Below are 56107 nucleotides of genomic sequence, written 5' to 3'. Positions count from 1 at the left end.
CACCCGAGGGGGCCGCGAATCGACGCTAGCATCGACGCCTATCGCCGGTCTATTTGCGGTCATGCACGATAGCGCCTGCCGAATTGCTCGATCTCGGCGCGCTCGCGAGACTTTCGACTGCGAGATTCACATAGCGCGCGCCGCCGCTGACATCGGCGTCCGTGGCGATGCGCACCGGTATCTCGAGCTTGAGCCATTGCGCGTCGCAGCCTTGGCTCGGCACGGCGAACTCGACGCGAAAGGCGCGCAGCGGAACCGTCTTCTTCAATAGCCGCGTCGCCGCCAGCGTCTGCGACGGATCGGCCGCGCAATAGATTCGCCAGCGCAGCCCCAGCTCATTGTCGAGATCGTCGGCTGCGGCGGCGCCGGTGAATGCGTATCGACCGGGCGCGAGCATGAGCATATGCGTCACATTCGAAAAAGAGACGCGCGCGCCGTAGAATTCGACGGTCAGCGTCTTGCGTCCGCCCTCCTCCGTCAGCGCGATGCTCGCGCCGCTCGTCGGCGTGAAGGTCCAATCGAAGGGGAGATTGGAGACCGGATATTGGAAGCGCTCATTATAGAGCAGGCCGAGCGCGCCGAGCCGTTCCGGCGGCAAATGCGCGAGCCAGGCGGCATAAGCCTCGTCATAGAGACCGTCGCGCAGCAGCCGCGCGAGGAGCAGGCCCATCTCCATATCGGACGGCCGCGTCTTGGATGTCTGCAGACGGCCGAAAAGACGCAGCAGCACATTCGGATTTTCGATGACGGGCGCGAGCTCGGCGAGCATGGCGGCGCGCCAGGGCGGAGCCGCCGCCAGCTGCCGAAAGAAACGGTCCTCCACCGCCGCACCGGCGCCCAGCATCGCCTGCAAGGACGGCGCGAGCCGGTGCGCCAGCGACGGACGAGCGCGCAGCAGCGTGTCCAGCTCGTCCAGCGCCTCTAGCAATCGCGCATTGGCGAGCGCGTTCTCATAGAGCCAGCCGTGGGCGACGAGATCGATCGGCAGATGCGCGGCGGCGAGGCGCAGAATGCGCTCGGCGCGCTCGGCGTCGCCGAGCTGCTCCACCGCCTTGCCATAGAGCGACAAGGCGCCGGGCGCGAGCGGATCGATGGCGAGAAGCCGCGCCGCGATCGATCGTCCCTTCGCCGCGCGCGCATCGGCGTCCGGCGTCAGCTCGCGCTGGGCGAGCTGGAGGAGAGTCGTGGGATCGGCGGAGTCGAAGGCGAGCGCCGCGCGCGGATCATGCGGCGCCAGCAAGGCGGAGAGCCCATGGCCGACGATGCGCCAGGCCAGAAAGGCGATCACGAGATAGGCGAGGAGCTGCGGCGGCTCCAGACGGCCGAGGCCGCGGGCGACGCTCTCCACGCCGGAGATGATCGATCGCTTCATCGAAGGCGGCGCTCTCGCTGCGCCTGCGGCGCATCGCAGGCGCAGAGGGCTTAGCGCGCGGGCAGCCGGGCGGTCTATCCGGCCCGCCCCGTAAGCGCGCGGCCGGGGTGCAGGTTTCCTCTTCCTGAGGAGCCGCGAAGCGGCGTCTCGAAGGACGAGGAAACTTCATACGGCCATCTGGAGCTCCCCCTCGTGCGTCGAGACGGCTCCTATGGAGCCTCCTCAGCATGAGGGAGAGGATTATTGTCCTTCACCCGATCGCCCTGAACGCGCACGGCCCTCCGCCGTTGCTTTCGGCCCGCGAAACGACTATCCGCCATTTCTCCCAAGCGACCGACAGAGGACGCCGCCCATGCCCGCCCCTTCCGCCGACGAGCTGAAACGACAAGCGGCCGCCGTGGCCCTCGAGGCCGTGGCGCCGGGAATGCGCCTGGGGCTCGGCACGGGCTCGACGGCGGCGCATTTCGTCGATCTGCTCGGCGCGCGGGTGAAGGCGGGGCTCGACGTGCTCTGCGTTCCCACCTCCGAGCGCACGCGGGCGCAGGCCGCCGCGCTGGGCGTGCCGCTGGCGACGCTGGAGGAGGCGCCGGAACTGGACCTCACCGTCGACGGCGCCGACGAGCTCGACGCCCGGATGCGCCTCATAAAGGGCGGCGGCGGCGCGCTGCTGCGCGAAAAAATCGTCGCCGCCGCGTCCAAGCGCTTCATCGTCATCGCCGACGAATCGAAGAAGGTCGAGACGCTGGGCGCCTTTCCGCTGCCGGTCGAGATCGATCCTTTCGGCGCGAAGGCGACGCGTCTGCATGTGGAGCGCATCGCGCGCGATCTCGGCCTCGCGGGGACCGTCGGCCCGCGGCTGAAGCCGGACGGCCATGTTTTCGTCACCGACGGCGGCCATTTGATCCTCGATTGCGCATTCGGCGCGATTTCCGATCCCGATGCGCTGGCCGATCGCCTCTCGGCGATTCCCGGCGTCGTCGAGCATGGATTGTTCATCGGCCTCGCCACGGCGGCGGTCATCGCCGGTCGCGACGGAATCGCGACGCTCGGCCGGCTGGACCCGGCGTGACCGAGCGCCGCCGCCGAATTGGTTTCACGAGGAGACGTCCCGAGTGATATTTCGCCCGACGATCGGTTTCGCCGCATTCCTTCTGGCGACCGCCGCCATCGCCGCCGAGCCGCGGCCCGGCGCCGCCCCTGCGGCGGCCGTCTCGCCTCCGATCGCCTCCGCTCCGACGGTCGCGGCCACGCCGGCGCAGCTGGCGCTGGCGCGCACCATCGTCGTCGATTCTGGGATCGCCTCGTCTTTCCGGCTCATCATTCCGCAATATCTCGAGCAGATCGCCCTTTCGGTGACGCGCACGCGGCCCGAAATGGTGCCGGACCTCAATCTCGTCCTCGCCGCCGTGCGGCCGGAGTTCGACAAGAAGGTCGAGGAGATGATCGACAGCGCCGCGCAGCTCTACACGCAGCGCTTCTCGCCCAAGGAGCTCGAGGATGTCGCCGCTTTCTTCAAGAGCGCCTCGGGCCGCAAATATGTCGGCATGCAGCCGCTGCTGATGAGCGATATGTTCGTCGCCATGCAGGCGTGGTCGCAGAAGATTTCCGTCGACATGATGACCCGCGTGCGCGAAGAGATGCGCAAGAAGGGCCACGAGCTCTAGCCGCCCCCCTCGAGCGGGAGAGCTCTGGCGCAACCCGTGCGGGCCTTCCGCCCTCGGGTCGCAGATTCCGGGGTTCGAAATGGCAGAGCATGATTATGATCTCGTCGTCATCGGCGCAGGCTCGGGCGGCGTTCGCGCGGCGCGCATCGCCGCCGGCTATGGCGCGAAAGTCGCGATATGCGAGGAGTTCCGCATCGGCGGCACTTGCGTGATCCGCGGCTGCGTGCCGAAAAAGCTCTATGTGATGGCGAGCCGCTTCCACGATGATTTCGAGGACGCCGCCGGCTTCGGCTGGCGCGTCGGCGCGGTGGAATTCGATTGGAAGGCGCTGGTCGCCGCCAAGGAGGCGGAGATCACCCGCCTCTCCGGCCTCTATGCGCAAAATCTCGAGAAGGCCGGCGTCGAGGTCATTCGCGAGCGCGGCGTGATCGCCTCGCCCAATGAAGTCGCTTTCGCCGGCGGCAGGCGCGTCTCGACACGTTACATTCTGGTCGCCACCGGCGGCGCGCCGACGTTGCGGCCGGACATTCCGGGCCTCGAGCACGCCATCTCTTCCAATGAGATTTTCGATCTGCCGGAACTGCCGAAGAGCCTGCTCGTCGTCGGCGGCGGCTATATCGCCGTGGAATTCGCCAGCGTCTTCGCGCGGCTCGGCTCCAAGGTGCATTTGTCGCTGCGCGCCGATCTGCCCTTGCGCGGCTTCGACGAGAATCTGCGCCGCCTGCTCGACGAGGGCCTCGTCAATGCGGGGATAGAGATCCACCGCGGCGCTCTGCCCACCAAGCTCGAGAAGACCGCGAGCGGGCTCGTCGCCACGCTGCAGAATGGCGCGCGGCTCGACATTGACGCGGCGCTGCTGGCGACCGGCCGCGCGCCGCTGACGCAGGGCCTCGGGCTCGAGGCGGCGGGCGTCGCGATGAAGGAGAGCGGCGCGATCATCGTCGATGATTATTCGCGCAGCAATATTCCGTCCATCTACGCTGTCGGCGATGTGACCGACCGCATCAATCTGACGCCCGTCGCCATTCGCGAGGGCCACGCATTCGCCGACACTGTGTTCGGCGGCAAGGACGTCCGCGTCAGTCACGATCTGGTGCCGACGGCGGTGTTCACCACGCCGGAGATCGGAACCGTCGGCCTCACCGAGGCCGAGGCGCATGCGAAATACGGCCGGCTCCATGTCTTCGAGACCAGCTTCCGGCCGATGCGCGCGACGCTGTCGAAGCGCGCCGAAAAAGTCTTCATGAAGATTTTGGTCGAGGCCGCCGGCGATCGCGTCGTCGGCGTGCATATTCTGGGACCGGAGGCGGGAGAGATGGCGCAGCTTCTCGCCATTTCGCTGCGGCTCGGCGCACGCAAGGCGGATTTCGATGCGACCATGGCGCTGCATCCGACGCTCGCCGAAGAGCTGGTGACGATGCGCGCGCCGAGCCGCATCGTCGAATAAAAAAGCGAGCCCGAGGGCTCGCTTCTTTCGGGCCTCGAAAAGGCGATCCGAGAAGAACCCGGATCGCCTCGTCGCCTTACTTCACGAAGGACACGTCGAACAGCGGCGGCTCGTCTCCCTCGAAGAAAACGCCGCGCTCGCCCTTGTCGCGCCCGAACTCATACTTCGCCGAGATCGTATAGGTGCGCTGCGGGAAGGGGTGGAACAAGAAGTATTTGTAATTTCCGATATTGTCGACGCCGAAGTCGAAGCTGACATGCTTGTTCCATTTGTAATGGATCTTCGTGTCGACGACGAAGAAGCGGTCGAAGCTCTGATAGACGCCATGGGCGATGTCGTTATTGGCGAGCGTCGTCCACATCTGTCCTTGATAGCGCGCCGCGACCGTGAAGGCCCAATGATCGTCGGGCCGATAGGTCGCCTCCATTGTGGCGCGCCAATCCGGCACATTGGGCACGCGCTTGCCGGCGACCGAGAGCGCCCAATTGTCGAAGTTCGTGCCGCCGGACGGCGCCCATTTGCTGTCGGAGATGACGCGAGCGTTGAGATAGGTCACGCTGCCGATGAGCTCGAGCCCCTTGATGACGACATTGTCCTTGCGCGCCGCGAGCTCGACTCCGCTGTTGCGGACGCGATCGACATTGGTCGTCTGCGACGCGGTGAAGGTCTGATTGGTGACGAAAGTGCTCTGCGAGATGATCGCGTCGCGCACTTCCTCATCGAAGAGCGACACGCGCACGGAGCCGTCGTCGCCGATCTTGCGCTCGACCGCGAGCTCCTTGCTGAGCGCCACTTCCGGCCGCAGATTGGGGTTGGGATTGACCACCGTTCCCGTCGCGCCGGGAATGGTCGTCAGATTATAGAGCTCCTTGGCGGTCGGGAAGCGATTGGCGAGGCCGATCGAGCCGGTGACCGTCCAATCCTCGTCCGGCGTCCATTGCAGCGAGCCCTTGGGCGAGAAACGCGTGTGATAGAGCGCCGGCTGATAGATCGGCAGCATGCTCGCCGCCGTCGCCGTCGAGCCGAAGCCGGTGGCGGCGATGCCGCCGAGCGACTGATTATAGCCGTCCGACGCCGCCCAATGCTCCCAGCGGCCGCCGACGGTGAATTTGAACTCCTTCGAGATCTTCCAGGCGTCCTGCGCCCATAGGGCCTGAGTGCGCGTCGTGCCATTGCCGATGGAGGCCGCGACGCCATAGGACGAGGCCATGCCGCTCGTCCAATTGGTGGTGAGCCAGGTGGGATTGTTCAGATGGAACTGGTCCCCATGCAGGCCGAAGCTGATGTCGTGGCCCGTGAGAACGCCGTCCGGCCGCAATACGCCCTTGAGGTCGAGCAGCGTCCAATAGGTGCCGTTGTAGCGGACATCCTTGCCGGTCGAGGAATAGCCCACCGGCGCCGCCGTATAGGGCGAGCGCTGATCCGACTGGAGATAGGTGAAATGCGAGGCGGAGACCTCGAAGTCGAAGGGGCCGCCGGTATTGGATTTCACCGCCAGCGCATTGGTGAGCATCTTCTCCTGCACGCGGTAATAGCCGCTGCCGAAGCTCTGCATCGCCGAGGAGCCGATGCTCCCCGTTCCGCTCGTCGCGCCGAAAGCCTGCAATCCGCTCGAGAAATAGGGCTGCGGGATGGAGGTCCCGTCATTGCTCCAGAAGCCGAGCGTATAGGTCGCGCGGACCGTCGGCGTGAAGTCGTACGCCAGCTTCAATTTGGCGTTGATCTGGTCGTTCTCGAGATTGCCGGTCGCCCCGAGAATAGTGGCCGGCGCGCCGAATTTGGTGTTGCCGAAATAAGCGCCCGGATAGCCGTAGAGATTATTGTTGGCCGCGGTCGCATAGGTCAGCGGCTGTGTCGTGCCATGGGCGTAATTGCCAGTGACCAGCCAGGAGAAATCGCCGATCTTGTCGCCGACGGTGGCGCTCGTCACCTCGGTGTGGAACAGCTTGCTCGTTCCATAGAGCGAGAAGTCCTGCAGCGCGACGGTTTGCTTGGCGGTGACTTCCAGCTTGTCGGGCATGCGCGTGGTGATCTGCAGCACGCCGCCCATGGAGTTGCCCGGATAGGCCGCCGAGAACGGCCCGTAGAGCATGTCGACGCGCTCGATCTCCTCCGGCGCGACGAGGCCCCAGCGCGGGGCGCCGATGCTGTTGTCATTGCCGATGAGCGCCGTCAGCAGCAGATCGTCTGCATAGACGAGGCTGCGGGCGCTCGACGCGACGCCCCAGGTGCGCGTCTGCAGCACGGCCTGCGTGTCGCCATTGTTGCGCTTGCGCAGGAAAAGGCTCGGCAGATATTTGACCACGTCTTCCGTGTCGATGACGTTGATCGTCTCGTCGATCTGCTTGCGGGTCACGCTGGCGACGGTGTTCGGCAGATTGAATTTCTGCACGAAGGCGGGCTTGCCGTCCGGCAGAGTGGGCGACCAGACGGATGCGGGCGCCGGCCGGCGCGACTGCGCGGGCTGCGCCTCGCCGCTGATGTCGATCGTCGGCAGCGCCTCCTGGGCGCCGGCCGGGAGAATAGCGGCGGAGCAGACGATGAAGAGCGCGCCGGCCGAAACGCCGCGCAGCAGATGGTGACGATACATTTGTGATGTCCTTCCCTGACGCCCTCTCGCGAGGGCGCGCGTCGATTTGCGGCGCTCGCGCGCCGCGGCTGTGTCGCGTCAGGAGAAGGAAGGGGGCGCGCGGGTCGGCGCATTGTCGTCGTCGCGCGAGAAGGGCGCTCCGAAGAAGGCGACGAAGGCGCCGGCCGTATGCGCGCGCGGGGGCTGCGACGCGACCCACGCCACGGTCGCCAGAAGCGGGGGGCCGCCGGCGCCGAGCTCGCAGAAGGCGCAGGCGCCATGGCGATGGGATTGGTCGCTCTTTGGAGCCTGCTTGCCGGGCTCCGCGGCGAATGCGTCGCCCGCCTCGGCATGCGCGGCGAGGCAGAGCCGCGCCGCCGTCTCGCCATGCGCGCGCATTCCGCCGAGCGGCGCGGTCAGCGCCTGGCCCAGCAGGGCGAGAAGGAAGAGGAACTTGGCGATCGCCGCCATCGCGCGCGTTAACTCTATCGATAAACCAGCTGCGAATTAGCGCGTTTCGCCAAATAAATCCAAGACCCCGCAGATTGTCAGAAGTTAAAAAATCCGTTAAGAGACATTTATGTCACACACGGGGGGACAGCGCAGAGAAATGCGCGCGATCTGCGCGATCGCCGCCGTTTGCGCGCTCGTTTTCGCCCTCCTCGTTTCTGGCGCGCCGCATCGCGTTGCGAGTGCGAGCGCCGCCGCCCGCGCGGGCGATCAGACAGCCCGCGTCCTGTGTCATGACGCGCTCACCGACGCGAACGCCGGAACGCCCGACAAGCCGATGAAGAAAGGGGCGAGCTGCCCCTGCTGCCTCGCCGCGCATTCCGGTCCGGCGGTGTTGCCCGATCGCGTTTTTGTCGCCCTGCGCCGCCAGACCGCCGCGCAGCCCGCCGTCTATCGAGCCTATGCCGCTGTGCGGCCGTCTTTCGCGCTATCGCAGGCGGTCAATGGCGCACGTGCGCCGCCCTCCGGTCTCCTCGCTCTCATCTGACGACAGGCCGATTCCACGCCGAGCGACGCGCGGGAACGGCAAAGCAGGGCTTCGACGGCGCCTCCCCTCCCTCGAGAGAGCGGGATATCGCCGTTGGACGAACAAAATCATAAGCAACAACAATCTGCTGATCCGCGGCGGCGTCGCGAGATCGAGGAACCCCAAGCGCGAGTGCGTCCTATGGATTACGGCTCAATTTCTCCTGTCACCATGTTCCTGAACGCCGGCCCCGTGGGCAAGGTGGTCATGGCCGCCCTGCTGCTGGCGTCGATTTGGACCTGGGTGCTGATCGTCGAAGGTGTCGTCGCCGTCGTGCGCATCGGCAAATCGGCGCGGGCGGCGCGTTCCGGCGGTCCGGCCGGATTGCTCGCGCCGATCGAGGCCGCCGGCGAGCACGCCGCCTCCTTCGATCTTCCCGGCGAGTCCATCGGCGAGAAGCGCGAGCGCGTCGCCGAGATCATGAGCCGCGTCGGCCGCGAGCTGATGACCAAGGCGGAGGGCGGCCTGCCCAATCTCGCCGTCATCTCCTCCGTCGCGCCCTTCGTCGGCCTGTTCGGCACGGTCTGGGGCATCATGACCAGCTTCGCCGGCATCGCCCAATCGCAGGACACCAGCCTCGCGGTGGTCGCGCCGGGCATCGCCGAGGCGCTCGCCGCCACCGCCTATGGCCTCGCGGCCGCCATTCCCGCCTCGGTCGGCTACAACCGCATCGGCGCGGCCTTCTCGCGCGCCGGCCAGCAGGTCGCCCATTATGTCGAGGACAAGGCGCTCGCCGTCACCAGCGGCCACATCGTCGCCTCGAGAAAGCGGGAGGCCGCGTGATGGCCGGACTTCCGACGCGCTTCAAGAATGGCGACAGCCTCTATCAGCCGCTCGCCGACATAAATGTGACGCCGCTCGTCGACGTCATGCTGGTGCTGCTCATCATCTTCATGGTGACGGCGCCTCTGCTCGCCAAGGGCATGAAGGTCAATCTCCCGCAGTCCAAGGCGGCGCAGCCGCTCAATCCCAAGGAGCCGATCGTCGTCGCCGTCTCCAAGGACGGCAAGGTGGCGCTCGGCTCCGATGAAGTGTCGCCCGAGGCGCTCGTCGACGGCATCAAGGCGATGATGGGCTCCGACACGAGCCGCATCGTTCATGTTCGCGGCGACAAGGAGGCCAATTACGGCGAGGTGATCGCCGTGATGGACAAATTGGCGACCAATGGCATCACCCATATCGCCATACTGACCGACTCGCGGCCCAAGGGCGCGGCGACCCCGGCGGCGGCCGTCGGCGCGAAGCCGGCCGCGGCGAGCCCGGCGCCTGCGACGGTCGCTCCTGCGGCGGCGATTCCCGCGGGAGGGGCGGCGAAATGACGGATGCGATCCTCTCCTCCTTCGAGCATGAGGGGACGCCCATCGGCGCCCCGCCGCCCGTCAGACCCGGCTGGCTGCGGCCGGCGAGCTTCGCCGGCGTCGTCGTCGCTCATGCGGCGGTCGGCTGGCTGCTGCTGAAGCTGGCCGTGCCGAGCATCGCCAGCCTCGACTCGGTCAGCATGGAGCTCGTCCCGCAGGGCGATTTCTTCGAAGCGCAGGAAGTGAGCGCCGCGGAGGAAGAGCCGCCGCCGCCAGAGGAGATCGAGCAGCCCGATCTCGCCATTCCGCCGCCGCAAGTGATGGCGCCCGATGCGCCGTCGCTGCCGCAGCAGAAAGAGATCGTCGAGAAAAAGAAGAAGATCGTCGAAAAGAAGAAGGACGTCGAGCGCGACAAGAAGCGCGAGGCCGTCACCCAGCGCCGGTTGGGCGCGCCGGAAGGGCAATCGCAGAGCAATGGCATGTCGCAGAGCGCCTATAAGGCGCTGCTCGCGGCGGCGATCCGCAGCCACACGCCCGGAACCTCCGCGCTGGGCGAGGGCACGGCGCATTGCACCTTCAATGTCACCGCCGGCGGCGGCATCACCAGCGTCTCGGCCTCCGGCTCGTCGCCCGCCCACGCCGCTCTCGCGCGACGAATATTGGCCTCGGTCCATGCGCCGCCGCCTCCGGGCGGTGGGTTTTTCGCAAGTCAGAGCTTCCATTTCCACTGACGCGAAAAGATCGAGAGACGCGAAATGAGATTGTCGTCATCGACGATCGCCGGTCTGATTTCCGTCTTTGCTCTCGCAGCCGCGGACGCCGCGACTGCGAAGGATATCGCCCCGACGTCGTCGGTCTTCGCCGATCCGGCGGCTATTCACCGATATAAGACAATCATGGCGGAAGTAATCCGCCGCCACACGCCGAACCGCGCAACGATCGGCCAGGGGCGGGCGACCTGCTTTTTCCATGTCGGGAAGAACGGCGCCATCAGCGTCGTCGAGGCGACGGGCTCGTCTCCGGCTCATGCGGCGTTGGCGCGGCGGATCATCGAATCGCTGCGGGCTCCGCCGCCGCCGGGCGGCCCGTTCGACGCCGAACAGAGTTTTCACTTCAACTGAGCGCAAAAAAAGATCGAGGAACGTTCCAATGAAAAGAATCGCGATATTGATGATCGCCGGGCTCGTCTCCGGCTCCGCCCTCGCGGTCGAGGGCGAAGCGGCGGCTCCCGCCGCGGCCGAATCCGCCGCTCCTGCGCCCGCCGCCGCACCCGCGCCCGCTCCCGCCGCCGAGCACAAGGCCACGGAAGCCAAGCCCAAGGCCAAGTCTGAAAAGGCCGCCGACAAGGAAAAGAGCAAGGACGCGGACAAGAGCAAAGACAAGAAGCAGGCCGAGAAGGCGAAGCCCGCTCTCTCCAAGCAGGCCTATGTCAAGCTGCTCGCCGCCGAGATCAAGCGCCACACGCCCAAGGCCTCCGACGCGCAGACCGGCTCCATCCATGTCGCCTTCACGATCGGCGCCGGCGGCCGCGTCGTGTCGCACAAGGTTCAGAGCGCCTCCAATCCGGCGCTCGAGCCCGTCGTCAATCAAATCCTCGCCGCGGTGCATACCGTGTCGCCGCCCGGCGGCTCCTTCTCCGCGGTGCAGGAATTCAACTTCCACTGATGCGGACCTCGCGCGGCGGCCCTAAAGCCGCCGCGCAAAACCAAATGCGGACCTATGATGAAACGCGCGACGCTCGTCCTACTCCTCGCTCTCCCCGCCGTCGGCGCTCTCGCGACGGAAGCGGACAAGCCCGGCGCCCCTGCGGCGCCCGCGGCTGCCGCCCCGGCGACGACGGCCTCCTCCGGCCTCTCGCAGAGCAAGTTCCTCGGCCTGCTCTATAGCGAGATCGCCAAGCGCACGCCGACGGCGAGCCCCGCCGGTCCCGGCTCGGCGACGGCGAGCTTCCACATCGACGCCGCCGGCAAGGTGGATCAGGTGACGATCGCCCAGTCGAGCAGCCCGAAACATGCGGAGATCGTCCGCAAGATTCTCTCCGGCCTGATCGCCCCGCCGCCGCCCGGCGGCTCCTTCGAGGGCTCGCAGAGATTCAACTTCCACTGACGCGGGGTCGGCGGGCTTCCGTCCCTTCGAGCCGACATTTTCAGCCGCTGAGAAAGGCACCGCCATGAAACGCGCCGCGCTCGCTCTGCTGTCCCTTCTCGTCGCTTCCGGCGCGCTCGCGCAAGAGAAAGCGCGAGAGGAAAAAATGGGCCAGATGGCCCATGCCGCGCCGCCCGCCTGCGCCGATCCGCTGCCCAAATGCGCGATCAGCGCGACGCCCTCCTTCGGCGCCGATGGGCGGCTGTGGCTGACCTATTCCGTCGCCGGCAAGGTCTATGGCGCGGTTTCCAGCGACAATGGCAAGAGCTTCGCGCCGCCCTTCGTCATCGCGGCGCCGGCGGGAACGCTGGACGACAATGGCGAGGCGCGGCCCAAGATCGTCGCTCTCGCCGATGGGACTCTGGTGGCGAGCTTCACCACGCGGCCCGAGAAGAGCTATGAGGGCACGGTCTTCGTCACGCGCTCGACCGACGAAGGCAAGAGCTTCGCGCCGCCGCAGCCGCTCGTCGACGACAAGGGGCAGCGCTTCGAGACCTTCATCGTCGACCCCAAAGGGCGTCTCTACGCCGCTTGGCTCGACAAGCGCGACGCCGCCAAAGCAAAGGCCGCCGGCGAGAGCTTCGAGGGCAGCGGCATAGCGGTCGCCTGGTCCGACGACGCCGGCAAGAGCTTTTCCGGCAAGAGCATTCTGCTCGATCACAGCTGCGAATGCTGCCGCATCGGCGCGGCGCTGGATCGCGACGGCCAGCCCGTCTTCATGTGGCGCCATGTGTTCGAGAATAATCGCCGCGACCATATGGCCGCCAAGCTCTCCGCCGACGGCAAGACGCTCATCGGCTCGCGCGTCAGCCTCGACGATTGGGCGACCACTTGCCCGCATCAGGGGCCGGCCATGGCGATCGACGCCGCCGGACGCTGGCATATCGCATGGTTCACGCGCGGCAAGACGCGCCAGGGCCTGTTCTATGCGCGCAGCGAGGATGGCGGAAAGAGCTTCTCCGAGCCCCAGCGCATCGGCGACGCCGAGCGCGCGCCGCAGCGTCCGCAGCTGCTCGTCAGCGGCGGCAAACTGTACCGCGCCTGGAAGGAGTTCGACGGAACGCTGACCACCGTCCTCGCGCAGAGCTCGCGCGACGGCGGCAAGAGCTTCGACGCGCCGCGCGCGCTGGCGCAAACGGCGGAAGCCTCCGACCATCCGCTGCTCGTCGAGAGCAAGGGCGTCGCCTATCTCTCCTGGCTGACGCAGCAGGAGGGCTACCGGCTCATTCCGCTGGAGCGCGGCCATGCGGAGGCGCAGACGCGCAAGACCACGGCCGGGCTCGCGACGAAGCGCTGAGGCGACGCTCTCGGGGCGCCGCTCTCAGGGCGCCCCTGAGGGACGGGCGGGTGAAGCGCCTCACCCGCCGATCTCCTCCCGCTTGATCTCCAATTCCAGCCAGCTCTCCTCGGCGGCGGCGAGCTCTTCCTCCACTTTCGCGAGGAGCTTGCCGGCTTCGGCGAATTTCGCCGGATCGCGGGCATAGAGGCCGGGATCGTCGAGAAATTTCTGCAGCTTCTCCCTCTTGCCGCGCAACTCCTCCATTTTCGCCGGCAGCGTCGTCAGCGCATGCTGCTCGGCGAAGGAGAGGCGCGGCTTGGCGGCGGCTTTCGGCCGCGGCGCGCTCGCCGCTTTCGCCTTCTCCTCGCGCGGGGCGGCGGCGGCGCTGCGCGCCTGCACGCCCTCGCCGCGCTGCGTCACCATGTCGGAATAGCCGCCGGCATATTCGACCCAGCGGCCATTGCCTTCCGACATCAGCACGGAAGTGGCGACGCGATCGAGAAAATCGCGATCATGGCTGACGACGATCAGCGTGCCGGGGTAATCGGCGAGCATCTCCTCCAAGAGATCCAGCGTCTCGAGATCGAGATCATTGGTCGGCTCGTCCAGCACCAGAAGATTGGACGGCAGCGCCAGCGCGCGGGCCAGCAGCAGGCGCCCGCGCTCGCCGCCGGAGAGCCGGCCGATGGGCGTGCGCGCCTGCTCGGTCCCGAACAGGAAGTCCTTCATATAGCCGATGACATGCTTGCGCTGGCCGTTGATCTCGACGAAATCCGAGCCGCCGCCGGTCAGCGCGTCCTTCAATGTCGTCTGCGGATCGAGGCTGGCGCGGCTCTGATCCAGCGTCGCCATCTCGACAGCCGCGCCGAGCCGCACATGGCCGCCGTCCGGCGCCAGCGTCCCCGTCAGCATTTTGATGAGCGTCGTCTTACCCGCGCCATTGGCGCCGACAATGCCCAGCCGGTCGCCGCGCATCACCCGCGTCGAGAAAGTATCGACGATGGTCCGATCGCCGAAAGCCTTGGAAATTCCCCGCGCCTCGACCACCAGCGCGCCGGAGGTCTGCGCCTCGGCGACCTCGAGCTTTATGTCGCCCGTCGGCCCGACATGCCGGCGCCGCCGCGCGCGCATCTCGTGAAGATCGGAGAGGCGCTTCTGATTGCGCTTGCGGCGGCCGGTGACGCCATGCTGCAGCCAATGCTCTTCCGCGACGATCTTGCGGTCGATCTTGTGCTGCTGCTTTTCCTCCTCCTCCAGCTCGCGGTCGCGCCAGGCCTCGAACTCCTTGAAGCCTCGTGACAAATATCGCGTCCGCCCGCGATCGAGCCAGACCGTCGAGCGCGTCAGATCCTGCAGGAAGCGGCGATCATGGCTGATGATCACCATCGCCGAGCGCAGGCCGGCGAGCCGCTCCTCGAGCCAGAGAATCGCCGGCAGATCGAGATGGTTGGTGGGCTCGTCCAGCAGCAGCACGTCCGGCTCCGGCGCGAGGATGCGGGCGAGCGCGGCGCGGCGGCCCTCGCCGCCGGAGAGGCTGCGCGTATTCTCCTCGCCCGTGAGGCCGAGCTCGAGCAGCAGCGCCTTGGCGATATAGGGATCGTCGGTCGGGCCGAGGCCGTCGACCACATAATCCAGCGTGGTCGCGAATTTGGAGAGATCCGGCTCCTGCGGCAGATAGCGCAGGCTCGCGCCCGGCTGCAGGAAACGCGTCCCCGAATCGGCCTCCACCTCGCCGGCGGCGATTCGCAGCAAGGTCGATTTGCCCGAGCCATTGCGGCCGACGAGGCACAGCCGCTCGCCGGGCGAGACGGAGAGATCCGCCGATTCGAAAAGCGGCTTGCCGCCGAGCGTCAGCCCGACATTCTGGAGCGTCAAAAGGGGTGGCGGGGCCATGGGGTCCGATATGTCCGCGCCGGCGGGACGAGGCCGGCCCCGCGTCTTTTATCGCACTCGCCCCATAACGCCAGCCCGCCCGCTCATCGGCATACCGTCGCATTATGAGGAAGTCTGATTAGAAAAGATACCGTGATAGCCCTTCTCTGGCGTTCCGGTTGTTTGCTCGAACACCAGTTGACATATCCACATACCCGGATCAAGAACCACGTGGTGCGGACCAAAATTAAACATTTCAAGCTGAATATTTCCAACAAATCCAGAATGAATAACTGGCGCCGTTACATGAATACTGATTCCAAGACGCGCCAAAGAGCTTTTTCCCTCAACCCGCGCCGCTAATCGAGAGGTTATTGGAATTTCTACTTTTTCTTCCGTCCACGCCAAAACAAAGCCTTGGGCTTTAGCGTATACGATCCGCTCTGCGGTGTTTGCAGCGCAGAGGCAATGGTAGAGTATTTGAAATCCGAACTCCCAGGATGAATTGGAGACGAGCCTCCGAGCGTCGACCACTCTCTGAAATTTTTTGAGAGAGTCAAATCTATTGCCGTCGAAGTGACGGCAATAGATAGGTCTGGTTGTGGGTTTATTTTTATCTGGCCTTCTTTTAGGGCTATTCTAATTTCTCTATCAGTTAAGATCATTCTTCGACTCGCACTTTGGATATCACGCGTGACAAATTTCGCTATTTTTTGCCTCAGATATGTTTATCCAGGCGCGCAGCCGGCCAGACACGGCTTCCCTCGGAAGCTCAACCAAGACTTTGGCATCACTATTTTTTAAAATAGGCCAAACATGAAGAAAGTTACCTTGGACCGACTGGCTATCGACAATTATTTCCTCTCTGCCGTCGACCGTGTTTATTTCAACAACTAGCTCGGAAGGGCCTGGCCCGCTCATTAATTGCACACATTTTACAAACATGCGGCGTCCTCCATGTAGGAACGTATCGAGAAGAATCGTGGCCGTTCCTGGTTCCGTTTTTGAGAAAGGCGGCTCTCGAACGGAATGATTCCGTAACACAAGTGTAATGGAGCGGGCGGCCTCGCATAGAGCCAAATAGCCTCCTGCCCGCCCAATTTGTTAGCATCACACAGGATATCGGCCATTCGGGCGCAACCCAGAGAGGCAGCTGACCATTTCCTCGATCGAGCCTGCATTCTCTCTTTCCCGCCCTTCAGCATAACGTCAGCCCGGCTCAATGGCTCTCCGCCAGAGTCGAGGCCGCGCGCAGGAAGCGCGAGGGGTCGACCGGCTCGCCGTCCACCCGCACCTCATAGTGCAGATGCGGCCCGGTGGAGCGGCCCGTCGAGCCGAGCCGCCCGACCGTCTCGCCCGGCGCCACCTCCTGGCCGACGGAAACGGCAATGGCCGAGAGATGCGCATAGCGCGTGGCGAGGCCGGAGCCATGGTCGATCTCGACCATCTGCCCATAGCCGCCGCTCGGCCCGGCGTTGACGACCACGCCGCCCGCCGTGGCGCGCACGGGCGAGCCGTAATCGTCGCGCAGATCGACGCCCGTATGCAGCGCAGCGCGTCCGAAGAAAGGATCGGTGCGATAGCCGAAGCCGGAGGTGGTCTCCGGCGCGCCGGCGAGCGGCTTGCGCAGCGGCACGCTGGGCAGCGCGCTGCGCAGGCCCTCGAGCGTTGTGGCCGCGGTCTCGGCGGCGCTGAGCTCGCGCTCGAAGAGATCATTGCGCTCGGCCGGCACGAAAGGCCCGCCGGCGAAGCTCTCGGGAGCAGCGCCGGCCTTGGCGCGGCCCTTGGGAAGAAAGCGCTCGACCGGCAGGCCGGCGACATCGAAAGCGCGCCGCAGCTTGGCGGTCGCCGCCCGAATCGGCTCGACCAGCCGGCCGAGGCGCTGGGTCTGCTCGCGCTCGGCATGATCGAGCGAGGCCTCCAAATGCTCGAGGCGCGACTGCATCGGCAGACCGGCCTCGGCCGCGAGCCGGGGCGATTCGGTCTGCGGCGCGAGCTCCGCCGAGGCGCCGCGACGCTCGGCCGCCGGCTTGCCCGAAGAGTTGGCGGGCGCATCATCCTCGCGTCGCAGCCGTAGCTCGAGGCCCTCCGGCTGCGGCTTGTCGAAGCCGGCGAAGGGCTCCGGCCGCTCCTCTTGCGCCGGCGCATAGGCGCTGACGCCAGAAGGCAATCCCACGGGCCCGCCCACAGCCGGCGCGGCGACCGAAGGCGCGCGCCTTTGCGCGGTCACGCCGGCGGGAGCCGCATCCTTGGAGGCGACGCCTTCGACGAGCCGCGCCACCAGCGCCGCCCGCGTCTCCAGCTTGGCTTGGCGGGCGACCAGGGTCTGCACCTTGCTCTCGACATCGCCCTGGGCGAGAAACTGCCGGCTCGTCGCCTGATCGAGCCGCAGCCGCATGGCGGCCAGCCGATCCTCATAGGCGTAGCGCATCTGAGTCTGGCGATCGACCAGCTCGGCGAGCATGTCGTCGCGAAACGCGAGATAGGCGGCCGCGCAAGGCGCGAGCAGCCCCGCCCCGAGCAGAACGAGACCCGCCACGGCGAGCGTCGGGGGCGACAGCTCCAGCCGCCGACGGCGCGAGGCGAGCGTGAATTCGACGACGAAAGGAAGCCGCTTTTGTCGCGGTCTGAGATCATTGGCTTTCGGCATGCGCATGTTCCAGAGGACCGCCCCGGCGCGCGAGCCGCGAGCGCGCGAGGGGAGGTCGGCGGCCTGTTACACCTCATTAAGGTTAACGATCGGCAAATCTGCCGCGGGAGCCTCGAGCGAGGCTGGGCGAAAGGATCGCGTTTCGAGCCTTGATCGCCGAGGCGAACGCGTGCTATTGGGCGCTTCGCCGCGAGCGGGGCAAGTCCCCGCTTTCGCCCCTGGAGAGGTGGCTGAGTGGTTGAAAGCACCGCACTCGAAATGCGGCATACGGGCAACCGTATCGGGGGTTCAAATCCCTCCCTCTCCGCCACTGCCTTACTTTTACTCAGTCTTTACTTATAGATATTAGAAATCAGCCAGTTGCGCGCCGTTCGGTGTTACAGAATGCCTCTCCGCATGGCCTTCCCCTCAGCGAGGTCGAGCGTGTGGGATAGCGCGGGCAGGCTCGCGGCGCGCCTCGGAGTCGAATTGCGGTGCCAAGCGGGGGCGGTGAAGCGACAGGTAGACCGTCTCCCACCATTCGAGGATGCGGTCCTGTGCGGCGCCGACCAGTCGATCAGAGGAAACCTTGTCGCGCCTCGCCTGCTGGTTGACGCGCCGGTGATCTGCCCGGTTGCCCTTCCGATCAGCCGTGGCTATGTCCCGGCAGGCGGAGACAATCAATGACCAAAGTTTTGAAACAACGCGGCTTCTATAGGGACTTTTTCCCGAATGCCGGAGACGAAGCTCATTTCGATTTCCATTCCTGCACGATCCACCTCGAACGCATCAGTCGGACGACACTGGACTACGACCTGAGCACGCAGCGACTCCCCGCTCTCCGCGAGGCGTATTCCATAATGCTGCACGAGATGACGCACTGGGCGGATTTCGTAGGGACTCTGTGGGGCCGCGAATATCTGCGTCGGCTGTTCGAGGTGCGTCGGCTCGTCGAGGCGGGCGGGCCGACTTACGGACCCGCTGAAAAATTTCACTTGTTCGCAGACCTGCACGACCGCACGCGGCGGATCAACATGGGTCGCTTCTACCGGACGCAGCATGAGTCGCGCCCTCACGGGCCGGAGGTCCCATGGCAACTCAAGTTGAGTGCCGGCCAGGAATTCGGGCTTGACGGGAAGCTCGAAGCGAAACGGCCCGTCTTGTTCACACGCCTGTACGACAACTCCGGTTCGTCGCTGGTAGCGCGTCAGCCAATCGTCGTCGGTGCCCTTCTCGAGTGTTGCGCGGTTTGGTCCGAAATCGCGACCTCGCTCGAGTTCGTGCGGAAAATGAGCCCGGAGGAACGGGTCGTAGAGCAGCGCCTATTCGAGGTCGCTACCGGAAAACGCCTCTACGACCCGGATCAAACGCTCTACACCGCCCCCGCGCATATCCTTGCTAACCAAGCGCGGATCAGCGACCCGATTGAAGGCTACCGTTTGGCTTCGGCCCTCGCGAATATCGTCCTGAATCTCGATGAGCGCAATTTCCGCCGGCTGCGGGCCCCTGCCGAATTCAAGACTTGGTCCAATCTATTCGAGGGCTTCCGTCAGAGCCACAACCGCGGCTTCGCCTTCGCAGTCCTGTGTTATCGCGGCGGCGCATTGTCCGGCAGGAGCGACGGAGAATGGATCGATGCCGCTCTCGCGTCTGCGGGCCTAGAGTCCGCCGAGAACATCCTCGCGCGCGCCAGAGCGAAGATGTCATCGGATAGCGTCTCCGATCCAGAGACGCCGATCGGGCGCGCGGAGGCCTATCTCCTCGAACTCGGGGTGCAAATGTTCGACTTGCGCGCCAAAGGAGACGTCAGCCTGACCCCCGGTCGACTGCTCACCGCAAACTTGCCGACGCCGCCGATGTTCGATCTCGAAGGCGAGACAATCCAACTTGCGCCGGCGACCTTCGACACAGCCCGCTTCGACCCGGAGGCAAATTTTTACGCGGCTGCCGGGCTGAGCACGAAGACGGAAGATTTTCTGGCGTCCTGCCGCTGACCCAGAGTTTCGACGCCGTCCGACTCCAGTTCACGACGGCGCAGGCATCGCTCGATGTTGAGGGCGAGAAATCTTCAGGGCTCAAGGTTAATTCTTGCCCCCGATATCAGGAACGGGCTCCGAATGCCGTCGATCGGCGGTCACCCCCTTGCCATTTGATACGGAGTTGTGATTCAGAAGACCCAGTGATGCGGCCTGCACTATGCCGATATTATTGAAGTTAATTAAAGCAGAAGAGAGTCCCTCCCTCTCCGCCAGTTGCTCACAAATCTACTCCTCCACCTTTGTCTAGACCGTTCGTCGAGCTGCCTAGCTCTAGCTTTGCGCTTGCCATGCAGCGGCCTGCGACTACCTTGTCTTTCCGTATCCACTTGGATACGGTCAGTCATGTTCACACTCGTTCGATCTTCGTCGTTCGACGAATGGCTCTCCGGTCTCGTCGATCGAAAGGGCAAGGCCCGCATATTGGCGCGGCTGACGAGCGCCGCGCATGGCAATTTCGGCGATTGCGAGCCTGTCGGGGAAGGCGTGTCGGAGATGCGAATTCACTATGGGCCGGGCTATTTCGTCAGGAGCGGCGCGACCGTCTATGTGCTGCTCTGCGGCGGCGACAAGGGCTCGCAGCGACGCGACATCGAGCGCGCGAAGGAATTGGCGCGGGAGCTGAAGGAGTGACGCAATGACCAAGAATTTCGCCGCCTTCAACGTGTCCGATTATCTCGATAACGAGGAAACGATCGCCGAATATCTGACGGCCGCAGCAGAGGACGAAAACTCCGACGTTCTGCTCGCCGCGCTTTCGGAAGTGGCGAAGGCGCGCGGCATGGCGCAGGTCGCGGCCGCCGCCGGGCTCGGACGCGAAAGTCTCTATAAAGCTCTCGCTCCCGGCTCCCATCCGCGGTTCGAGACGATCAGCGCGGTCTTGCGCGCGCTGAACGTAAAGATCGCGTTGATTCCGACCTCTTCGACGACGCGATGACCAGCGTTGCGCTTTCATTTTTTCGTAAGACGCGAGGCCGGCGGCCCGGCCTCTGAGATTGGAACGCCCATGCTTCATTCGTCGCTCCGCGCGCTCGCCGCCGCTCTTCTCTTCTGCCTCTCTTGCGGCGTCGCGGCGGCGCGCGCGCCGCTGGTGCTGTTCACGGATTTCGGAACGGCGGACGGCGCCGTCGCCGCGATGAAAGGCGTCGCCTATTCCATCTCGCAGGATCTCTTGGTCGCCGATCTCAGCCATGAGGATCCGGGCAGTATTTTCGCCGGCGCCTATCGCCTCTATCAGGCGGAGCCCTATTGGCCGAAAGGCTCCGTGTTCGTCGCCGTCGTCGATCCCGGCGTCGGAACGGGACGGCTGGCCATTGCGCTCGAGACGCTGAGCGGCCGCTTTTTCCTCGCGCCCAACAATGGGCTGCTGACATTGGTCGCCGAGCGCGAGGGCGTGAAGGAAGTGCGCGAGATCGACGAGAGCGTGAACCGCCGGCCCGGCTCCGAGCAATCCCACACATTTCACGGCCGCGATATTTTCGTCTATGCCGGCGCGCGTCTGGCGGCCGGCGCGCAGAGCTTCGAGCAGATCGGCCGCAAGCTGCCGCCGGAAGCGCTGGTCACGATTCCCTATCGCGCGGCGGAACGCAAAGGCGATGCGGTCAGCGGAATCGTTCCCGTGCTCGACGCGCATTTCGGCAATGTATGGTCGAACATTCCGAAAACCCTGTTCGACGAATTGAAGATCTCGCTGGGCGAGCCGGTGCGTCTGCGCATTCGCCATGGCGATCGGCTCGTCGCCGATCTCGCCGCGCCCTATGAGCGCACATTCGGCGACGTTCCGCAGGGGCGCCCGCTTGTCTACGTCAACAGCCTCTTCGACATGGCCGTCGCGCTCAATCTCGGCGATTTCGCCAAGAGCTATGGCGTCGACTCCGGCCCCGATTGGACGATCGAGCTTTCGCGCGCGCCATGACGCCCATCGTCAACAGGCGCAGCCCGCATCGCCGCCAGTGCATGATTGCGCGCCTTCGGTGGCGTAGCCGTCGCGCTTCCACCAGTCGAGGCCGCCGATCAGCTCTTTGACGCGAAACCCCAATCGGGCGAGGTTCAAAGCGCCTTTGGTGGAAGCGTTGCAGCCGACGCCGTCGCAATAGGTCACATAGAGCACATCGCGACGAAGATTCGTCGTCGTCTCCGCGGTCATCGTCCGATGCGGAAAGCCGATAGCGCCGGGAATATGCTCTTTTTCATAGGCCTCGGGCGAACGCGCGTCGATGATGACGACCTCCTCCTCGCACGCGCGAAGGTCCCAGGAGTCGATCTCATATTCGAGCTTCGACGAATAATGCGCGATGCGCGCCGCGTCGATTTTCGGCTCCTCGTCCATTCGTCTCGCCTCGCTGCTTTGGTGACGGCAATACATTTTCAATAACGAGAATTTCATACCCCCGAAGGGGCGGGGCTCTCACCCCGCCCGCTCGATCGCCTGCTCCAGCGAGTCGCCGGCGCCGACCTGCGTGTCGAACAGGCGCCGATAGACGCCGCCCGAAAGGCGCAGCAACTCCTCATGCGAGCCGTCCTCGACGATGCGGCCATGGTCGAACACCAATATGCGGTCGAGCCGCTGCACCGTCGACAGGCGATGCGCGACGACGATCGTCGTGCGTCCCGCCGACAATTGCTCGATCGCCGCGCGAATATGGAATTCGGACAGGGAATCGAGCGAGGAGGTCGCCTCGTCCAGCACCAATATCGGCGTCGCCGCGAGAATGGCGCGCGCGATCGCCACACGCTGGCGCTCGCCGCCCGAGAGCTTCACGCCGCGCTCGCCCACCAGAGTCTCATAAGCGTCGGGCAGACGCTCGATGAACATATCCGCATGGGCGAGACGCGCCGCTTCCGCGACCTCGTATTGCGCGGCGTCCGGCCGGCCATAGGCGATATTCTCGCCGAGCGGCCGGTGGAACAGGATCGGCTCCTGCGCGACGATGCCGATCGCCTCCCGCAGCGAGGCCTGAGTCGCGAAGGCGATGTCCTGGCCGTCGATGAGAATTCGGCCCGCATCGAGATCGAACTGGCGCTGCAGCAGCTTGACGAAGGTCGTCTTGCCGGCGCCAGAGGCGCCGACGAGGCCGACCCGCTGGCCCGGACGGATCGTCAGCGAGAAATTCTCATAGAGCTTCCTGCGCGCATTCGGATAGCCGAAGGTCACATTGTCGAAGACGATCTCGCCGCGCGTCACCGCCAGCGGCGTCGCGCCCGGCGCATCGACCACATCGGGCTCCTGCGCGTCGAACTCGACCACATCCTCCATCTCGTTGACGGCGCGCTGCAGATTGCGCACGTGCTCGCCAATGTCGCGCAAATAGCCGTTGATGAGCCCCTGTATGCCGATGAGGCTCACCACATCGCCCGTCGACATGCCGCCCTGCGACCACAGCATCAGCCCGCAGCCGAGCAGAGTCGCCTGCATGGCGATCATCACCACGGCCTGCAGCAGGCCGACCGTCGTGCCGCGATACCAGGAGATCAGCGTGCGCTTGCGCCATTCGGTCACGAGCGCGGTGAAGCTCGCATCCTCGCGTTTCTCGGCGGCGAAGCCTTTGACGATCTGATTGCCGGTGATCGAATCGGCGAGCCGCGCGCTCACGGCGGAATCGAGCGCCTGCGACACTTGCGCCGCAGGGCTGATCCAGCCGAGCGAGAGGCCGATTCCCATCGCCAGAAACAGCGATATGCCGATCGCCACGACGAGGCCGAGCAGCGGCCAGCGCCAGGACAGGAGGCAGGTGATCGCCACGATCACCGTCGCCGCCGGCAACATGCCGAAGATCAGCGTGTCGCTGAGCGAATCGAAGGCCCAGACGCCGCGCGTGATCTTGCGCACCGTCGCGCCGGCGAAGGCGTTGGCGTGCCAATCGGCCGAGAAGCGCTGCACGCGCGCAAAAGCGTCGCGCACCAGCGCCGCCATGGCGTGAGCGGCGACATGGCAGACGGAGAAGGCGACGAAATTGCGCAGGCAATGAAACAGCAGCACCGTGCCGAGAAACACGGCGAGCGCTGCAAGCGCCGGCGCGAGCTCGCGGCTCTCGCCGGCGACGACATCGGCGAGATGGCCGGAGGCCACCGGAACGAAGACGTCGACGACATTGGAGACGAGGCGAGCGACGAGCATCGCCGCGAGCAGGCGCGGCGAGAGAAGCCAATAGCGGAGCGCGAAGCGCAGCGTGGTCAAATAGGCGGACATGAATCCTGCGGGACGCGAGACGTCCCGATCCCTTTTTTCGTGAATGGGCGCGAGGCGACGCGAGACGAAGCTGCGTCGCGGCTGTTTCCGGGAATGTCTTTCGTGAGAAGATCGTCAGAGCCGACAGGATCGGCAGAGCGACATGCGCGAGAGAGCAGCCCGGTATTTTGGAACCGGGCTCACTGCCTGAACTCTCTAGGCGCGGCCCGGGGAACGATAGGACATGACGAATTTCATCATGGCGACTCCCCCGATAGAGATGACGAGCGTCGCCGATGCGACGCGCCATATTGCAGTGCAATATGGCGAGCTTCATGCGCCCAAAGCGCCGCTCTGTCAACCGCGCCGCCACCGCTCTGCGCATCAGAGCGTAGGACGATAATCCTCCGCGCCCCAATGCAGCAAATGGCGCGCGCGCTCCGGCCCCTGCGCCTCGCTGGCCAATCCATAATGCAAAGCGAGCCGCTCGAGCGCGATTTTCAGCACCACTTTGGCGGAGCGCTGCGGCCAGCCGCGCTCGCTCTCGACGAGCTCGAGGCCTTTCAAATAGCCGCAGACATCGGTGAGCAATCCGCCGAGCTCCGGCCCCACTGCATCGAAGGCGAGAGAGAGTCGCCGGCGCGCGTCGATCGCCACATCGGCGATAGCGGCGCCCGCGCCGCCGCCGCGCGCGGAGCCGATCGCCGCCTCCCAATCGGCGGTGACGCGCTGGAGAATGGCGGCCTGCGTCACATCGCGGCGGAAGCGCTCGCCGGCCTCGATCTGCTCCGGCGCGAGAAAGGGTCGGCCGTCGCGATTCTTGCGGCGCGCGAGCCAGGCGAGCGGGCTCTCGCCCTCATTGACCAGCGTCGGGCGCGCGCCCTGCTCCACGACGCGCGGCGCGAGCGCGCTGTGCTGCGCAAAAAAGGGATTGGCCTCGGCCGGCGCCGCGAGCCGCCTCAGATGAGCGCGCCCCTCATCTGTCAGACGCAGACGGCGCGCCTCGCCGGCGCCGTCCCAGCGCGCCAAGCCGCGCGCAGCGGCGCTATCGGCGACGCTCGCGGGAAGGCGCGCCCGCGCGACCGTGACGCCCTTGCGCGGAGCCGCGACGATGATCGACCGCACGCCGAGCGGATCGGCCATCGCCTGCGCGCCGGGCTCATTCATCGCCTCCAGCAGACGGCGCAGCGCACGCGCCTCGGTCTCGTCTCTCTGTCGTTGAACGCCACTCATGAATCGTCTCCGGTTGGATGTGAGCTGACGGAAAAGGCGATCGTCTCGATGAGGCGCCGCTGTGCGCGCAGCGCCTGTTCCAGCGCGGCCACGGCGCGATCGAAATTCTCTTCGTCGCGGCGGTCCTCCACCCGCGCGCAGGCGTGGCGAATGCTGGCGCGATCACGCGCGAAAGCGCGCGCGCAGGCGGAAAGGCTCGCGCCGAAAGCGACATGATCGAGATAGACCGCGAGATGGCGCGCACCGGCGACATTGGCGCGCCCGCGGCTCGCGCTGCGCAGAGCATCGGGCGGAACGCCACAGGCGGCCGCGGCGGCGGCGACGCAGAGCGCCGATGACAGAAAATGATCGCTTCGTCGGGGAGCCATTCGTCTCGCCTGTGCAAGCGCCGCGGCCCCTCGGCCGGCGACGTCTCCGACGCTATCATGAATTTAATCCTATACAACGGATAAAAAACTTATCCCCATCGCCCGCTCCTCGCCCATGCTCCGGCGCGGGAGGACTCCTCATGCGCAATCCGTCGTCATCCGATCGCCTGCGCGCCGCCGCGCGAAAAACTCTGCAGAGCGCGCTGCGCGCAAAAGTCGAGGCCTATCGACGCGACGAATTTCTGCGCTCGTTTCATCGCCTGTCGCGCAGCGTCATCGCCGCCGAGACGCCGCAGGCCGCCGCCGCCGTGCTGAAGGAGCTGGAGCGCGCGCTACGGGCCGAGCGCGCCCGCGCCGGACATTGGAGCTATGATCTCTCGCGCCATATCGCGCTTCTCGTGGCGCATCGCGCCGAGCGGGCGCGCGCGCTGCGGCTCGCCCGCACGGCTCATAGAAGCGCTCGCGACCGCGTGTGATCCCGGACCGGGGCGGCGCCCTTTGTCGGCCGCCGGGATTGAGCTAGAAAAGCCTTTCCATTGGTATTTGCGTTCGAATCTCCATTCCCCGAGCGGGCATATCGAAAGACCGACCATGTTCTTGGAAAGGCTGCTCGCTCTGGCGACGGGCGCGATCGTCGCGCTCTGTCTCGGTCTCGGGCTGGTGATGATGGCGCTCGGCCCCGGCCGCAAGCTCGCCGAGCCGGCCCATATCGCCGAGCCGGCGCGTCTCGCCGAGCCCCCTCTCGCCGAGGCCGACCCAGCGCCGCTCGCCGAAGCCGCGACGGAGCCCGCGCCCGCGCCGGCGGACCCGCGTCCTTCCGCCCGCGCCCGCATAGAACAGGCGATCGCCGCCACGGAGGAATACAGATCGTTCTTTCAGCGCATGCGCCAGGCTTTTCCGACCGATTACGCCGCCGCGATCGAGACATTCGCGCAGGAGCCCGGCGTCGGCGCCGAGACGGCGAGCGTCGATTTCTATCTCGCCGAATCGGTGCGCCGGCTGCGCCAGGCGCGCGGCGTGCTCGCCGCCAAAGCGGAGCCGCTGGTCCTCGCCCGCGTCTTCGATCTGCAGCTCGATGTGCTGCGCGCCATCTCCGCCGAGAACAAGAAGCTCTGCGCGGCCTTTCTCTATGGCGGCGTCGATCAGGATTTCCACAGCTTCGCTGCACGGCGGCGCGCGCTGGTCGCGGAAATGGCGGTGGTCGGCCTCGAGGCCATCGCCAGCGGCCAGGCCAAGCAGCTCGAGCGCTCGGCGCCGAGCGAGGAGGATTTCCGCGCTCTGGAAAAGGCGCTGGCCGCGCGCGGCCTGCGCAAGCCGGAGATCGACTCGCTGCTGGACGGCAAGACTCCCGACCCGCCCTTCGACGACAAGAAGACCTGCGCCCTCGGCCAGACCTATCTCGAGGCGCTGCGCGCTCTGCCCGAGCCGATCCGCCTGCGCATCTACGGCCTCGCCGTGGAGCTGATGGCGCGCTCCTGACCGTCGTCTTCGCGCTCGACGGCCTCGCAGACCGCCGGGCGCCGCCACGCCCCATAGCGCCAGGGCGCGAGCGAATGCGCCGCCGCCGGCGCCAGCGGAACCGGATCATAGCCATCGCCCCCGCCCGGCCGGCAACGGCACAGACGCGCAAAGCCCATCCAGCCCCCGGCCCACAGGCCATGGCGACGGATCGCCTCATCCGCATATTCCGAACAGCTCGGCAAATAGCGACACTCGCGCCCGATGAAGGCCGAGAGGCTGAGCCGATAAACGAGGATGAGCGCGCGAGCGGCTCGCGCCGGCAGCGATCCGAGCATGGGCCACCCTAGCACGGCATGGGTCGCGGGGCAGAATCTTCGCGAGCGACAATTCCCCGGACGACGGCTTGACACTTTTGACGGGCGTCGACTATATCCGCCGACGCTCGTCCGAAAGGACGCGGGGCGGAGTAGCTCAGTCGGCTAGAGCAGAGGAATCATAATCCTTGTGTCGGGGGTTCGAATCCCTCCTCCGCTACCACGAACCGAATTTAGCCTGTAATTTCATATAGTTGGCGATTTAACAGGCCGCCGATTGCGCGCCGTGCCGCTACGAAGCCGCTACCCCGGTGAGCTGTCACCCCGGCGCGACATCCATGGATCACTCGGCGTTTTCGCCGACCTCGTCGGTCCAGACACGAAAATACTCCAGCTTATTGGGACCAAAGGTCGTGGCCATCGCCACATCCGCCGCGTCGCGTCCGCGCGCCAGCAGAACGCGCCCGATCCTCGGCGTGTTATTTCTAGGATCGAATGTTTGTAAGCGTTGTTTTCAGGCCAGGTCTTTCGGCGCAACCGGCGGCACGTACGCCCATGGCATAAGTTCGTCGAGTTTGCTCGCGAGATGGCCGTCGATGATCTTCGTGAGAACGCCGGCCATGTATGCCTGCGGATCGACGCCATTGAGCTTGCATGTCTCGATGAGCGAGGCGACGATCGCCCAGTTCTCGGCCCCGCCGTCCGAGCCGGCGAAGAGAGCGTTTTTGCGATTGAGAGCGATCGGCCGGATCGCGCGCTCGACGACATTGGAGTCGATTTCGACGCGTCCGTCGTCGATGAAGCGCGTCAAGCCGTCCCAACGCGAGAGCGCGTAGCGGATGGCCTCGGCCAGCTTGGTCTTCTGGCTGATCAGCGCGAGCTTTTCTCGCAGCCAGGGCTCGAGCGCGTCGAGCATGGGTCGAGATTTTTCCTGTCGCGCATCGCGGCGCTGGTCGGCGCTTCGCCCGCGGATTTGCTTTCGACCGCGTGGAGCGCGCCGATACGTTCGAGCGCCTCGCTGGCGATTGACGCTGGGCCGGCGGCGGCGAGTTCGTAAAAGCGCCTGCGGACATGCGCCCAACAGAAGGCGAGAGCCACGCTGTTCTTCTGCGCCAGCGCACGATAGCCAGCGTAGCCATCGACCTGCACGACGCCGGCGAAGCCGGCAAGATGGCTGAGCGGCTGCTCGGATTTGCGGTTTTGCGCATAGACGTAGACGGCGATCGGCGGATCCGAGCCGCACCATGGCCGATCGTCTCTCGCATAAGCCCAAAGCTGACCGTTCTTGGTGCGTCCGCGCCCGGGGTCGAGCACCGGCGCCCTCGTTTCGTCGGCAAAGATTTTCGTCGACGATCTGATGTGTTCCAGAAGGCGCTCATGCACGGGCCGCAAATGCCAGGCGGCGCGGCCGACCCAGTCGGCGAGCGTCGAGCGATCTAGCGCGATCCCCTGCCGGGCCTAGATTTGCGCCTGACGATAGAGCGGCAGATGGTCTGCATATTTGGAGACCAGCACATGGGCGACGGTCGCCTCGGTCGGCAGACCGCCTTCGATCAGCCGCGCTGGGGCCGGCGCCTGCACGACGGCGCCCTCGCAGGCGCGGCAGGCGTATTTGGGACGCCGCATCACCAGAACACGGAACTGCGCCGGCACAATATCGAGCCGCTCGGAAACGTCTTCGCCAATCGAATGCAGCGCGCCCTTGCAGCACGGGCAGCTTTTGTCGTCGATATCGACGACGATCTCGATGCGCGGCAGATGCGCTGGCAAGGCCCCGCGGTTCGTGCGGCGCTTTCTGGCCGCCCTCTCACGGTCCGGCGCAGAGCCGGCTTCCGCTTCCGCCGCCGCGCCAGCCTCTGCCTGCTCGACCTCTTCGAGCGCGAGCAGCATCTGGTCTTCGGGAAGCGTCTCGGCGCTCCGCCCGAAGCGGTGTCGTTGCATCTCCTTGATGATCTGAACGAGGCGCTCGTTGCGCGCGCGTTCGGCGAGAAGCATCGCCTTCAGCTCGTTCGGATCGTCGGGAAGCTTTTCGACTGCCTGCGCCATGCCCGCAGGAGATCATATTTTCCCGCGCTTTTCGATCATCTTCGACGCACTGATTCACTGTGTCGCGGCTTATCCGAGCGTCGCCGGCGCCGGCGTCTCTTTCGCCGCGCGCACGCGCCGCCAGTCGAGCCCTTCTAGCAGCGCCGAAAATTGCGCCGCCGACAAGCGCATCACGCCGTCCTCGATCTTCGGCCAACGGAACTCGCCATCTTCGAGACGCTTGGTGAACAGACACACGCCCGCGCCGTCCCAGAAAACCAGCTTGATGCGGTCGGCGCGCTTGGCCCGGAAAACGTAAATCGCGCCGTCGAAGGGATCTGCCTTCATCGTCTCACGGACCAACGCTGCCAGACCTTCCGCGCCTTTGCGGAAGTCGACAGGCTTCGTCGCCACCATCACCCGCACCGCGCCGGTCGGGCCGATCATTTGGCGGCTCTCAACGCACGGATCACCGCAGTGATGGTCTTCGCTTGCGCGCCGCGTCCGACCCGAACCGTGACGCCATCGACTTCGAGTTCGATCGGCGGCGCCGAATCGAGTTCCTGGCGCGCGGCGCGTCGTTTGCGCTTCGCCGGCGGCGCGGGCGCAGGTCCTTGCATGACTGCGGGGACGAACAATGGCGCGACTGCGTCCTCGCGAGCCTCGGCCTCTTTGCGCGTCTGACGACGCCACGTAAAAAGCTGCGGCGGCGTCAGACCATGCCGCCGCGCCACTTCACAAACGCTCGCGCCCTCCGCGAAGCTCTCAGCGACAATCGCCGCCTTCTGATCCACGCCCCACGTCCGCCGACGCCCTGCGCCCGTGAAGACCTCGATCCGCCGCGTCGGAGCCGCCTCCGGCTCCGACATATGTTTACGCTCTGAAATCGACATGTGTCGGAGCCCCTATCGCTCCAATTATCGTCACTTCAACTCGCTCAAAACAGGTGGGACCAGAACACCGCTTACGAATGTTTGCCAGGCGCCGCCGATGTATGCGTCGAACCAGGCCGCGAAATCCCCCGGCGGATAGGGAGGCGGCGTGCCCACGTCCGCGAGATAGCCGGTGCAGTAGCGCGCCGGAATGTTCAGCGCGCGGCAAAATCCGATGGCCAGATGCGCGTAATCGCGGCAGACGCCGCGACGCTCTTCATAGGCCTCGCACGCCGTCCGCGTCGCCCGCGCGTGCTCGTACCCGAAGCAGATATGGTCATGCACGAAATCGCAGATCGCCTGCACTCGGCCCCATCCGGGCGTCGCGGCGCCGAACAGCGTCCAAGAGAGCTCTAGAAGTCGGTCGCTCTCACAGAAGCGACTTGGCGACAGAAAGACAAGCGCTTCCTCCGGCAAGCTTTCCACCGGCGATTGGTAAGCTCCCGAAGCGACGCTGTCTGGCAAGCCAGAGTCCCGTATCAGGGCGTTGGTCGAAATGAGCGTGCGGCCTAGCCCCAGAACGACGCGGCGGCACCAATTGCCGAAGCTGTCGCGATATCCATAGATCGGAGCAGCAGGGGTGATCGAGATATGATCGGGACGAGAGAGATCGGAAACGCGTGTGAAATGCACGTTCAGAATCAAGATCGCCGGCGTCGGCTGCGGGACGTCGTATCGAAGCTCATAGCCGATACGAAGCTTCATAGCCGTCGCTCCAGCTTTCTCGGGTCGGTCTCACAATTTTTCGAATGCGATATAGCGCTCACGTCCAGCGTGGCTGCGGTCGAGCGTCAGTCCGCTCGCCTTCTTTCGTCGCTGCTCTTGCTTTGCTCGGCCTCGTCCTTTCGGTCGCTTTGGCGCTCCACCTCGACGTTCAGCCGCTGGTAGACGCCAAGTCCGAGCACGATGAGAACGGCCGTCACGAGCAGAGCGGTTGGATAGAGCATTTGCGCCACGTCCTGCTTGCTCACCTGAAATACGATGACCAGGCCTTCGATGAACACGGCGATGACGATCGTCGAGATGAACTTCGCGAGGCTGCGCCGCGCCTCGGAAGCAGTGAGCGTCCCAGGGCGACGTATGACTTCTTCTTCCACGAAATATTTGGCGACGTCGAAGACCGCTATCGCAATGACGACATAGCCGATCGCAGTAAGAAGCGCATTGCCGCCCTCATGCCAAGACGTCTTCAGCTCGGCGATCAGCTCGAGCGCGCCATATGCGACGAGCGCCAACGCCAGCAGCATCAAGATCGCGCTCACGATCCCGAAAGTCACCCGTGACAGGAGCGCCATCACCCGGTCAGTCCCCCTATCAGCCTATTTGATCGTAACCGCGATTTTGAGCGTCGCCGTAACTATCATCGGCATAATATGAATAGCCGAGCCCTGCGACGATGGCCGCCGAGCCAGTCCTGACGGTTATAGCAGATACAGTCCAAATAATCCTGAAAAAACCACCGCGCGGAGCAGAAATCGAACGCCTCACGATCACACACGGCTTTCCTTGCTCCGATTGGACGCGTGGTCATCGGGAGCCGGAAAGGCGGCGGCGAACGATGAGCGCGCTCCGCGATGACGAATGGAATGCGCCGTCGGGCCATCCTCGGGCGAAATAAATCGTTCGGTTCTCGATAAAGCGGACGTCGGCATGACCATGTCATAGATCAGCGTGACATCTAGCGCCCCGAAGCCCATTGTAAAGAGAAGCGCGAAAGGGCCGCAATGAAATCGGACACATCGTTCCCAATCGTAGGCGTCGGCGCTTCCGCGGGCGGCATCCAAGCGCTGGAGAGCCTGTTCCGCGCCATGCCGGCAAATCCGGGCATGAGCTTCGTTATCATCATGCATTTGGCTCCGGATCGGAAAAGCCTTCTCACGGACATTTTGGCGCGCCATGCCAAAATGAGCGTCGAGGTCGCTCGCGACGGACAGCGCCTCGAAAAGGACAGGATCTATGTCATTCCGCCGGCCGCGGTCTTGACGATCGCCTCGGGACGGCTTCGCCTGATCGAGACGGACCCCGCCCATCACGAGCGATCGCCGATCGACGTATTCTTCAGCGCGCTCGCTCGCGACCGCGGAGAATCGGCCGTCGGGGTTGTCCTGTCCGGAAGCGGTAGCGACGGCGTTCTCGGCATCAAGGCGATCAAGGAGCGCGGCGGCGTCACCATGGCGCAAGCGAGCGACGGGTCGGGTCCGGGATTTGGGGGCATGCCGGGAAGCGCCATCGCCAGCGGACTGATCGACTTTGCGATTCCGGTCGATGCGATGGCGGAAAAGCTCATCGCGATCATGCGCGATCTCGAGGAACCGGACGACATCGCGTCGGACCGGGGAATGACCGACGACGACAGCGTCACTCTCGACGCGCGCCAAGCCATCTATTCGATCCTGCGCGATTCTGCGGGGCATGATTTCAGCGGCTACAAGACGAAGACATTCATGCGCCGGGTCCGTCGGCGCATGCATATCCAACAATGCGAGAAGATCGCCGATTATGTGGAGCGCCTGCGTGAGGCTCCCGAAGAGGCGACGGCGCTCTTTCGTGATCTCCTGATCAATGTGACCAGCTTTTTTCGCGATTCGGACGCATTCGACGCGTTCCGAGAAAGCGCCGTCCCGCGGTTGTTCGAAGGGAAAGGAACGGCCGACACAGTGCGTATATGGGTTCCGGGTTGTTCCACGGGAGAAGAAGTCTATTCGATCGCGATCATTCTTCGCGAGCATATGGACGGATTGAGAATCGCCCCACGCGTGACGATTTTCGCGACGGATATCGATGACGCGGCGCTGACGATCGCGCGCGCCGCTCGCTATCCTGCGGCGCTGATGGATAGCGTCTCGGAGCAGAGACGCAGACGCTTTTTTACTGCCGAGTCCGGCAGCTGCGTTGTCGTCAAGGCGGTTCGCGATCTCTGCGTCTTCTCTCCGCACAGCATTTTGCGCGATCCGCCTTTCTCGCACATGGACCTCGTCTCCTGTCGCAATCTGCTCATCTATCTCGGCGCAGATGTGCAGAGGGAGGTGATTCCGATCTTTCACTACTCCCTCCGCGCAGGCGGGATTCTCTTCCTCGGAATGTCGGAGAGCATAGGCCAATTCTCCGACCTCTTCACACCGATCGACAAGAAGCATTGCCTGTTCGAGGCGCGCGATCCCGGCCGGCGGGTGCGCATGCCGCATTTCTTGGCCGGCTTGCATGCTCTCTCCTTTCCCACCCCTACATCCGGCAAGACCAGCGCCGGTTCCGCATCACAACTGCGGCGCTCAGTGGAAGCGCGCATCGCCGAAGGATTCGCGCCTCCCCATGTCGTCGTGAACGAGGACGGCGACATTGTTCATTTTTCTGCCCGAACGGGCAAATATCTCGAAGCCGCGCCCGGAGCGCCCGATCGTCAGATATTCGCGATGGCGCGCAAAGGACTGCGCCTCGATTTGCGTAGCGTGCTGCGCGAGGCGATCGAGACGCGCAGGACAGCGACGCGTCCGAATGTGAAGGTCGACTCCGATGGAGACCGCACGGAGCTCGTCTCGCTGACGGCGGAGCCTCTGCCGGACCGCGAGGGCGGCAAGTCGCTGTTCCTGATCTTATTCCAGGCGAGAGAACCATCGACGGCGGAGACGATGTCTCCGTCTCCGAGCGAACACGCGCCGGCAGGTGACGCGGCGCGGCTCGAAAGCGAATTATACGACACCCGCGAGCGGCTGCAGGCGACGATAGAGGAATATGAGACGGCGCTCGAGGAATTGAAATCGGCGAATGAAGAGCTGATCTCGATGAACGAGGAGACGCAGTCGACCAATGAGGAGCTCGAATCCTCGAAGGAAGAGCTGCAGTCGCTCAATGAGGAGATGAGAACCGTCAATCATGAGCTGGAGAGCAAGATCGACGAGCTGGACCGGGCCAACAGCGATCTGAGGAACGTGTTCGCGAGCACCCGCATCGCGACGATCTTCATGGATCGCAATCTCGTTATCCGTAGCTTCACGCCAGCGGCGTCTCAAATCTTCAATATCATCCCTTCGGACGCCGGGCGACCGCTCACCGACCTCGCGACAAAGCTCGACTACCCCGAATTGACAGCCGACCTTCTCGAGGTCATGGAAAGCGGGACCTCGATCGAGCGGCGCGTGCACAAGAACGACGTCGATGCCCCCTATTATCTCGCCCGCCTCACCCCTTATCGCGGCGCCTCCCAGCAAATCGACGGAGTCGTGGCGACCTTCATCGATGTGACCAGCACGACGCGGTCGGAAGAAAAGGTGCAGAAGCTGCAAGCCGACCGTCTGAACTCGATGAAGGAAATGGGCACTGGCCTCGCCCACGAGATCAACCAGCCGCTATCGGCGGCCGCGACCTATCTCCATGCGGCGCAACGTTCGTTGAAAATGCCGTCGGAGCGGCGCCCCGCCAGCGTCGAAAGCATTTTGGGGAGCGCTGTCGAGCAGGTGATGTGGGCCGCACAGGTCGTCGATCATTTGCGAGAATTCGTCTCCCGCGACGAGCCGAAGAAAACCTTCTCGAACGTGAACAAGCTGATCGAGGAGGCTTATGAGCTCACCCTCCCGACCGCGAAGCAGTCCGGGGTCCGAGGAACATTTCATTTGAATGCAAAGGACGATCGCGCGCTCGTGGACGAGGTCCAGATCAAGCAGGTCCTGATCAATCTGATGCGGAATGCGATCGATGCAATGAGCGCTTCGGGTAAGCGGGAGTTGACGATATCGACCTCCGCGGTCGAGGAAGACATAATTCGTATCGATGTCGCCGACACCGGTCCCGGAGTGCCGGAGACGGTCAAAGCAAAGCTTTTCGAGCCTTTCGTCACGACGAAGACGCAGGGGATAGGCGTCGGACTGTCGATCTCCCGCAACATCGTCGAAGCGCATTACGGAAAGATATGGGCCGAAGCCAATCCGGAAGGTGGAGCAATCTTCAGCTTCACGCTGCCTCTGGCGAAGATGGATGTGGGTTCAGTCGACGAGGCTCGAGGCCCGACATAGCCATGAGAAGCCTACTCACTGCAATCGACGCCTTTCAATGTCAGCCCTATCGAGGCTGCGCGCTCAAGCGCAGCAATGGAGACAATAGCGTATGTTCAGGTGTCGTGGGGAAAGCCTGTATCGCTCCTCCGCTACCATGCAATTAAATCAATTATTTAGACGATTTTGGTCGACGAGAGCACTTCCGACCGCTACCAACTCAAATTTGCATTGCAGGGAAATCCAGGTCGTGCGCCCGATCCTCATCGCTCGAATCCTTCATCTCATTGGACCGCGGCTACCGCAGCCGGTCCGGGCGAAGGTTTTTTTTTAATATGCGCTCCAGCATGCCCGATTGCCCAATGCCTGCTACGGGCAATCTCCGCTGCTCGTCTCATTCACGTCGTAAGGCGTCGATGGGATCCATCGTCGCGGCGCGCCGGCAGATAGCCGAAGACGATTCCCACTCCCACCGACGCCATCAGAGCCAGCGCCACACTTTGCGCCGAGATAACCAAAGGCCAGTCGGACGCTCTCGCGACGGCGTAGCCCCCGGCGACGCCCAACGCGAGTCCGAGGCATCCTGCGGCGGCGCAGAGCACGATCGCCTCCGCCAGAAACTGCGCGAGAATATCCCGCTCGCGCGCACCGATCGCACGGCACAAGCCGATCTCGCGCGTCCGCTCGCTGACCGACACGAGCATGATATTCATGATCCCCACGCCGCCGACCACGAGAGAGATCGCCGCCGTGGCGGCGAGCAGCCAGCTCAGCGTCGAATGCGTCGCATTCATCAGCTCGACATATTGGCTCGCGTCGAAGACACGAAATCTATCTTGCTCTCCGTCCTTTATATGCTTGCGCTCGCGCAGGACGGCGAGAATTTCGTCTTTGACCGCAGCGCGGTCCCCGCCGGGTAGGACTTTGATATTCACATAGTCGATTTCGCGTAGGCTCACCTGCTGTGGCTTGGGCAGGCGCGAACGTGACATGGTGATGGGAACATAGACGACATTGTCGTGGTCCTGCCCACCAACGAAGCCGAACTTCTTGCGCACCCCGATGACCCGAACCGGCACGCCGCCCATTCGGAGGGTTCGATCGATCGGCGATTCATCACCGAAGAGCTTTTCCGCGACCGTTACGCCGAGCACGACGACCTTCGCGCTGGATCGAACCTCGCCTTCGTCGAAGAAGCGGCCTTCCGAGAATTCGAGATCGAAGACATCGGCGAAGGAAGACTCGACGCCATAGGACCCCGTCGTCCAGCTCTTGCTCCCGGCGACGAGGGTGACATGTGTCCAAATTTCTTTCGAGATGTATTGGACGCCAGACACATGATCGCGGATGGCCGCAGCGTCTTCGTCCGTCAAGAACGCCACGGGGCCACGTTCGCCCACGTCCTCCGCCTTGATCGCGTTGGTGACCAAGCTATTCGCCCCCATCGCCTCGAGCTGCTCGTGGATTTTCTTGCTTGCGCCGCCGTTCGCGGCGCCGAGCACGACGATGCTCGCGACTCCGGCGATCACGCCGATCGCCGTGAGGGCGCTGCGCAGCGCGTTGAGGCGCAGCGTGGCGATCGCTTCTTCGAAAAGCGCCGATGAGATCATTGCGCTACCCCGTGATCCACCGCGCAGCGCGGCCTCTGACGCAGATCCTCGACGAGCTCGCCGTCACGAAAGCGCAGCACCCGCTCTGCGTAAGCGGCGATATCCGGCTCATGGGTGATCAGCACCACCGTGAGCCCGTGGGCGTGCAGTCTAACGAACAGATCCATGACCTCGTAGGACGTGAGCGTGTCGAGCGCGCCTGTCGGTTCATCGGCGATCACGATCGGCGGGTCATTGATCAGCGCACGCGCGATCGCGACACGCTGCTGCTGGCCGCCGGACAGCTGCGCGGGCCTGTGGTCGAGGCGATGGCCGAGCCCCACTTGCTCGAGCCGCTCGCGCGCGATCTCGGCGCCGCCCGCTCGGCCGCGGGACGAATAGAGGAGAGGAAGCATGACGTTCTCGAGCGCGGTCATTCGCGGCAACAGGTTGAACTGTTGGAACACGAAGCCGATTTCCTCGCTGCGCAGCCGCGCGAGCGCGTCGCTCGACATTCTGGATATCTCCCTGCCCTCGATCTCGAGCCGTCCGGATGTCGGCGTATCGAGGGCGCCGAGCAGATTGGCGAGCGTCGATTTTCCCGATCCCGACGCACCCATCACGGCGACAAGCTCCCCATGGGCGATATCGAAGCTGACGTCCCGCAGGGCGCGCACCTTTTCGGCGCCGAGGTCATAGGTCTTGGTCAAGCCCCGGCAGGAGATGACGGGACGCGAGGCCGATACGCTCGGCACTCAAGGCTTCCCCGAATCCGGCCGGCGCCTCGCGCGGACCACGACCATCTCTCCGGCGCGCGCATCGCCTTCGGCGATCTCGGTCACGGCGTCCCCCTTCAGTCCCCCCCGGATCGTTCGCGGCTGGAGCGCGCGGTCCGGCCCGAGCGTCCAGATTCGCGATTGATCCTGCGTGCCCTTGCTCGCCTCGACTCCGGGCGGACGGAACCGTAGCGCTTCATTCGGCGCATGGAGCACGTTCTCGCGCTTCGCGCCGACGATACGAATGGTGGCGGTCATTTCCGGATAGAGCTCGAGCTGCGGATTTTCCGCTCTGACGATGACTAGGTGATGACCCCAGAGGTCTTCGTGGAAGCGAGGCGGACCTGATCGACGGTTCCAGTAAATGTCTTCTCGGGAAACGCCTCCACCGTGAAGCTCGCCGACGCCCCTGCATGCACGATGCCGATGTCCGCCTCGTCGACCTGCGCCCAGATCTGAATCTGCGACAAATCTTGCGCGATCTGGAACAGGATCGGCGTCTGATAGGTCGCCGCGACCGTCTGACCGGGCTGCATCTTGCGATCGACGACGACGCCGTTGATCGGCGAGCGGATCATCGTGCGGTCGAGCTCGATCCGCGCCTGCCTGACCACGGCCTCCCGTCGCGCCACCAGCCCCTCGGCGGATTCGAGCTGCGCCTCTGCGAGGGCGAGATCGTCTCTTGTCGTGACGATGTCGGTCTCGGCATGCTCGAGCTGCATCCGCGACGCCGAACCCGACGGCGTGAGGCGCTTGTAGCGATCGGCGTCGCGCTCGAATTGCGCGAGCTGATGCCGCGCCTTCGCCATCGCCGCCCGCCGCCCGCCGCAGGCCGATCTCCGCGCGCGCGATGGAGAGATCGGCGACGGCGGATGCATGAGCGGCTTCGAAAGAGCCGCGGTCGATCACCGCGAGCAGGTCGCCCTCCTTCACGCGATCGTTGAAGTCTGCTTTCATTTCCGCGATCGGGCCGGAGAGCTGCGACCCGACGTCGACGGTGACCAGCGCCTTCACGGGTCCCGTCGCGGAGATCGTTCGCTCGACCGTTCCAACGGTCAAGGATCGCGTCTCATAGATCGTCGCGTCGGATGCATCTCGAGGCGCGACCCAGAGCCACAGTCCGAGCCCGACGGCGACGCAGAGGCAGAAGGCGAGGAGCCGCTTTCGCGGCCCCGGCATGCTGAGAGAACGCGCCGGCCGCGACGTACTCCCGGGGTTCGGTGTCTTTGTCTCCATCTCGAGCGGATTCCTATTCTCACCGCGCTTGGCTTCGGCGCCGATCCGCCTCTCGCGCCAGCGGATGCGAGCGGTCGAGCGCGAGGGGCGCGAGGAAGGATCGATCGCCCCGGCGACCTTCTATGACGAATCGACAGATGAGATCGCCGCCAGCGATCGGTCGGAGAACGCCGACGATCGTCAACCGAGGCGAGCCGCGCACGACAGCTCTGCGTGCGCGCAGGAAGGCGAGCAGCGACGGGCGGCCGTGGGCGACGAGCGGTAGAGCGCGCTGCAGCTGCAGAAGCAGGCTTTCTTCTCGGCATTCGGCTCGATTCATGCGCAGCTCTCCGACGACGAAAGGCATCGTGGGGCAGGGTCATCGCGTCGCGACGGTGGTCTCGGCGTTCCGGCGACGTCCCATGTGCGCATTCCGCGCGCGCCGCTTCTTCCACCAGATGTAGACGCCGGTGGCGGAGAGCATGGCGATGACGAGGCCGAGAATGCAGACGAAGATGCGGTATGGCAGGCCGAACACATTGGCCATGTGCAGCTCCATCAGCCATGTGGTCAGCGTATTGCCCGAATGAGCGCCCGAGGGCGGAGCAAAGCTCGAGAGCTCGCCGACATAGGCGTCGAAATAAACCGACGTGCTCCCGTATTTCTCGCCGACGTCGAGGCTGCTGTGCGCGGTGTATCGATAGCGCCCCTCGTCGCGCGCCAGAGCGAGCGCGACCTGCCTGGCGACCGTGAAGCCGTTCGCTTTCGCCTGCTCCTCCATCAGCCGCGCGCCGATCGCCTGCGCCTCCCGCCACCCCAACGGCTCGCGATCGTCGTGAATGGGCAGAGCCGTCGGCAGCGCCCAGATCGGCCGCTCGAAATCGAACAGCAGCTCGGTGACGCTCATATAGAAGCCGTTCATATTCATGAACACGCTCGACCATGCGAACACGAGCAGCGCCGCCCACAGCCACAGCCCGCCGGCGCGATGCAGATCGAAATTGACGCGATAGAACGAGGCGCGGAGCTTCACCAGCCAGGACGGCTTCCAGCGTGCGAGAAAGCCGCGTCGGTGAGTCCCGCCCTGCGATGGCAGCGTCAGATAGAAGCCGACGAAGCAATCGATCGTCCAGGCGATCGCGACGAGGCCCAGAATCCAGCCGCCGAGCTCGCCGAGCGCCAGCGCATAGTGCAGACGATAGACGAAGGGCAGGATCGTGTTCGACCCGTCGGGAAGCCCATTCGTCCAGCGGCGACCCAGCTCCTCGCCGGAGACTTCGTCGAGGAAGAGCTGGTTGAAATCGAGTGGAGACGCGCCGGGGCGCGCCTCCATGCGAATGGTCGCTGAGCCCATTGCGTTGAAGAAGACGGATTGGACGCGCGCCCCCGGGATCAGCGCCTCGGCGCGATACGCAAGCGCGCCGCCGTCGAGCGCGACGCTCGCCCGCTCGCCGGGGAAAAGCCGCGGCGACAGCCAGTGATTCAGCTCCGGCAAAAAGACGAGCAGCGCGCCGGTGAGGCCGACCAGGATCAGAAATCCGGCCATGGTCAGCCCGACCCAACGATGCGCGAAGACCCAGAGGGAGCGCCGCATTCTTTAGAACTCGACTTTGAGTGAGCCGAGGAATGTGCGCGGCGCGCCGACCGTGACGAAATTGCCGCTGTTCGTGCCGACGAAATACGGCTTGTCGAGCAGATTGTCGATGTTGAGCTGCGCCGTGCATTTCGTGGGGCCGAACCACCAGGAATAGCTCAGCATCATGTTCACAGTCGTGTATCCTGGCACTTCGTAATTATTCGCCGCATTGCCGGGCCGAGGACCGACGGCGACGAAACCCGCGCCGGCTTTCAATCCGGTGAGTTCCGGCGTCTGGAATTCATAAGTGCTCCAGAGACTCCCCCAGTGTTGAGGCGCGAGGAACAGCCGCTTGCCTTGATTTCCATACCCGCCCGCCGAGTCGCCGTCTTTCGTGATCTCCGCGAATGGAAGATAGGAATAGGCGCCGATGACACGCCAGCCGGGAGCGACCTCGCCGGCCAAGTCGAACTCGAAGCCCCGTGATTCCGCTTCGCCTATGGTACGCGAAAAATTGGGGTTGAGGGGATCAGGAACGCGAAGGTTCTGCTTCTTGAGGTCGAAATAGGCGAATGTGGCGGACAAACGTCCGTCGAAGAACTCCGTCTTTGCGCCGGCCTCCCATTGCTGCGCGGTTTGGGGTTTCAACAGCAGCCCATCGGTCCGGAACAAACTGTTCGACGCCCCGAAACTTTCGGAATAGCTACCATAGACAGAGAGCCAGGAAATCGGCCGCCAGAGCACGCCGCCACGCGGACTGACTCGGTCGTCGTTCGTAGACACGAGGCTTCGAATATTGTCGCGACCGATGGCGTTGTCATATCGCACCCCGCCCAGCAGGAAGACATTGTAGGGAAGCTCTATCTGATCTTGAAAGTAGAAGCTGTACCACTCTTGACTATAATCCAAGCGCGTGCTCAGCGCCGGATTATTGAACTCCAGCATGACTGGCAAATAGATTGGAGAAAAAATATTGAATGCCGGCGCCGCCGTACAGCAGTTGTTGGTGAGATTGTCGTCGATATGGAAGAAGTCGAATCCGAACAACAGCTTGTGTTTGGCCGGCCCCGTCTCGACCGTTCCTTGTAGATTTACAGTCGTGTAAAAGCGATCGGTATTCGTGTCCGCGCCGATATTGAACGAACGATTGAGCGTCCCGTCCGCCGACGCCTTTCCGAAGAAGAGCGTTCGCGAGTCGATCGACATATGTTCGTAGGTGAACCGATGCAGGATTTTCCAGTCCTGGTCGAATTCATGCGACCAATGGAAACCGGCGAGAATTCGATAGCCCCTGTTGCGATCGTTCAGAGGATCTCCGACGAAGCGATTACGCGGCAGCGACGCTGGCCAGTTGCCGATCGGCGGAATGCCCGGGTCGGGTTTACCGTCGAATTGCTGATATTCGAATTCGGCGGTAATTTGCGTCGCTGGATCGATGTTCCAGCGCACGACGGGCGCGATGAAAACCCCTTCATTATGCACGAAGTCGCGAAACGACCCCAGATTCTCGTAAGCCATGTTGAAACGATAGAGAAGCGAGCCGTCTTTCGTGATCGGTCCCGTCGAGTCGATCGTCGTCCGATAATTGGCGAACGACCCAATTTGTTGCTGGATCGCGTGGTAGGGCGTTTCCAGCGGTTGCTTCGTCACAAGATTAATAATTCCGCCCGGCTCGCTGCGACCATAGAGAATGGAGCCCGGCCCTTTCAGAACGTCGACACGCTCGAGATTTGCCGTATTGCGTTTTGTCGCCCCCCCGCCGATGACGCTGGGAAGCAAGAAACCGTCGCGATAGATCGTGTCGTTACTGAATCCTCGCATCAGAAACACATCGAGACCGCCCTGGTTCGACGGCATCTGAAGCACGCCGCTGACGTTCTGCAGCGCCTGCTCGACGCGGATCACCTGCTGGTCCTGCAGCACTTGCTGCGGTACCGCCTTCACCGAGAACGGCGTCTCCATGATCGGCGTGTCGGTCTTCGTTGCCGTGGACGTATTCTTGGGGCTGTAGGTCTTGCGATCCCCTCCCGAGCCATTGCCCGTCCGGCTCGACGGCGCGCCCCGCTCCGCCCCCACATCGATCGGCGGCAGCGCCTCCGCGTCGCTCGCGTCGTTGCGCACGCCCGTGTCATTCTGCGCCAGCATAATCGCGATGGACTTCTTGCCCGGCGCGAGGCTGTAGGAGAGGCCCGTGCCCGACAAGAGCTTGCCCAGCCCCTCGTGGACCGTGGCCGGGCCCTCGAGCCCCGCCGTCCTCCTGTCTCTCGTCAGCTCGGAATCATAGACCAGAATTGTGCCGCTCTTCTCGGCGAAGCGGCGCAGCGCCATGGCGACCGGCCCCGGCGGAATCTCATAGGTCCTCGTCTCGAGAGCCGCCCAGGCTGGCGACGAATCCAGCGCCAGCGCGCCGATCCCCGGCCCCAGCACAAGCATTCCCAAGGCCGCCGCAGCTCCGAGCGGCTCATGCTTGGTCGTCATTTCCGGTCGCCTCCCCATCGCATCATTCCGGGGCGCGTGAATGCCGCCCCTAATGAGTCTGACAGCCGGCGTCGCGGATTGTTGATGTCCGGGACGAGAAGTTTTTTGCCGCCTGTTGCGCGTCCGTCACGGCGCGGCACGCCCGGCGTAGCGGCGGAGGAGACTCTAACCCCACAAAATTATGAGGTAATTTCCAACACGGGCGGCTCGTATGCCGAGCGACGCTTGGATCGCGCGAATGGACTCCAGCGGCTCGGACGCCTGGAACAGGCCGCTGACCTTGCGGGCGCGGATCGACGGGGTCATGACCAGCACGCGTCCGTGGAAATGCCGCTCGATGGCGGCGAGGACATCGCCGAGCGGCTTGTCGTGGAAGATGAGATAGCCGCGCCGCCATGCCGCTTCGTCCTCGACATCGGCCGGATGCGCGACCAGAGCGGACAGAGCCGAGCCGTAGGACAATTGCTGTCCTTCCGCGACGATCGCCGTCCCGCCCGCGGCGGCGACGGCGACCTCGTGCTCGGTCACCGAGACCTGCGCGCCGCCGGGGGTTATCGCAATGTCGAAGCTGGTGCCGAGCGCCGTCGTCGTTCCGCCCGCGGCTTCGACGACGAAAGGCCGGGCGGGATCGCTCGCGACATGAAACCAAGCTTCGCCTTTGAGCAGCGTGAGCTGTCGACGGCCGCCGGAATAGCGCTTGGCGATCGCCGTATCGGCGTTGAGCTCGACGCGCGAGCCGTCCTCCAGCGTCAGCGTCCTCAATTCGCCGACGCCGGTGGAAAAATCCGCCCGCCACAGGATCGCGAGATCATTGGCGAAAAAGGCCAGGAGCAGCGTCGCGGCCAGCGCGGCGGCAGCCAGCCGCCGGCGCGGCCGTCTCGACGGCGCCGCGACGGCCGGAATCGAGAGGCCCTTCACATCCCGCCAGAGAGCGAAGGCCTTTTCGAAGGCGGCGCGGTTGGCTTCGTCCGCCGCGAGCCATGCGTCGAACGCGTCGCGATCGGCGCGCGTCATCGCGCCGGCCCTGATCCGCGACAACCATTCGATCGCCGCCTCGCGACGTTCCCGGTCGCCGGACGGCAGGGGGTCGCTATCCATTCCAGCCTTCCCTCGGAGAACGGGCTCGCCGACGCCCGACGTCACTCCAGCACGTCATGGCAGCGCAGGAGCGCCAGTTGCAAGTGCTTCTGGACCATGTTGCGGGAAATGCCGAGCCGCCGCGCGACCTCCTCGGCCGGCAACTCCTCGATGCGCAGCAGGATGAAAACTTCCCGGCAGCGCGGCGGCAGCCCCTGGATCGCCTCCTCGAGACGCTGCATTCGGCGCTGCCCGTCGAGATGATCGTCCGCGAGCGGGCGGGCTTCCGGGACGTCCTCTGGAAGGCCGCCGGCGTCGAGGTATTTCTGCTCCGTCTCGAGCCGAGACCGATGATTTCTGGCGATATTGCTCGCCGTCGTGAAGAGAAAAGCCTCGGGGTTCGAGATCGCCTCGCTGGCGGCGTAGCGGCGCACCCGGACATAGGTTTCCTGGAGCAGGTCCGGCGCGTCCTGAGCGCCGACCCGGCGCTTGAGAAATTTGAGCAGATCTGGCTGCCGGAGGAAGAAGGCCTGGGCGAGAACGCCGAATTTGCTGTCGGACATTGCGACGGACCTGACGGACGCGAAGGGAAGTCGAATGGCGCGCGACGCTCGACGGATATCCCGGAATCCCGTCGGGTCGACGGGCCTTCCGCGCTGATCGACTGTCTCGAGCCGACGCCCGGAGGTCGCGCGATCTTCATCGGTGATGATGCGATGATCGCAATATCTCGCCGCTCGAGCGACGGCGGACGGCCTGATCGGCTCAGGCGGCCGGCGGCGCTCGTGACGACCAGGCGCTCAACCAGCCCGAGGTCCGGAGAGCGACGACGCGATTGAAACCGGCGATCGAAACCGCCGATGAAACAACCGGCGATCGATTCGACGCCAGCGACGAGACGCCGATGGCGATCGCACCGTCGCGCGCGCTCGAGGCGCAGCAGATGCAGTCCGTGTGACCCTCATGGCCGTCGATCGGCGAGCCGGACCCTCCCGGGTCCGCGCCACGGCACGCCTTCGGGAGGTCGGAACGATCGATGCTCCAGCCCATATCCGACGAATGGGCAGCGTTCCAGCCGATCGCATGTGCCGGCGCGATTGCTTCGAGGAGAAACAGGAAGGCGATCAGGCAGACCGCCGCACAGCGCGGGAATGTCGTGACGCCGATCCGGATCCTGTCCATGACGACGATTGAGAGCGACGCAAGCATAGCTGTCAAGAGTGGCGAGGCGGAGATATGAAAAGAATGCCCGCCTGTCACATGCGCGCCACAGGGTCGGCGCCCCGAACCTGCCCGCTCACGCCGCTCGGTCAGGACCCGCCGCACGACCGCCGCTGCACATGTCGTGCGGCTCTCTTTCTCCACCAGATGTAGACGCCTGTCACCGAGACAGCGACGATCCCGAGCCCCAGGACGACGACGAGAATACGGTACGGCAAGCCGAACACATTCGCCATATGCAGCGCGAGGAGCCAGGTCGTGAGCGTGTTGCCGACGTGTTGGCCGACCGGCAGATCGAGCCGGCGCAGCTCGCCGCTATAGGCGTCGAAGAACAGAGCGGTCGAGCCGTAGCGATCGCCGATATCGAGGCTCGAACGCACGCGATACTCGTAGAGCCCTTTCCCGCGCAGCGCATAGAGCGCCAGAGGCCGCACGATCGAGAAGCCGCGCGCGAGCGCCTGCTCCTCCATGAGACGCGACCCTATGGATTGCGCTTCACTCCAGCCGATCGGCGCGCGAACCTCTCGAGCGGCTCCGGTGACAGATTGCGCCCACATGGGCCGATCATAATCGAGCAGAAGGCGCGTCACGCTCGTATAGACGCTGTTCATGTTGAAACAGACGCTCGACCAAGCGTAGACGAAGAGCAGCGCCCAAAGCCATAGGCCCCCAGCGCGATGAATATCGAAGCTGACGCGGAAGAAGGACGAGCGCAGCTTCACCATCCACGCCTGCCGCCAGCGGGTGAGAAATCGGAAGGCCGACCCGGCCTTAGTGGCCGGCAGCGTCAGATAGAAGGCGATGAAGCAGTCGATGGTCCAGGCGAGCGCGACGATACCCAATATCCATTCGCCGAAGCTCCCGATCGCCAGCGTCTCGTGGAGGCTGTAGACGAAGGGCATAATGCGCTCGATCGAGATCGGCGCCTCGTTCCATCGCAGCCGCCCCAGCTCCGCGCCCGTGACGGGATCGAGGCAGAAATAGTCGAAGTCGAGCGGCGCCGAGTCGACGCGCGCCTCCATGCCGATGCGCGCCGTGCCGATGCGACCGAGATACACCGTCCTCGCGCGCGCGTTCGGCGCCAGCGCCTCGGCGCGCAATGCGAGGGCTCCCGAGTCGAGCTCGACGCCCGCATGAGGACCCGGATAGAGCTGCGGCGTCAGCCAGTGGTTCAGTTCCGGCAGGAAGGCGAGCAATGCGCCGGTAAGACCTTCGACGATGAGGAAGGCCGCCACGGCGAGGCCGATCCAACGATGGAGCAGGAGCCAGAATCCGCGCGTCATGAGCTTTCCATTTAAAAGGCGCGTGGCGCGGAGCGGATCGAGGCCGCTCCGCGCGAGGCGATCAGAATTCGACCTTCACCGAGCCTTTGAAAGTTCGCGGCGCGCCGGGAATGAATCCGCCTGTCCAACCAGACGAGATGTAATAGGTCTGATCGAGCAGATTGCCGACATTGAGCTGGAAGGTCACCTTCTTGCCGAGATAGTCGAAGCCGTAACGCGCCATCAGATCGACGACCGTATAGCCTGGAATGCTGAAGCTGTTGGCGCGGTCGACCTCGACGCTGCCGCGCGACACGAAGCCGGCGCCGAACGCCGCGCCACGCAAGAGCGCGAGTTGTGGCTCGTAGACCGCCCACAGGCTCCCGGCGTCGCGCGGAACGCCCCACCAACGATTGCCCTGCGCGCCGCTGTTGTCGGAGACGATCTGCGAGTCGATATGCGTGTAGCTGCCGATGAGCTTGATCTCGTCGGTCACCTGACCCTGGACGTCGAGCTCGACGCCGCTGTTGCGCACGGCGCCGGTGGAGATCTTGAATCCCGCCGCATTGAGCGCTGGATCGGGACTGGGCGTGCGCACATTCGTCTTCAGAATGTCGAACCAGGAAGCGGTGGCGCTCAGCCGGCTATCGAAGAGATCGAGCTTGACGCCGCCTTCCCATTGACGCGCCTCTTCGGGCGGCAAGGCCCGATTGTCGGCGTTGACTCCGCTGGAGGCGCCGAACCCCTCGACATAATTTCCATAGAGCGAGAGCTGCGGAAGCGGCTGCCACAGCAAGCCGACGCGCGGCTTCACCGCATCGGCGTCGACCACGGTGTATTTGGTCGAGAAGACGGGAACGCGATTGGTCCTGTCGGTCGAGTTATGAGCCGAGTCGTAACGGAACCCGGCCATCAGATGAAAATCGTAAGGGAGCGCGATCTGATCCTGCAGATAGACGCCGTACCAGCTCTCGCGGATCACCTGCCGGAAGGACGAGTCGACGGCGGCCGTGTAAGGGAGAAGGTCGCCCGGGCTCGCCGGATTGAACAGGTCGGACGACGGAACATTCGACCAGTTGAATGTCAAGGTCGCATCGTTCTTCGTGTGATAGCCATCCGCGCCGACTAGCAGAGTGTGAGACAGGCCGAATGTGTCGAAATGCCCGTTCACGTCGAGGCTGGTAAAATAATTTTGCTCCGTGTTCGGAGTAATCGAAAGAGCGTCTCGGTCCACCCGGCAGCCGGCGAGCGAGCAGCCCGCGGGATTTGGATTGTAGGCGTCCACCCATTTTTCGGGGACATCGCGTATGTTCATATCGAAGCGGTGCGTCAGCTTCCAATCGGCGTCGAAGGAATGCTCGAAGCGATATCCGAGACGCAGATCATAGCGCGTGAGCAGAGCGGCGTCGCGCGACCCGAAATTGCGCGAGATCGGCACAGGCGCCACGACATTGAACGATTTCGGGACGAGCTTGCTATAGAGCCCCGGAATGCCGCCGTCGATCGGGTCGCGACCGCTGTAATATTGCAGATAGAAGGTGGCGGAGGTGTCCTGCGTCGGCGACCACTTCAGCTTCGGCGCGACGAAGACGTGATTGCCGTGCAAGCCCTCGCGAAACGAGTCGGCGCTCTCATAGGAGGCGTCGAGACGATAGAGCAGGTTCTTTTCCGCATCGAGCGGCCCGGTCATGCTCAGCGTCGTGCGATAACGGCCGTAGGAGCCGAACAATTGCTGCAGCTCGTAATGCGGCTCCGCCTGTGGCTGCTTGGTCGTGACCTCGACGAGTCCGCCGGGTTGGATGCGGCCATAGAGAATCGAGGCCGGACCTTTGAGTATTTCGATCTGCTGCACATCCACGGTCTCGCGCGGCGGTAGCGCCGTGAAGGGGTTCACCCGCACGCCGTCCAAGTAATAGGCGTAGTCGAGAAAGCCGCGAATGTTCCAGCCCCCCTGCAGGCCCACATAAGGAGAGGAGAAGACGCCGCTGACATTCTTGATCGCGTCGTCGATCACGACGGCCTGCTGATCGACCAGCACCTGATGCGGCACGATCTGCACGCTGGTCGGAATGAGCTTGATCGGCGTGTCGGTCTTGGTCGCCGTCGTGGAATTGGGCCTCCGGTAGGCGGCTGGATCGCTCGCTCCGCCGGGCAAGCCCGCGGCGGGCTGTCGGCCGTTCGAGGAATCCGCGCCGACATCGATGGTCGGGAGCGATTCCTGGGCGAGCGCGGAAGCCGAGACGAGAGCGAGGGTCAACGCGCTGGCGGAAACGCCGCGCGATAGCATCGAAGACGACATGGGGAATTCTCCTGGCGCGCATTCTGCGCGTTCGACGAAGGTCGGAAAGGACGGGGCGTTCAGGAGAAGGTCGGAGGCGCCTGTGGCGACCAGGATGTCGCAAAGCCGAGCGGACGCTGCGCGCGTGGCGCGCCTGTTTGCCGGATCGACACACGCCGGAGGAGCATAGGCGCCGTCGTCGCGACGACGATGCGTGGCGCATCGGGCGCCGTCCCGCTCGAATCGCGTCCATTGCACAGCAGGCAGCATTGCGCATGGCGACGATCATGACCGGACGAGCGATCGCCCGCGTCGCCGTCGCAGGAAGGCGCCGGCGACGCGATCACGCGGCTCCAGCCCTCGATCGCCGCCAGCGACGGGAGCGCCCCCGGCTTCAATGAAACCTGAAGCAAGGCGAGCAGAGCGACGAGCAAGGCGTGGATAGCACGCACCGAGACCCTGGTTCGGCGCGCGCGTGGCAGGCTGCTCGATCGACTGAACATGGGGCTCCTCGGCCGGGCGCCCCTTGTGAAGGCCAGCGCTGGTTGCCGCCAGACCGTATATCTCTCCGTCTTACGCCGATCTGCCGCCACCGACGGCCTCGAAAAAGCCGCCCGCTGTTGCGCTGGCGCCACAGTTCTTCCATCTCCCGTTGAAATCCGTATTCTCGGGGAGCGCCCGACTTTCGTCGTCGGGGTTGTGGGAGGAAACGAGGATGCGGCTCCTCGTCGTCGAAGACGAACCGGATATGGCCCTGCTCATCGGACGACGTCTCGATCGGGCTGGCTTTTCTTGCGACATAGCCACAAGCATCGGGGAGGCGCTGGAGGCGTTGCGCCAATTCCCCTACGATCTCGTTCTGCTCGACCGGCGCCTACCCGACGGCGACAGCGCCGCCCATATCGGCGAAATCCGCGCGCTGCGTCCGCGCATCGGCGTGATGATGGTCTCTGCCCTCGACGCCAATCGCGACAAGGTCGCGGGGCTCGACGCCGGCGCCGACGACTATGTGACGAAACCATTCGACGGACCGGAGTTTCTCGCACGCGTGCGCGCCCGCCTGCGGCAGGGCGGCGGAGGCGCGCCGCTGCCGCCGATCGTCCTCGGCTCCCTGTCCTTCGACGTGATGGCCCGACAGGCGCTGGTCGGCGGGCGGCCGTTTCATCTTCACAAGCGCGAGTTCGTGCTGCTGGAGGCCTTCATGCGGCGCGCCGACCGCGTCGCTTCACGAACCGATCTGCTCGAGGATGTCTATGGCGTGAACCACGCTGTTTCTCCCGGCGCGCTGGACACTCTGGTGTCGCGGCTCCGAAAGCATCTCGCGGAAGCCGACGCGGGCGTCGAGATCAATCTCGTGCGCGGACGGGGTTATATTTTGACCGAGGCCGAGGCGTGAAAGCGCCGTCTCTGTCTCGGCGCCTCGTTCTCTATCTCCTCGCAGCGCAGATCGTCGGCGTCGTCCTGACCACGCTGGCGATCGAGCTCTTCGTCGAGGAAGGCGCGCTGCTCATGCTCGAGCGCGACAGAAACGAGCTCGCGGTTCCGAGGACGAACGACATCGTGGTCGAGTCGCTGCGCCGTTCGACGAGCGGCGAAATGTCGATCGACCCTTCGCCGGCCCTGCGCGCCGAGATGGAACGCGCGCCGAATTTGCGCTTCGCGGTCTTCGATTGGGAAACGAAATTGCCGCTGGCTAGCTCGTCTCCGGCGCTCGTCGCGGAGCTCGTGATCTTGCGCCGCATCCGCACCACTCACATGCATTTCTCGATCGACGGCGATGGCTTCGAGGTTGGCAAAGGCCATCTCTCGCTGATGGAGACGCCATTTGGACGCGTCACCGTCGCGACCTACGGTCATTTGTTCGAGTGGTGGGACCTTCTGCGCACGCTGCAGATCGAGTTCCAGAGCTATCTTCGATATTTCGTTCTCGAGGTTCTCGCAGCCGTCGGCGTCGGATGGCTCGCCTTCAAGCGCGGGCTCGAACCGCTGAAGCGAGTGGCGCAACAAACGGAACAAATCGATTTGAGCTCGCTCCATCAGCGCTTGACGCTCGAAGGCGTTCCGGCGGAAATCTCATCGCTCGTCGACTCCATGAACGGCGCGCTCGCGCGGCTCGACGAAGGCGCGGAACGTCAGCGGCGCTTCCTGGCCAACGCCGCCCATGAGCTGCGCACGCCCGTCGCCATCCTTCTCGAGCGGCTCGACGCGCCGCAGCAGCAAGGCCTGATGACCGATCTGCGCCGCGACGCCTCACGCATCCGCAATATCGTCGAGCAGCTGCTGGCCGGCGCACGTCTCGAAAAGCGCGGCGCCAATCTCGAAGAGGCGATCGACATCGTCGAGCTCGGCCGCACGATGGTCGACCTCCATGTGCGGCTCGCGCTCAAGATGCGTCGACATCTCGAATTTTCGGAAGAAGGCGAAGGCTTCATATCGGTCCGGGGAGAGCGGCTCGCTCTGGAGAGCGTCGTGGCCAATCTCATCGGCAATGCTCTGCGAGCGGAGCCGGTTGACGGTTGCGTCATCGTGAGCGTCGGCCCGGGGCCGGAGATCGCCGTCATCGATCATGGTCCGGGAATATCGCGCTACGACCGCGCGTTCATTTTCGAACCCTTCTGGCGTAAGGAAAACGCCAGCGCCGGCGCCGGTCTCGGATTAGCGATCGCCAAGGAGCTGATGGACAAGCTCGCGGGACGTATCTCGGTCGAAGACACCCCCGGCGGCGGCGCGACCTTGCGCGTGTCGCTTCCACTCGCCGGGGACGCACCCGGCGCAACGCCCGGTCCGCGCGCTCAACAACCACGTCCACCACGAACCGATTGGCCAGCATGAATTTCGGCGCCGACACGATATCCGGTGCGCTGAACAGATGGCGCCGGTGACCCGAGACGCTCTCGGCCTTCGTATCTCCGCAAATCGCCTCATCAGGATGTGACATCGACCAACTTTCCTGCCGCAATGGTAGCGGGCCGCGCCAGCGAAAGCGAGAACACACGTGATTCTAGTCGGGGGGATCGGCGGAAACGGTCCTCCGCTACCACTCGCCGTAACGCCGAAACAATCCAATTCGTACAATGGTTTAGCCGTACGCTGGTAGTCGGCTCTCCGTGGCCCTTCCGCATCGAAGGGCCACGTTCATGAGCCACGCCGAACGGCGGTGGAATGCGCATGGCGCGGGCGAGCTTTTTGATGCGGCGGGACGGCCGCTATTGGTTCCAGATCCGGTTTGACCCTTTCGCGAATCCCGGCGACCCTAAAAAACATGTCCGATTCGCACTGCGGACCGCCTCCTACGCGGTCGCGCTCCGAAGGCTGTCGCGTATCATGCCGATCATCGTCGAGTTCAGAATAGACCCCGATTACCGCGCCAGGACGGTGAGTTGTTTCGCCCAAATCGCCGAGGCTATGCGGGTTCCGGGTCCCTATACCGAGGACCAGCGGGTCGAATGGGAGATGCTCGAGCGCGCCGGCCTCTGCCTCGTCGCCGCCACCCGGGCGATCGGCCATCCGATCGGCGTCCATTCGCCCGATTTTTGGCCGGTCTGGAAAGCTTTCGTCGAGCGCAACGTGAAGATCGACGAAGCGCTCCGTGGGAACAAAGCGACAAGCAAGCCTCGGCCTCCCCGAGAGCCGCGCGAAGTGGACCTGTCCGGGGCCATCGAAATGACCCCCGAAATAAAAGCGAAGTTCGGCCTGCCGAAGGGGCGTGGGCCGGACTATTCCGCCACGCTCGGCAGCCGTCCGGAGCTGGACAACGGCACGACGGTCACACGGATCGTCTCGGAATGGGGGCGCGACGAGAGTTTTGTCGAATTCGGCGACGGATTCGGAGCTCGGGCTGCCGCTCCACCCATCGCAGAAGCTCCCCCTGCCGCGCCGGCGCCCGCGCCCATCACCGAGGCGCCGCACGAGGAAAAAGACGACCTCGCCCATCACGATACGCTCGCGCAAGCGATCGACGATCGGCTCGCCGCCCTCGCCCAGCAATATGGAGATCGGCGCGGCGACGAGTCTCATGGCCGCGTGCTGAAATTCGCGTTGGAATTCCTCGGCGACAAGCGCCTCACGGAGATCAGCGCGCGCGACCTGCGGCGCCTCGAGCAGGCCCTGACGGAAATTCCGGGCCGAAAAGATATTCCCGGCGAGCATCGAAAATCGCTGTATTCCCGCTACCTCTACGGCCAGCGCGAGGGCATCGACAATCTCACGCGGATCAGCTCGACGACGGTCGAGAACACCTATTTCGGGACGATGAATTCCTTTCTGGAATGGGCGAAGGCGAAGACCGATTGGAATGCGCCCGGTTTCACCTTCAATGCGAAGTGCGCAGCCCTCGTCGCGCCGCAGCCGCGCGACGCGTTCCGCGACGAAGAATTGCTGAGATTTTTCGCGCTGCCGCTTTTCACCGGCTGCGAATCGCCGGCGCATATCTGGCAGCCTGGTCGATTTTTCGTCCAGAACGGGCTCTATTGGGGATACATCCTGCACATATTCATGGGTCTGCGGCCGTCGGAGATCGGTAAGCTGCGCACGAGCGATATCGTTCGGGATGGAGAGTTCTGGTTCATCGACATGCGCCGCGAGAAGACGAAAACCAAAAAAGCGAAAGGCGAAAAGTCTCGCGAGCTGAAAACGGACAACGCCTATCGGCGCGTTCCCATCCCGAGCCTCATCGTCGACCTCGGAATCGTCGACCTGAAAATCGCGCTCGAGGCGCGCGGGGAGACTCGGCTATTTCCCGACTGGCATGTCTATCGTCACCCTGGAAGCGGCCGCGAAATGTGGGGGCACTATCTGAGCAAGTCCTGGCAGTACGTCCGAGGCGCGCATGAATTCGAACGCGATTTCCTCACGCTCTACAGCGGAAGGCACACCCTGGCGGGCTGGTACGACGCGATGAAATTGCCGCAGCGGATTCGCGATCGGCTTTTCGGACACGCGGCCCAGGGCGTGCCCGGCAATTACGGTCCGATCGACCTGACGCTCGACGAGGCGAGAGCGGCGCTCGGGACCGAGCTGAAGGTCCAATTCGATATCGTCAATATTTTGCTCACGGCTAAGCTGAAAGCCGAATATGGCGAACTCACGCCTGTGCCGATCGTCTGAAATTTCGAATGATCGATCTGTTCGACCGGCGCCCGATTACTGAGCCCGGGAGGGAGGCAGGAACCTGTGGCGGCACGGCGACATTCGCCTCATGTCGGCATCATGCTACAATGCTGACATCATTCCACGCCGGTGAGCATTTTGGACGGACAGAGCGCAATTTACATCGGCGCGGCGCTCGAAATCGCATCCGAGCGCGCCATTCTCGCGGATATTGTCGGCCGGCTTGATCGCGCTCATGTCCATTACGTAATCTTCGCCAATGTGCAGATTGGCGGCCAACAACTCGATTGTATTGTTGCGACGCCCGAGTCGGTGACGGTTTTCGAGGTCAAACAGTCCCGCGCGCCTATCCGCGGCGCCGTGAATGGTCCATGGGAGCGGCTCGACGTCAGTGGCGCGTGGCGGCCCTATCGGAACGCCTATCAGCAGGCGCTCGATGGGAAGAATGCGCTTAGGAGCGCTATGTCCGCCCTCAAATCGGTCGGCGGTTTCTATCCCGATGCATGGGTCATTTTCTTCGGCGGGCTGCCGGCGGGATCCACTCTCACGCCGGGGGACTTCAAGGTCGGTGTAACGACATTGGCCGATTTTTCGGTCAATTTCTCGATCTGTTCGAGAAATTGTCCATGGAGCCTGGAAGATTGGCGCCAATTTGCAGCGTCATTGTCCTTGACCCGGGTTACCGTGCAGGAGGCCGTAGCCTCGGGTCATCTTCGCACGCAGATTGAGATCTTGCGGCGCTACAATGCCGCGGTCGTCGAGGAGTACGGACACGAAGGCGATCGCTGGATAGCCGAGGACGACTTGCCGGGCACGCTGCAACGCGCGGCCGGCGAGGCGCTTGGCCTCGCGATCGTGGGACCTTCTGGCTGCGGTAAGACACTTATGGCGAAGTGGCTGGCCGCGCGGCTCGCGGCCGCAGGCTCCCCTGTGTTCTACTTCGCCGCGAAGGACATCGCGGGCGACTGGGCGAAGGCCATCCGGCGTGAAATTGCCCTGCTGACTGACGCCGCATCGTCGGATCTGCTGCGCGCGGCAGCGAAGAGTGACCACGATATCTTCTTTATCGTAGATGGGCTGAACGAGTTGGCGGGATCCGACACTAGGGTTACGCGGGGGCTGCGAGCCCTGGCTCGGGGATATGACGCCAAGATCGTCATCACTTCGCAGGCGCCGCCGCCCGCCGGATTCGAAGGGCTCTCCCTAATATCAATTGGGCGGCCAAGCGCGGGGCTGAAGCGTCGAATCGCCGAGCGCGCGGGCGGTCGCTTGGATGCTGCCGCGATCGAATTCCTGGAGGTCATCGGCAGCGGTTTCGAGGCTGAGATGGTCGGCGGCGTCGGCGCCAGCCTGATAGGGGAGACCACGCGCCTTGCCCTCGTCGACCAGTACATTCGCACGCGGCTTGGAGTCCACGCACGGGCTGGCGCTTACGGCCTGCGACGCTTCGCGGTCGCGCTTCATCGCGACTTGGCGTTTTCAATGGCTGAGGCGCGAGTCGACGACTTCTTGCGGGACGCTGGGATCGGTTTCGAAACATGCGATGCTCTGTTCACGGCCAGACTCCTCGTACGCCGCGTGGGGCGGGTTTCTTTCGCCCATGAGATGTTGCTCAATGGATCGGCGGCCTTCGGGCTGGCGGCAGAGGCCGCGGACGACCCCACGGCTTTCGGCGCCCGCCTTTCAACGCCGCTACTGGCCCCTTTGGCGGGCGAGATCATCACCGCGATCGAAGACCGTAGGGTCTGCCGCGATGTGCTGGCAGCGGTCACTAGTTCGAACTTGATCGCGGCCGCCGGCAGGGGGGCATATGGCCATCTCGTCAAGTCGACCGAGAAGGAACTAATGTTAGCGGCGAAGGCGAAGTGCATTGCCGAGATCGAAGCCGTCACACTTGAACTCGACACCGAGAGCCCCGCCTATCCGGTGCGGTGGTCCGAGAGCGGCCAGCGCACGTGGACGGGAGGGGAACTGGCCTGCCTTGGCGCGATCGGGCAGTTAGCGACCTCCGCCGACGGCGTGCAGGACTATCTGGATCTCTGCGCAGCGATGGACGCTCGGCTGTTGGAAGAACGAACCCGGATTGCGCCGGAAGCGAAAGCCGCAAACGTGGGTCTCAGAAGCCAGAGCTTCGCACTGGCGTACTACGGCTTCGGATCGCAGATCGGCTTTTCCAGGATCGACCATCATGGGTATCGCGGCCGCGGTAGTGAGTCATCCTCGCCTCTGCCGTTGCTGGATGTGTCCAGCCTCTCGTCGGGCCAATTGCACTTCTACCTGGAAAATCGACGTTCGTTCTTCGGCGCCGAAGAGCGGGACCGCTTCGCAAAAGAGTTGACTTTCGTTCTGCGCCACCGGTTTTCCCGAGAGCCCTACCACGTGCAGCTGGCGACGTTGGAGGCAATCTGCTTCGCGCGCGAAGCGTCCGAGAAGACCTTGGCCGAACTCACCCGAGCCATCCAGGATCTCGACGTCGCGCCGGCCAACTGGGCCATTGGTTCCAGCGTCATCGACGCGCTGACGTGGCTCGGCGCCTTGGACGAGGAAGCCGAAGGAGCGCGCGAGGGGATCCGCGCCGAGATCGCCGAGGCCTTGGCCGACGGCGCCGATGGAAGCCTAGGCTCAGGACTCATTGATTGAGATAGAAGGCGACAGCGGCGGCAATGCATACGGCCGAGAAGAAGGCGTGCGCG

The 56107-nt window shown here is 64.3% G+C and carries 50 protein-coding genes, 2 tRNA genes and 3 pseudogenes; 25 read left to right on the top strand and 30 right to left on the bottom strand.

The window, feature by feature from the left end; genetic code table 11:
• Nucleotides 1-49: 49 nt before the first annotated feature.
• The gene (locus ACT53T_RS13200; protein ID WP_476161557.1) at nucleotides 50-1372 is read right to left on the bottom strand and encodes a tetratricopeptide repeat protein; all 1323 of its coding nucleotides are present in this window, start codon (nucleotides 1370-1372) and stop codon (nucleotides 50-52) included.
• 352 nt (nucleotides 1373-1724) lie between these two features.
• On the opposite strand from ACT53T_RS13200, the gene rpiA reads away from it, so the two are divergent.
• The 3 genes from rpiA (at nucleotide 1725) to gor (ending at nucleotide 4483) form a co-directional block, all read left to right on the top strand.
• Nucleotides 1725-2441 (top strand): ribose-5-phosphate isomerase RpiA, encoded by a 717-nt coding sequence (gene rpiA, locus ACT53T_RS13195; protein ID WP_476161556.1) that lies wholly within the window; start codon nucleotides 1725-1727, stop codon nucleotides 2439-2441.
• 43 nt (nucleotides 2442-2484) lie between these two features.
• Nucleotides 2485-3036: a DUF2059 domain-containing protein gene (locus ACT53T_RS13190; protein WP_476161555.1), complete on the top strand. Its 552-nt coding sequence runs from the start codon at nucleotides 2485-2487 to the stop codon at nucleotides 3034-3036.
• Nucleotides 3037-3115: 79 nt separating this feature from the next.
• Entirely contained in the window at nucleotides 3116-4483 is a 1368-nt protein-coding gene (gor, locus tag ACT53T_RS13185; protein WP_476161554.1) for a glutathione-disulfide reductase, read from the top strand.
• A 76-nt stretch (nucleotides 4484-4559) separates the two neighbouring features.
• On the opposite strand, the gene ACT53T_RS13180 is transcribed toward gor, so the two are convergent.
• Both ACT53T_RS13180 and ACT53T_RS13175 read right to left on the bottom strand, forming a co-directional pair.
• Nucleotides 4560-7073, bottom strand: a complete 2514-nt coding sequence (locus ACT53T_RS13180; protein ID WP_476161553.1) for a TonB-dependent receptor — start codon at nucleotides 7071-7073, stop codon at nucleotides 4560-4562.
• A 78-nt stretch (nucleotides 7074-7151) separates the two neighbouring features.
• Complete coding sequence (locus ACT53T_RS13175) at nucleotides 7152-7523, bottom strand: DUF2946 family protein (protein ID WP_476161552.1); 372 nt, start codon at nucleotides 7521-7523, stop codon at nucleotides 7152-7154.
• A 139-nt stretch (nucleotides 7524-7662) separates the two neighbouring features.
• Between ACT53T_RS13175 and ACT53T_RS13170 the strand changes: the two genes are divergently transcribed.
• The 8 genes from ACT53T_RS13170 (at nucleotide 7663) to ACT53T_RS13135 (ending at nucleotide 12828) form a co-directional block, all read left to right on the top strand.
• Nucleotides 7663-8049, top strand: a complete 387-nt coding sequence (locus tag ACT53T_RS13170) for a DUF2946 family protein (RefSeq protein ID WP_476161551.1) — start codon at nucleotides 7663-7665, stop codon at nucleotides 8047-8049.
• A 180-nt stretch (nucleotides 8050-8229) separates the two neighbouring features.
• Entirely contained in the window at nucleotides 8230-8871 is a 642-nt protein-coding gene (locus tag ACT53T_RS13165) for a MotA/TolQ/ExbB proton channel family protein (RefSeq protein WP_476161550.1), read from the top strand.
• On the top strand, nucleotides 8871-9407 hold the full coding sequence (locus tag ACT53T_RS13160) for an ExbD/TolR family protein (protein WP_476161549.1): 537 nt from the start codon (nucleotides 8871-8873) through the stop codon (nucleotides 9405-9407). Before ACT53T_RS13165 ends, ACT53T_RS13160 begins: the two co-directional genes overlap by 1 nt.
• Nucleotides 9404-10117, top strand: coding sequence for an energy transducer TonB (locus ACT53T_RS13155; protein WP_476161548.1), 714 nt, complete (start codon nucleotides 9404-9406; stop codon nucleotides 10115-10117). Before ACT53T_RS13160 ends, ACT53T_RS13155 begins: the two co-directional genes overlap by 4 nt.
• Nucleotides 10118-10141: 24 nt before the next feature.
• Complete coding sequence (locus tag ACT53T_RS13150) at nucleotides 10142-10507, top strand: hypothetical protein (protein WP_476161547.1); 366 nt, start codon at nucleotides 10142-10144, stop codon at nucleotides 10505-10507.
• 28 nt (nucleotides 10508-10535) lie between these two features.
• Nucleotides 10536-11051: an energy transducer TonB gene (locus ACT53T_RS13145; RefSeq protein WP_476161546.1), complete on the top strand. Its 516-nt coding sequence runs from the start codon at nucleotides 10536-10538 to the stop codon at nucleotides 11049-11051.
• A gap of 54 nt (nucleotides 11052-11105) precedes the next feature.
• Nucleotides 11106-11492 carry an energy transducer TonB gene (locus ACT53T_RS13140; protein WP_476161545.1) on the top strand — a complete coding sequence of 129 codons (387 nt, stop codon included), beginning with the start codon at nucleotides 11106-11108 and terminating at the stop codon, nucleotides 11490-11492.
• A gap of 64 nt (nucleotides 11493-11556) precedes the next feature.
• Entirely contained in the window at nucleotides 11557-12828 is a 1272-nt protein-coding gene (locus ACT53T_RS13135) for a sialidase family protein (protein WP_476161544.1), read from the top strand.
• A gap of 60 nt (nucleotides 12829-12888) precedes the next feature.
• Here the strand turns inward: ACT53T_RS13135 and ACT53T_RS13130 are convergent, their stop codons facing one another.
• The 3 genes from ACT53T_RS13130 to ACT53T_RS13120 form a co-directional block, all read right to left on the bottom strand.
• A complete protein-coding gene (locus tag ACT53T_RS13130; RefSeq protein WP_476161543.1) occupies nucleotides 12889-14703 on the bottom strand; it encodes an ABC-F family ATP-binding cassette domain-containing protein in 1815 nt (604 codons plus the stop codon).
• Nucleotides 14704-14805: 102 nt separating this feature from the next.
• Nucleotides 14806-15216 (bottom strand): dCTP deaminase, encoded by a 411-nt coding sequence (gene dcd, locus ACT53T_RS13125; RefSeq protein ID WP_476161542.1) that lies wholly within the window; start codon nucleotides 15214-15216, stop codon nucleotides 14806-14808.
• Between the two features lie 685 nt (nucleotides 15217-15901).
• The gene (locus ACT53T_RS13120; protein ID WP_476161541.1) at nucleotides 15902-17332 is read right to left on the bottom strand and encodes a M23 family metallopeptidase; all 1431 of its coding nucleotides are present in this window, start codon (nucleotides 17330-17332) and stop codon (nucleotides 15902-15904) included.
• 220 nt (nucleotides 17333-17552) lie between these two features.
• Here ACT53T_RS13120 and ACT53T_RS13115 point away from each other — a divergent pair.
• From ACT53T_RS13115 to ACT53T_RS13095, 5 genes are all read left to right on the top strand, one after another.
• A tRNA-Ser gene (locus ACT53T_RS13115) sits at nucleotides 17553-17642 on the top strand.
• Nucleotides 17643-17994: 352 nt separating this feature from the next.
• Nucleotides 17995-19305 (top strand): hypothetical protein, encoded by a 1311-nt coding sequence (locus ACT53T_RS13110; protein WP_476161540.1) that lies wholly within the window; start codon nucleotides 17995-17997, stop codon nucleotides 19303-19305.
• Between the two features lie 387 nt (nucleotides 19306-19692).
• Nucleotides 19693-19980 carry a type II toxin-antitoxin system RelE/ParE family toxin gene (locus ACT53T_RS13105; RefSeq protein ID WP_476161539.1) on the top strand — a complete coding sequence of 96 codons (288 nt, stop codon included), beginning with the start codon at nucleotides 19693-19695 and terminating at the stop codon, nucleotides 19978-19980.
• Between the two features lie 4 nt (nucleotides 19981-19984).
• Nucleotides 19985-20284 (top strand): addiction module antidote protein, encoded by a 300-nt coding sequence (locus tag ACT53T_RS13100; RefSeq protein ID WP_161912095.1) that lies wholly within the window; start codon nucleotides 19985-19987, stop codon nucleotides 20282-20284.
• Between the two features lie 69 nt (nucleotides 20285-20353).
• Nucleotides 20354-21262, top strand: coding sequence for an SAM hydrolase/SAM-dependent halogenase family protein (locus ACT53T_RS13095; protein WP_476161538.1), 909 nt, complete (start codon nucleotides 20354-20356; stop codon nucleotides 21260-21262).
• A gap of 9 nt (nucleotides 21263-21271) precedes the next feature.
• Here the strand turns inward: ACT53T_RS13095 and ACT53T_RS13090 are convergent, their stop codons facing one another.
• The 4 genes from ACT53T_RS13090 to ACT53T_RS13075 all read right to left on the bottom strand — a co-directional run bounded on the left by ACT53T_RS13090 (nucleotide 21272) and on the right by ACT53T_RS13075 (nucleotide 25116).
• A complete protein-coding gene (locus ACT53T_RS13090) occupies nucleotides 21272-21676 on the bottom strand; it encodes a rhodanese-like domain-containing protein (protein WP_476161537.1) in 405 nt (134 codons plus the stop codon).
• 78 nt (nucleotides 21677-21754) lie between these two features.
• Nucleotides 21755-23536: an ABC transporter ATP-binding protein gene (locus ACT53T_RS13085; RefSeq protein WP_476161536.1), complete on the bottom strand. Its 1782-nt coding sequence runs from the start codon at nucleotides 23534-23536 to the stop codon at nucleotides 21755-21757.
• Between the two features lie 363 nt (nucleotides 23537-23899).
• Nucleotides 23900-24748, bottom strand: a complete 849-nt coding sequence (locus ACT53T_RS13080; RefSeq protein ID WP_476161535.1) for a DUF6456 domain-containing protein — start codon at nucleotides 24746-24748, stop codon at nucleotides 23900-23902.
• On the bottom strand, nucleotides 24745-25116 hold the full coding sequence (locus ACT53T_RS13075) for a helix-turn-helix domain-containing protein (protein ID WP_476161534.1): 372 nt from the start codon (nucleotides 25114-25116) through the stop codon (nucleotides 24745-24747). Before ACT53T_RS13075 ends, ACT53T_RS13080 begins: the two co-directional genes overlap by 4 nt.
• Nucleotides 25117-25256: 140 nt before the next feature.
• Here ACT53T_RS13075 and ACT53T_RS13070 point away from each other — a divergent pair, with 140 nt between their 5' ends.
• Complete coding sequence (locus ACT53T_RS13070) at nucleotides 25257-25592, top strand: DUF6477 family protein (RefSeq protein WP_476161533.1); 336 nt, start codon at nucleotides 25257-25259, stop codon at nucleotides 25590-25592.
• Between the two features lie 115 nt (nucleotides 25593-25707).
• Nucleotides 25708-26595 carry a hypothetical protein gene (locus tag ACT53T_RS13065; RefSeq protein ID WP_476161532.1) on the top strand — a complete coding sequence of 296 codons (888 nt, stop codon included), beginning with the start codon at nucleotides 25708-25710 and terminating at the stop codon, nucleotides 26593-26595.
• On the opposite strand, the gene yidD is transcribed toward ACT53T_RS13065, so the two are convergent.
• On the bottom strand, nucleotides 26559-26912 hold the full coding sequence (gene yidD, locus ACT53T_RS13060) for a membrane protein insertion efficiency factor YidD (protein WP_476161531.1): 354 nt from the start codon (nucleotides 26910-26912) through the stop codon (nucleotides 26559-26561). The genes ACT53T_RS13065 and yidD overlap by 37 nt on opposite strands.
• 125 nt (nucleotides 26913-27037) lie before the next feature.
• Between yidD and ACT53T_RS13055 the strand changes: the two genes are divergently transcribed.
• Nucleotides 27038-27114 (top strand) — tRNA-Met (locus ACT53T_RS13055).
• A 120-nt stretch (nucleotides 27115-27234) separates the two neighbouring features.
• Here the strand turns inward: ACT53T_RS13055 and ACT53T_RS13050 are convergent.
• The 6 genes and pseudogenes from ACT53T_RS13050 to ACT53T_RS13025 all read right to left on the bottom strand — a co-directional run.
• Nucleotides 27235-27387 (bottom strand): annotated as a pseudogene (locus tag ACT53T_RS13050) (transglutaminase family protein); the annotation flags it as partial.
• Between the two features lie 18 nt (nucleotides 27388-27405).
• Nucleotides 27406-28937: pseudogene (gene tnpC / locus ACT53T_RS13045) on the bottom strand (IS66 family transposase).
• Between the two features lie 69 nt (nucleotides 28938-29006).
• Nucleotides 29007-29363 carry an IS66 family insertion sequence element accessory protein TnpB gene (tnpB, locus tag ACT53T_RS13040; RefSeq protein WP_476161530.1) on the bottom strand — a complete coding sequence of 119 codons (357 nt, stop codon included), beginning with the start codon at nucleotides 29361-29363 and terminating at the stop codon, nucleotides 29007-29009.
• Nucleotides 29360-29785, bottom strand: coding sequence for an IS66-like element accessory protein TnpA (gene tnpA / locus ACT53T_RS13035; protein ID WP_476161529.1), 426 nt, complete (start codon nucleotides 29783-29785; stop codon nucleotides 29360-29362). Before tnpA ends, tnpB begins: the two co-directional genes overlap by 4 nt.
• Before the next feature lie 54 nt (nucleotides 29786-29839).
• Complete coding sequence (locus tag ACT53T_RS13030) at nucleotides 29840-30493, bottom strand: transglutaminase-like domain-containing protein (RefSeq protein WP_476161528.1); 654 nt, start codon at nucleotides 30491-30493, stop codon at nucleotides 29840-29842.
• A 146-nt stretch (nucleotides 30494-30639) separates the two neighbouring features.
• Nucleotides 30640-31143 (bottom strand): GNAT family acetyltransferase, encoded by a 504-nt coding sequence (locus ACT53T_RS13025; RefSeq protein WP_476161527.1) that lies wholly within the window; start codon nucleotides 31141-31143, stop codon nucleotides 30640-30642.
• Between the two features lie 429 nt (nucleotides 31144-31572).
• Here ACT53T_RS13025 and ACT53T_RS13020 point away from each other — a divergent pair, with 429 nt between their 5' ends.
• Nucleotides 31573-34854, top strand: a complete 3282-nt coding sequence (locus ACT53T_RS13020) for a chemotaxis protein CheB (RefSeq protein WP_476161526.1) — start codon at nucleotides 31573-31575, stop codon at nucleotides 34852-34854.
• A gap of 377 nt (nucleotides 34855-35231) precedes the next feature.
• On the opposite strand, the gene ACT53T_RS13015 is transcribed toward ACT53T_RS13020, so the two are convergent.
• The 5 genes and pseudogenes from ACT53T_RS13015 to ACT53T_RS12995 all read right to left on the bottom strand — a co-directional run.
• Nucleotides 35232-36443, bottom strand: a complete 1212-nt coding sequence (locus ACT53T_RS13015; RefSeq protein WP_476161525.1) for an ABC transporter permease — start codon at nucleotides 36441-36443, stop codon at nucleotides 35232-35234.
• Nucleotides 36440-37177, bottom strand: a complete 738-nt coding sequence (locus tag ACT53T_RS13010; protein WP_476161524.1) for an ABC transporter ATP-binding protein — start codon at nucleotides 37175-37177, stop codon at nucleotides 36440-36442. The genes ACT53T_RS13015 and ACT53T_RS13010 overlap by 4 nt, the downstream gene beginning before the upstream one ends.
• Nucleotides 37178-37456 carry a hypothetical protein gene (locus tag ACT53T_RS13005; protein WP_476161658.1) on the bottom strand — a complete coding sequence of 93 codons (279 nt, stop codon included), beginning with the start codon at nucleotides 37454-37456 and terminating at the stop codon, nucleotides 37178-37180. It lies immediately after the preceding gene.
• Nucleotides 37457-37500: 44 nt separating this feature from the next.
• Nucleotides 37501-38007 carry an HlyD family secretion protein gene (locus tag ACT53T_RS13000; protein WP_476161657.1) on the bottom strand — a complete coding sequence of 169 codons (507 nt, stop codon included), beginning with the start codon at nucleotides 38005-38007 and terminating at the stop codon, nucleotides 37501-37503.
• Nucleotides 38008-38035: 28 nt separating this feature from the next.
• Nucleotides 38036-38155, bottom strand: a pseudogene (locus ACT53T_RS12995) (hypothetical protein); the annotation flags it as partial.
• Nucleotides 38156-38375: 220 nt separating this feature from the next.
• On the opposite strand from ACT53T_RS12995, the gene ACT53T_RS12990 reads away from it, so the two are divergent.
• Complete coding sequence (locus tag ACT53T_RS12990) at nucleotides 38376-38699, top strand: hypothetical protein (protein ID WP_476161523.1); 324 nt, start codon at nucleotides 38376-38378, stop codon at nucleotides 38697-38699.
• 93 nt (nucleotides 38700-38792) lie between these two features.
• On the opposite strand, the gene ACT53T_RS12985 is transcribed toward ACT53T_RS12990, so the two are convergent.
• From ACT53T_RS12985 to ACT53T_RS12950, 8 genes are all read right to left on the bottom strand, one after another.
• Nucleotides 38793-40007 (bottom strand): PepSY-associated TM helix domain-containing protein, encoded by a 1215-nt coding sequence (locus ACT53T_RS12985; RefSeq protein ID WP_476161522.1) that lies wholly within the window; start codon nucleotides 40005-40007, stop codon nucleotides 38793-38795.
• Nucleotides 40008-40010: 3 nt separating this feature from the next.
• Nucleotides 40011-42317: a TonB-dependent siderophore receptor gene (locus ACT53T_RS12980; RefSeq protein WP_476161521.1), complete on the bottom strand. Its 2307-nt coding sequence runs from the start codon at nucleotides 42315-42317 to the stop codon at nucleotides 40011-40013.
• Nucleotides 42318-42632: 315 nt separating this feature from the next.
• The gene (locus ACT53T_RS12975; protein ID WP_476161520.1) at nucleotides 42633-43565 is read right to left on the bottom strand and encodes a FecR family protein; all 933 of its coding nucleotides are present in this window, start codon (nucleotides 43563-43565) and stop codon (nucleotides 42633-42635) included.
• Nucleotides 43566-43606: 41 nt separating this feature from the next.
• Complete coding sequence (locus ACT53T_RS12970) at nucleotides 43607-44107, bottom strand: RNA polymerase sigma factor (RefSeq protein ID WP_476161519.1); 501 nt, start codon at nucleotides 44105-44107, stop codon at nucleotides 43607-43609.
• Nucleotides 44108-44309: 202 nt separating this feature from the next.
• Nucleotides 44310-44753, bottom strand: coding sequence for a hypothetical protein (locus ACT53T_RS12965; protein ID WP_476161518.1), 444 nt, complete (start codon nucleotides 44751-44753; stop codon nucleotides 44310-44312).
• Between the two features lie 101 nt (nucleotides 44754-44854).
• Nucleotides 44855-46048, bottom strand: a complete 1194-nt coding sequence (locus ACT53T_RS12960) for a PepSY-associated TM helix domain-containing protein (protein WP_476161517.1) — start codon at nucleotides 46046-46048, stop codon at nucleotides 44855-44857.
• A 61-nt stretch (nucleotides 46049-46109) separates the two neighbouring features.
• Complete coding sequence (locus tag ACT53T_RS12955) at nucleotides 46110-48326, bottom strand: TonB-dependent siderophore receptor (protein WP_476161516.1); 2217 nt, start codon at nucleotides 48324-48326, stop codon at nucleotides 46110-46112.
• 59 nt (nucleotides 48327-48385) lie between these two features.
• Entirely contained in the window at nucleotides 48386-48808 is a 423-nt protein-coding gene (locus ACT53T_RS12950) for a hypothetical protein (protein ID WP_476161515.1), read from the bottom strand.
• Nucleotides 48809-49020: 212 nt separating this feature from the next.
• On the opposite strand from ACT53T_RS12950, the gene ACT53T_RS12945 reads away from it, so the two are divergent.
• The 4 genes from ACT53T_RS12945 (at nucleotide 49021) to ACT53T_RS12930 (ending at nucleotide 56054) form a co-directional block, all read left to right on the top strand.
• On the top strand, nucleotides 49021-49701 hold the full coding sequence (locus ACT53T_RS12945) for a response regulator transcription factor (RefSeq protein WP_476161514.1): 681 nt from the start codon (nucleotides 49021-49023) through the stop codon (nucleotides 49699-49701).
• The gene (locus tag ACT53T_RS12940; protein ID WP_476161513.1) at nucleotides 49698-51137 is read left to right on the top strand and encodes a sensor histidine kinase; all 1440 of its coding nucleotides are present in this window, start codon (nucleotides 49698-49700) and stop codon (nucleotides 51135-51137) included. The genes ACT53T_RS12945 and ACT53T_RS12940 overlap by 4 nt, the downstream gene beginning before the upstream one ends.
• A 492-nt stretch (nucleotides 51138-51629) precedes the next feature.
• Nucleotides 51630-53411 carry a site-specific integrase gene (locus tag ACT53T_RS12935; protein ID WP_476161512.1) on the top strand — a complete coding sequence of 594 codons (1782 nt, stop codon included), beginning with the start codon at nucleotides 51630-51632 and terminating at the stop codon, nucleotides 53409-53411.
• Nucleotides 53412-53552: 141 nt separating this feature from the next.
• Nucleotides 53553-56054, top strand: a complete 2502-nt coding sequence (locus ACT53T_RS12930; protein ID WP_476161511.1) for an NERD domain-containing protein — start codon at nucleotides 53553-53555, stop codon at nucleotides 56052-56054.
• Nucleotides 56055-56107: the final 53 nt, after the last annotated feature.

Source organism: Methylosinus sp. DMC45, assembly GCF_056313885.1.
Note: the sequence above shows the minus strand (reverse complement) of the source record. Positions and strands in the feature narration are given on the sequence as shown.

What these genes read in the sequence shown, in the direction of transcription:
- ACT53T_RS13200 (WP_476161557.1), bottom strand. Translation starts at nt 1,372, where the DNA reads ATGAAGCGATCGATCATCTCCGGCGTGGAGAGCGTCGCCCGCGGCCTC.
- rpiA (WP_476161556.1), top strand. Translation starts at nt 1,725, where the DNA reads ATGCCCGCCCCTTCCGCCGACGAGCTGAAACGACAAGCGGCCGCCGTG.
- gor (WP_476161554.1), top strand. Translation starts at nt 3,116, where the DNA reads ATGGCAGAGCATGATTATGATCTCGTCGTCATCGGCGCAGGCTCGGGC.
- ACT53T_RS13180 (WP_476161553.1), bottom strand. Translation starts at nt 7,073, where the DNA reads ATGTATCGTCACCATCTGCTGCGCGGCGTTTCGGCCGGCGCGCTCTTC.
- ACT53T_RS13175 (WP_476161552.1), bottom strand. Translation starts at nt 7,523, where the DNA reads ATGGCGGCGATCGCCAAGTTCCTCTTCCTTCTCGCCCTGCTGGGCCAG.
- ACT53T_RS13170 (WP_476161551.1), top strand. Translation starts at nt 7,663, where the DNA reads ATGCGCGCGATCTGCGCGATCGCCGCCGTTTGCGCGCTCGTTTTCGCC.
- ACT53T_RS13165 (WP_476161550.1), top strand. Translation starts at nt 8,230, where the DNA reads ATGGATTACGGCTCAATTTCTCCTGTCACCATGTTCCTGAACGCCGGC.
- ACT53T_RS13160 (WP_476161549.1), top strand. Translation starts at nt 8,871, where the DNA reads ATGGCCGGACTTCCGACGCGCTTCAAGAATGGCGACAGCCTCTATCAG.
- ACT53T_RS13155 (WP_476161548.1), top strand. Translation starts at nt 9,404, where the DNA reads ATGACGGATGCGATCCTCTCCTCCTTCGAGCATGAGGGGACGCCCATC.
- ACT53T_RS13150 (WP_476161547.1), top strand. Translation starts at nt 10,142, where the DNA reads ATGAGATTGTCGTCATCGACGATCGCCGGTCTGATTTCCGTCTTTGCT.
- ACT53T_RS13145 (WP_476161546.1), top strand. Translation starts at nt 10,536, where the DNA reads ATGAAAAGAATCGCGATATTGATGATCGCCGGGCTCGTCTCCGGCTCC.
- ACT53T_RS13140 (WP_476161545.1), top strand. Translation starts at nt 11,106, where the DNA reads ATGATGAAACGCGCGACGCTCGTCCTACTCCTCGCTCTCCCCGCCGTC.
- ACT53T_RS13135 (WP_476161544.1), top strand. Translation starts at nt 11,557, where the DNA reads ATGAAACGCGCCGCGCTCGCTCTGCTGTCCCTTCTCGTCGCTTCCGGC.
- ACT53T_RS13130 (WP_476161543.1), bottom strand. Translation starts at nt 14,703, where the DNA reads ATGGCCCCGCCACCCCTTTTGACGCTCCAGAATGTCGGGCTGACGCTC.
- ACT53T_RS13120 (WP_476161541.1), bottom strand. Translation starts at nt 17,332, where the DNA reads ATGCCGAAAGCCAATGATCTCAGACCGCGACAAAAGCGGCTTCCTTTC.
- ACT53T_RS13110 (WP_476161540.1), top strand. Translation starts at nt 17,995, where the DNA reads ATGACCAAAGTTTTGAAACAACGCGGCTTCTATAGGGACTTTTTCCCG.
- ACT53T_RS13105 (WP_476161539.1), top strand. Translation starts at nt 19,693, where the DNA reads ATGTTCACACTCGTTCGATCTTCGTCGTTCGACGAATGGCTCTCCGGT.
- ACT53T_RS13100 (WP_161912095.1), top strand. Translation starts at nt 19,985, where the DNA reads ATGACCAAGAATTTCGCCGCCTTCAACGTGTCCGATTATCTCGATAAC.
- ACT53T_RS13095 (WP_476161538.1), top strand. Translation starts at nt 20,354, where the DNA reads ATGCTTCATTCGTCGCTCCGCGCGCTCGCCGCCGCTCTTCTCTTCTGC.
- ACT53T_RS13090 (WP_476161537.1), bottom strand. Translation starts at nt 21,676, where the DNA reads ATGGACGAGGAGCCGAAAATCGACGCGGCGCGCATCGCGCATTATTCG.
- ACT53T_RS13085 (WP_476161536.1), bottom strand. Translation starts at nt 23,536, where the DNA reads ATGTCCGCCTATTTGACCACGCTGCGCTTCGCGCTCCGCTATTGGCTT.
- ACT53T_RS13080 (WP_476161535.1), bottom strand. Translation starts at nt 24,748, where the DNA reads ATGAGTGGCGTTCAACGACAGAGAGACGAGACCGAGGCGCGTGCGCTG.
- ACT53T_RS13075 (WP_476161534.1), bottom strand. Translation starts at nt 25,116, where the DNA reads ATGGCTCCCCGACGAAGCGATCATTTTCTGTCATCGGCGCTCTGCGTC.
- ACT53T_RS13070 (WP_476161533.1), top strand. Translation starts at nt 25,257, where the DNA reads ATGCGCAATCCGTCGTCATCCGATCGCCTGCGCGCCGCCGCGCGAAAA.
- ACT53T_RS13065 (WP_476161532.1), top strand. Translation starts at nt 25,708, where the DNA reads ATGTTCTTGGAAAGGCTGCTCGCTCTGGCGACGGGCGCGATCGTCGCG.
- yidD (WP_476161531.1), bottom strand. Translation starts at nt 26,912, where the DNA reads ATGCTCGGATCGCTGCCGGCGCGAGCCGCTCGCGCGCTCATCCTCGTT.
- tnpB (WP_476161530.1), bottom strand. Translation starts at nt 29,363, where the DNA reads ATGATCGGCCCGACCGGCGCGGTGCGGGTGATGGTGGCGACGAAGCCT.
- tnpA (WP_476161529.1), bottom strand. Translation starts at nt 29,785, where the DNA reads ATGTCGGAGCCGGAGGCGGCTCCGACGCGGCGGATCGAGGTCTTCACG.
- ACT53T_RS13025 (WP_476161527.1), bottom strand. Translation starts at nt 31,143, where the DNA reads ATGGCGCTCCTGTCACGGGTGACTTTCGGGATCGTGAGCGCGATCTTG.
- ACT53T_RS13020 (WP_476161526.1), top strand. Translation starts at nt 31,573, where the DNA reads ATGAAATCGGACACATCGTTCCCAATCGTAGGCGTCGGCGCTTCCGCG.
- ACT53T_RS13015 (WP_476161525.1), bottom strand. Translation starts at nt 36,443, where the DNA reads ATGATCTCATCGGCGCTTTTCGAAGAAGCGATCGCCACGCTGCGCCTC.
- ACT53T_RS13005 (WP_476161658.1), bottom strand. Translation starts at nt 37,456, where the DNA reads ATGACCGCCACCATTCGTATCGTCGGCGCGAAGCGCGAGAACGTGCTC.
- ACT53T_RS13000 (WP_476161657.1), bottom strand. Translation starts at nt 38,007, where the DNA reads ATGGCGAAGGCGCGGCATCAGCTCGCGCAATTCGAGCGCGACGCCGAT.
- ACT53T_RS12990 (WP_476161523.1), top strand. Translation starts at nt 38,376, where the DNA reads ATGCTGAGAGAACGCGCCGGCCGCGACGTACTCCCGGGGTTCGGTGTC.
- ACT53T_RS12985 (WP_476161522.1), bottom strand. Translation starts at nt 40,007, where the DNA reads ATGCGGCGCTCCCTCTGGGTCTTCGCGCATCGTTGGGTCGGGCTGACC.
- ACT53T_RS12980 (WP_476161521.1), bottom strand. Translation starts at nt 42,317, where the DNA reads ATGGCGCTGCGCCGCTTCGCCGAGAAGAGCGGCACAATTCTGGTCTAT.
- ACT53T_RS12975 (WP_476161520.1), bottom strand. Translation starts at nt 43,565, where the DNA reads ATGGATAGCGACCCCCTGCCGTCCGGCGACCGGGAACGTCGCGAGGCG.
- ACT53T_RS12970 (WP_476161519.1), bottom strand. Translation starts at nt 44,107, where the DNA reads ATGTCCGACAGCAAATTCGGCGTTCTCGCCCAGGCCTTCTTCCTCCGG.
- ACT53T_RS12965 (WP_476161518.1), bottom strand. Translation starts at nt 44,753, where the DNA reads ATGCTTGCGTCGCTCTCAATCGTCGTCATGGACAGGATCCGGATCGGC.
- ACT53T_RS12960 (WP_476161517.1), bottom strand. Translation starts at nt 46,048, where the DNA reads ATGACGCGCGGATTCTGGCTCCTGCTCCATCGTTGGATCGGCCTCGCC.
- ACT53T_RS12955 (WP_476161516.1), bottom strand. Translation starts at nt 48,326, where the DNA reads ATGTCGTCTTCGATGCTATCGCGCGGCGTTTCCGCCAGCGCGTTGACC.
- ACT53T_RS12950 (WP_476161515.1), bottom strand. Translation starts at nt 48,808, where the DNA reads ATGTTCAGTCGATCGAGCAGCCTGCCACGCGCGCGCCGAACCAGGGTC.
- ACT53T_RS12945 (WP_476161514.1), top strand. Translation starts at nt 49,021, where the DNA reads ATGCGGCTCCTCGTCGTCGAAGACGAACCGGATATGGCCCTGCTCATC.
- ACT53T_RS12935 (WP_476161512.1), top strand. Translation starts at nt 51,630, where the DNA reads ATGCCGATCATCGTCGAGTTCAGAATAGACCCCGATTACCGCGCCAGG.